This is a genomic window from Rhizobium aethiopicum (genome assembly GCF_900094625.1).
Taxonomy (GTDB): domain Bacteria; phylum Pseudomonadota; class Alphaproteobacteria; order Rhizobiales; family Rhizobiaceae; genus Rhizobium; species Rhizobium aethiopicum.
The window spans coordinates 79,519-137,189 of the sequence record NZ_FMAJ01000016.1 but is presented as its reverse complement, the minus strand read 5'-3'; the positions used below and the strand labels follow the sequence as shown (position 1 = coordinate 137,189).

Sequence of the window (57,671 nt, the reverse complement as noted above, 5' to 3'; positions counted from 1 at the left end):
TATATCGCAGGCGTCGGGCCCAAGGCCAAGGGCATTGATTTCAACCTGGAGGCGATCCAAGGACTGATCGAGCAAGCACTACCCAATGGGCTGCGCAAGGTTAAGGTTTCCGGGGGTGAACCGATGGTTCACAAGGAATTCATGGCAGTCATGGAATATCTCGCATCCTGTGGGCTGAAGGAGCTGGTTTTCGAGACGAATGGAACCCTCTTTGACGAGTTCACGATCGAGCAGCTAAGTAGGCTCCCCAATTTGACGGTCTTCATCAGCCTCGACCATTTCGACCCAGAGGCGCACGACGCTTTCAGAGCAAAATCGGGTGCGTTCGCCAAGACTGCGATTGTCCTGCAGCGGCTTGGAAAAACTGACATCTCTACGGTGGTAACGACGACTGCCTATCGCAACAACTATGACAAGGTGATTTCGATTATAGATTTGGTGCTCGGCTGGGGCATCAAGAAGCATCGGACGCTGCTCAACATACATCCGATGGGCAACGCGCGCAGCCATGAGGACAATGCGATAAGCTTGGAGGAATGCAAGCTACTGATAGGCGATCTTTTGAAATCTCCCCATTTTGAGAGTGGCGCTGCATACATGACTCTGCCGCCGGCTCTGATGCCTCTCAAGTATCTGAACGGCGTGCATACTTGCGGTTGGGGCGACAACGTACTGGGCATACTGTCGAACGGACAAGTTTCGATGTGCAGTGCCTCCTACGATGATCCGGAAATGATCGCCGGCAATGCCTTCGAAATGCCCTTGATGGAAATCTGGCGCAACAGCCCGTTCTTCCATGAGCTACGCGAGGTGGTGAGTGGCGAGGTTAAGGGCGTCTGCGGCAACTGCGTGTTTTATCCAGTCTGTCGCGGCGTCTGCAAGATGAGTAGCTGGTCGCACTATGGTGAAAAGGACGCGCCCTATCCGCTGTGCCAGGAACTTTACAATAACGGAGGTTTTCCGGAGTACGCCCTGGTGGACCCGACGAAAGATTCCACCTACCGCCGCGGAGTTATAGCGAAAGAGCGTCGGCCCGCCGCCGAAGCTCCTGTCTATAACTTCTCGGAGGAAATCGCGGCTGCTGCGCAACACACTCACTAACGCAGGAGGCGCGACGTAATAATTGCTGTGTCGACGACGTAATTTAACCAGGTCAACAAAAATAACGTGGAGGATTGAGGATGAGCAGAGCTTTCCGAGGTGCGGCGGGTGTGGCGCACACACTTGCGAACAACGCGATACGATCCGGCAACAAAGCAGCCGCCCAGCAAGCCCAGGTGATTTCTCGTCTTGCGGAAGGACTCGCCCGGCTGCAGGCGGGTTTGGATGACCAAGCTCAGCAATTGACGGCTGGCCTTGTAAAATTAGAGCAATCGCTAAAGGTGTCACGCAGATCGCAACGGTCGAAATCCGGCTCACTCGCTGCTAACGGCGAACTACAAGACTACTACGTTGATATAACCGCCTCGAAGAAATTTGGCAAAGCCAATTGGCCGCGCGCCGCCGATTCAGGTCTTGTAGGACGCCGCATTGGGCGAGGACCGGTTAGGATGACTGGTTCCGACACACAATCGGCAAAGGCGGTTACCGCCGCATTCGCCAAACTTCTCTCGGCTCAGGCACAATTGCTGCAGATACGCAGTGAAGTGGAAGACCTCAAGAAGGTTCAGAGGTAGCGGCAATGGCTAGTTCCCGACTGTTTGGCTACGCCGTTGACGAAGAGGATGGCAAGCTGGTAATCGTGATTGACGGATTGCTTGCCGAAAGTTGCATCCGGCAAATTCGGGACAGCGCCCAGACGGGCCGCGGTGGTGAACTCTTGTCGCGATTGCTGCCGGTAAGTTCGGTTTACAAGCTTATGTCTGGACAAGAGGAACGCGCTGAAGAAACGCTCAGCCTTGAACAGTTGCTTGGACAAAACGTCGACCAGAGTTTCGCTTCCTTCGAACAACAGTTCGCCGACCTGAGGCAGACACTAGCCGAATTCGGCAGCCCGGAAAGTTCGAAATAAATCACGCAGCCGTATCAGGAGTCTCCGCGATGCTTCGGTTGTCACCAGAAGACTCTATTTTGCTGATCACCTGCCGGGCCTACCTACGACCCGAGGATGAAGAGCGTTTGGTCCGTCTCTGCAAGGAGCCTGTCAACTGGCCCTATGTGGTATGGCGCGCCGAGCATAATCGGACGGTGCCGCTGCTTGAGAATCACTTGCGCCGCCTCGATTTGTTGACACTATTGCCTACTGAGGCGGCGCATTACGTTCAGTGCTGGACTGTCATGTCAAAGGTCAGGTCCGCACTCGAATTTCGCAATCTGCCAGAAATCATGGATGCGCTGGATCGGGCCGGCATCGCCTGGTTCCTGGTGAAGGGACCAGATCTCGCGCTTCTCCACTATCCCGATCCACTCCTACGGCCGATGACCGATCTCGACATCATGGTCAAGCCCGCTGACGCGCAGCGCGTGCAGCGGCTCATGTTCGATCTCGGCTACCGGCACGGTATTTTCGACCCTTCAAATGGCAACTGGCATCCGGAACGAAAGGAACTCGATGACGAAACCTTCCGCGAAAGCTATTCCTTGCCGGTGTTTGTAAGGATAGAATCCGTTGAATCTCCGTTCCCTGGTCCCGCGGTGCCACGCCAGCTGCGCTACCGCCACGTAAAGGGATACATCGATTCCGCGAAGAAGCTGCACATGCCCATCTTCATTGATATGCATGTAAATCTCTCCGTCGGCATCGATGTCGAAGACATATGGTCAGGCGTGCGTCTTGCAAACGGTCTAGGCCGCATATTGCAGGTCCAATCCGCGACTGGCGCCGTCTGGTTCCTTTCGGCCAGGCTTTATCACGAGGCCTTCCTTTATAATTCGCTTCGACTATTGATGTTCGGCGATCTTCATGCGGTTCTACACAAAGAAATGGCGAATATTAGCTGGGCGGAGGTCGCTGCGATAGGTTACAAATACGAGATGAGGCCGGCGTTATATTTCGTCCTGACGCAGATGAAGCGCATCTGTGGGATAGACATACCGTCCGAGTTCCTAGAGCTCATTCGACCTGATCAAACCGAGGTACCACTTCAACATGATTGGGGCGACGTGTTGCCCAAACTGCTGTCTATTCCCACTGTTAACGATCTTGAGCTGGCGTAAATATGGCGCCCGAGTCACCATATCGTACAGATCCTGCGGCGAACGACCTTCGTATCGCAGCAACCGAAACCTCTGCAAAGTTTGCGTCAACAGTCCATCGGGCCCTCACGCGGTCAGGAATAACGATCCTAAACACGCAGGTGTTCAGCAATGGCCAGATGGCTGTCACTCCGCGCGACGGCGGGCTTGGCGGAAATGTGGTGGTCGTGCAAACATTTCCTGACAGCGTTCATGATCGTCTTTTCGAGTTGTTCCTAGCGCTTGGTGCCGTGCGGGCGCGGGGTCCCCGCACGATTACCGCTGTTCTTCCCTACCTCCCATATTCGCGTTCGGATCGCCCTGCCTTCGACGGCGGACCTGTACCGGTGCGAATCCTTGCGGGGATTATCGAAACGCTCGGTATAGATCGGCTGATAACTTTCGAACTCCATGTTCCTCAGCTGTGCGCCGCATTTGCCTGTCCTGTCGTCAATCTTCAGTTCGCTCCCGCCCTAGTTCGCCATCTCGGTTCTGCGGCCGTCGATGGCGACATGGTCGTTTCACCGGACTTCGGCGGAGCGAAGCGAGCTGAGCACTTGGCGGCCCTGCTCGGCTGCCCATTCGCTGTCATGCGCAAGCACCGCAGAGACGATGATGACTTTCGGGAGAGCGTCGAGATTCTGGGGGACGTTGCTGGCCGGACGATCATCCTGATTGACGACGAAATCAACAGTGGTCAGACGGCTTTTTCAGCCGCCGCACATCTCAAAGCGGCAGGCGCTCGCAAGATAACCCTTGCCGCAGCCCATGCCATATTCACGCCGTCGCTGAACGAAAACTGGGGACGGTCTCAGATCGACCGCATCGTTGTGACCGACAGCGTCGGACGTACCGACAATTTCCCCGACAGTGTCGAAGTAGTCTCGATCGGCAACGAAATTGCAGGCGCGCTGCAGGCACGCTGAGAAGCATTACCTGAAATCTAGCATCACGCGATTAACACGTGGATCGAGCGCCTGCTCGAATGCCTCTTGGGCGTTTGACGAGGGCCAAAGATTGACCTGCAGCACGTCGAAGCGTGCGGCATGTTCAACGATGGTTCGAATGGCATTTCTCACGTCGTCCGCGCTTTGGGCTATGGTGCCGATCAGTTCAATTTCCCGGTAATGCAGAAAGTTAGCGCCTACCGATAACAAATCGGACGTCGGAATCGATTGGTAGAGTACAATCCTGGCACCGCGTGACGCCGCAGCTATGGCCCCCTGAATGCCTCTGACACCGAAGCGCGTGCAAAAGATGCAGTCGAAGCCCCAGCCATCCGTTAATTTCTCGACGAGTTTCGGATCAGACAGAGAATGAACTGACCCCGTTGCATGGGCGCCGGTCGACATCACAGGCCCATGCGTTGCCACGTCGTCATCGAAAAGGTAAACGTCGCATCCTTTGGTTGTCAGAAGTATCGAATGGAGAAGGCCCATCGTGCCTCCGCCGATGACGGCCACAGTGTCTCCAGCCTTTGCACGCGCCCTATTTATGCCGCGTGCCACGCAGGCGACAGGTTCAACTAACGCGGCACGCTCGGGAGCCAAAAAGGAAGGTACGGAAAAAACCTGATAGGCGGGTACGCCCACAAAATTGGCCAATCCCCCCGGCCCCTGCGGCACCCCTCCTCTCGCTTTAGGATTTAAATATGCACAGTGGTTGTCCAGTCCGAGGCGGCAGGCACGACATTGGCCGCATCTGCGCATTAAAAGCACCGCAACGCGGTCTCCTACGCGCAGGCCATCCGGTACATCGTCCGGCAGAGACACGATCGTGCCTGACAACTCGTGCCCGCCCCAATAGGGGTAAGTCGGCTTGGCGCCCCGATAAACGCGTTGCTCCGGTGTGCAGAGTCCACACAACTCTATCCGCACACCGACTTCGGACGATACGGCGAGTGGAACCGACAATGTCCATTCTTCAACCTTGCGGGGGCAAGTAATTACGAGTCCACGAACCTCCATACGAGACCTCTCGCTCCCCGACACACCGACTATCCTAATATGTACACTTACTTGCATCCAGAATCTAGCCAACAACCACAGGCGGCAGTCAGAAAGCTGATGAAATCACGTGCCTTGCTGGCGGGCTTGCTTATGTCCTGGGTCTTGACAAGCTTCTCGGAGATATCGTCGGCGCAAACGGCAAAGGACGTTTCAAGCGGCAGAAGTGTTCCCTTGCGCAAGGAGCGACGAAACTATTGAAGGTAGAGTGGAGCGCTTGGGCCGCGTCAATGCCACCAGCCTCAAACACGAGCCGCGGTTTACCAGCCCGTTCTTCGATGCATCCTCATCTCTGCGAAGATGCCATGTCGCCTTCCCTCATCTGCCCGCGCGAACCCTCCTAAGAGCCTATCGCCACATCGTCCAAAGCTTCATCCTTCGTGGCGCACCGGTTCGAACCGAACAGACCAACAATCCGAGTCGCACCGAGAAGGATGACGGCAACTAGATCGGTAGTTGGGCGGCCGCAACATCAGAAAGGTCTCAGCGTTTGCTGGACGCGTGCCTGCGATGGCGGTGGTGGCAACGATCTTCTCTGGCTGCCCCAAGCGCGGGAGAGGCCATTCGACGCTAGCAAGAGTTCGCTCGAACCTGATATCCGTTACCGCAACGACTTCGCTGAGACCACCTCCCAGGCACCATTCTACGATGCCGGCGAACAAGGTCAGCGTTGCCTCGTGAACGGAACCATCTCCCCTCCCCTCCCCTCCACTCTTCGAGGTGTCGACGCAAAAGCGAGAACTCTAGACCATCAGGGGATTGGCGTTCAGGCGGCCCTTCGGGAGCAGAGACGGAAATACGTCTACCAGCATGGTCGGTCCCATCGCAGACAAATCGCGTGCACATCCTGCAAGTGGTCCAGCCGCGGTGACATCCAGGATGGCAGTCGGGGCGAGAGCGTCAACCCCATCTGCCTCGCACTCGTCGACTACTTCTACATCCCAAGTGCGAGTGGAAAAGATCCTCGCACGTAGCCTATGATCGTCCTGAAGCAGCTACGCTTCGTAGTAAATTTTTGGTGTCGAGATCGCGAATACCTGCATGAATTTCTCCGCCGCCGTTAGGCGCCGGGAACTCTGCACGAATTGGAATCGGGCGTCCGTTGTCGAATGCTTACGGTTTTGTGCGAGTGAGTCGCGGCAAGGGGATCACCGACTTTGCCGAGGTCTTCTGCTTTTCGTCTAAATCGCCGGGGCACATTTGTAGGATTCACAATAAAACACACCATGACCAATCGGTACCGCGGTCTTGCTAAGCTGCAGGATATAAACGGAAAAATCCATTTACTCTACGTTCCGGGTTTATCCACGTTAGCCTTTCGTTAACCTAAAACCCCTTGCTCAAAATGCAGAATCGGCTCTAATAGCTAGTGGCGGAACTTTAGCGGTTTCGCGAAAAGTTCCGCCACTTGCAGGAAATGGATTTTGAGATGGCGAAAACCGCAGCAAACACAGCGCCGGTCGTCGAAGGGTTGACCGCATTGATGGAGCGTCATGCTGACGCTCTCTCCAGCCAACTTCAAGCACATCATCTCAAGGTCTTCCCGCCGACGTCCGAAAAGGGCATTCGATCCTTTGCACCGTCAGAAGCCTCAAAATTGCTTGGCATCGGTGAGTCTTATCTTAGACAAACTGCTTCGGAAATGCCTGAACTGCACGTTAGTATGAGCCCTGGCGGTCGACGCACGTTCACGATCGAAGATATTCATTCAATCCGTAAGCACCTGGACCTGATTGGCCGCGGGAACCGGCGCTACCTGCCCCATCGTCGCACGGGGGAGCAGCTTCAAGTCGTCTCGGTGATGAATTTCAAAGGCGGCTCGGGCAAGACGACGACAGCCGCGCATCTGGCACAGTACCTGGCAATGCGTGGCTACCGGATTCTCGCGATTGATCTTGATCCCCAAGCAAGCCTTTCCGCACTCTTCGGCAGTCAGCCAGAAACTGACGTTGGTCCGAACGAAACACTCTATGGCGCCATCCGGTATGATGACGAGCAGGTCCCAATCGAGCAGGTTGTCCGAGGAACGTACATCCCGGATCTTCATCTAATTCCTGGCAATCTTGAACTGATGGAGTTTGAGCACGATACCCCGCGCGCGCTTATGAACCGGAAGGAAGGTGACACGCTTTTTTACGGTCGGATCAGTCAGGTCATCGAAGACATCGCGGACAACTACGATGTCGTCGTTATCGATTGCCCTCCCCAACTTGGCTATCTCACGCTTTCAGCTCTGACCGCCGCAACCTCGATCCTCGTCACCGTCCATCCCCAGATGTTGGATGTAATGTCGATGAACCAGTTTCTGGCGATGACCTCGAATCTCCTTCGGGAAATCGAGAACGCAGGCGCCCAGTTCAAGTTCAATTGGATGCGCTACCTCGTCACTCGTTTTGAACCGAGCGATGGCCCGCAGAACCAGATGGTGGGCTATCTGCGTTCGATCTTCGGCGAAAATGTCCTCAATTTTCCGATGCTCAAGACGACCGCCGTTTCGGACGCTGGCCTGACGAATCAAACCCTCTTTGAGGTTGAGCGCGGACAGTTCACGCGCTCGACCTATGATCGGGCCTTAGAGGCGATGAACGCCGTCAACGACGAGATCGAAACTCTAATCAAAAAAGCATGGGGTAGAACCACATGAGTCGGAAGCACCTCCTTGACGTCACCACGGACGCGCCCGACAGCTCATCAGCTGCTGAACACAGAGCGGCAAAGACTCGCTCCATGCCGCTTCTCGGCGTGACCAGAAAAGAACGAGATCCAGCGACGAAGCTGACTGCAAACATCGGTAACGCGTTGCGCGAGCAAAATGATCGTCTTGGTCGTGCCGAGGAGATCGAGCGGCGTCTCGCCGAAGGTCAGGCCGTGGTTGAACTGAACGCGTCGTCAATCGAGCCGTCCTTCGTTCAGGATCGCATGCAAGGTGATATCGAAGGACTTCTTGCATCCATCCGCGAGCAAGGACAGCAGGTCCCAATCCTTGTGAGACCTCATCCCGTTAAACCCGCGCACTACCAAGTTGCCTTTGGACACCGCCGGCTGCGCGCCGTTTCGGAGCTAGGACTGCCGGTCAAGGCGGTTGTTCGAGACTTGACGGACGAGCAGTTGGTTGTCGCACAGGGTCAGGAAAACAATGAGCGCGAAGACCTCACCTTCATCGAAAAGGCACGTTTCGCACACAAGCTAAACAAGCAGTTTCCACGAGAAATCGTCATCGCGGCTATGTCAATCGATAAAAGCAACTTGTCGAAGATGCTCCTGCTTGTTGACGCCCTCCCCTCTGAATTGATCGATGCCATCGGCGCCGCTCCAGGCGTTGGACGCCCAAGTTGGCAGCAATTGGCAGAGCTGGTTGAGAAAGCATCGCCTCCGGCAGGCGCTGCGAAATATGCTGCCTCGGAGGAGGTGCAGGCGCTGCCGTCGTCGGAACGGTTCAAGGCAGTGATCGACCATCTGAAACCGCGTCGGACTGCGCGCGGGTTGCCAGACGTCCTGTCGACCCCCGATGGCGACAGGCTTGCGCAGGTCACGCAGAGCAAGAGCAAGCTAGAAATTACCATTGACAGGAAAGCCACGCCGGATTTCGCGGCTTTCGTACTCGAGCATTTGCCGGCGCTTTACCAGGAGCATCGCGCAAAGCATCAACGGAAACAGGGAGTGTAACCCGCAAAAGAAAAGAGCTCCCTCAACGTCGCCGTCGTGGAAGCCCTTCTGTCTCTGTAGCAAGAACAGAATCGCATTTCCTCGAATCCTCGTCAAGAGTCTTTGGCGCCGTTTTGGTGAGCGAATTTCCTTTGCCTGCTGAAAGGTGAGAGACAATGCAGTCGGGGAATGTAGCGACGCCGTTCGGGCGGCGGCCAATGACGCTTGCGCTCGTGCGGCGCCAGGCGGCAATGGAAATCAAGCATGGAAAAGCTGCCGATAAGTGGAAAGTGTTGAGAGACGCTTCCGCCGCGATGGAACTGCTCAAGATCCAGTCGAACAGTCTGGCTGTTCTTGACGCACTTTTGAGTTTTTATCCTGACAATGAGTTGCGTCAGGATGCACAATTGATTGTCTTCCCCTCGAATGCCCAACTGGCGCTTCGGGCGCATGCAATGGCGGGCGCAACGTTGCGGCGGCATATTGCCATTCTGGTGGAGTCGGGGTTGATCGTCCGTAAGGATAGCGCCAATGGCAAGCGCTTCGCCCGCAAGGGCGACGATGGCCAGATCGAGAATGCTTTTGGCTTCGACCTGTCGCCCCTCCTGGCGCGATCGGAAGAGTTGGCGATGTTGGCGCAAAGAGTGGCGGCCGAGAGAGCCTCGCTCAGGAAAGCCAAAGAGAGCCTTACAATTTGCCGGCGGGATGTTCGCAAACTTATTACTGCTGCAATGGTCGAGGGCGCCGACGGCGATTGGAAGACGACCGAGGACATCTACATTGCGCTCGCGAGCAGAATTCCGCGCGTTCCGACCCTTGAAGGGGTCACTAGCGTTCTCAATGAAATGGAGATGCTCCGTGAGGAAGTGCTTAATCGTTTGGAAAACCTCGAGAATGCTGAAAAAATTAGCACCAATGCTGCTCATATCGAGCAGCACATACAGAATTCAAAACCCGAATCCGTAAATGAATCTGAACCACGCTCCGAAAAGGAGCAGGGGGCAAAGGCGAGCTTGAGCCTTCAGCCGAAGAATGAATCGCAAAGGGCGTTCCCCTTGGGATTGGTGCTCAAGGCGTGCCCGATGATCAGCGACTATGCACCGCGCGGCGTGGGAAGCTGGCGAGATCTGATGTCTGCCGCTGTGGTGGTTCGATCTATGCTGGGGGTAAGCCCTTCCGCCTACCAGGATGCCTGCGAGGCGCTAGGACCGGAGAATGCTGCGGTGGCAATTGCGTGCATCCTGGAAAGGGCTAACTTCATCAACTCTCCTGGAGGCTATCTGCGGGATCTAACGCGCCGAAGTGAGCGCGGTGAATTCTCGCTTGGCCCGATGATAATGGCGTTGTTGAAGGCCAACGGGCAAGGCGGTTTGAGGGCTGGGTAAGTGCGGCTGATCGTTATTCCTGCCGTTGAGGATTTCGGTTGTGGTCAGCTGACCACCAAGCTAACCTCTTGGAAAACACCAACTTTCAAAGGCGGCTTGTCGCAGGCATTGTGCCGGTTACCGTCTGGCTCCCGAGCCAAATGACGCCTCTTAGGGGAACAGTAGACCGTGATCTCAATACGAACGCGCCCAAGGTCGCGCACGAACAAGACCAGGAGCGAAGTCTTCGCACGAAATGGCAGCCGCCTTTCATCAATTCATTGGCACCGGCGCGGCAAATCGCAAGGCGGCCGGCTGTGCCGGCTAATCGCGAGTGGGCGATGGCGCCGCATGGATAGGACGCAATAGGAACAACTACCTGCTGCCATCCGCAGCGCCGGAATCTACGGGGCTGATTCGCGGCGGCACTTCCACAACACTGGGAGAATTCATCAACCGCTATCTTGGGCGAGGTGACGCAATGAGCCACTCGACCCTATGGTCTTTTGACCAGGCAAGAATGGCATTCGAGGTGAGTTTGGTGCCGTTGTCGGAGAGATCATTGCGAGTTTCGAGCGAGGCGACGACCGGAGATCGAGGTGTCCGGGGATCGCCGCGAGGCATTCTCGCGTCGCGTCATCGACGATGTTGAGCACGCGAAACCCCCTTCCGTAAGCGAACTTGCAGGCACGCGCGCACCGATCCTGGCCAACGCGAAGGCTCTGCCCGCTGGTCGCTGGATTTTGTTCGTGACCAAAAGCAAATGATCCAGTGGAACATTTCTCCACCGAACGACTGAGGCATATACCTATCTCGCAAGGCCCAGCCATCGGCACAGTATTTGAGTCCGTTGAAGAAGGTGATGGGTCCAGGCGGCTTGGAGGAGGCATAGCCGTTCCAGCCGCCGAGTTTGGCGACGATCCAAGCGGCCCAGGCGAGCGAAGCTTTGGGATGGGGATTGGATTGCAGCTTGGTCTTGCCCTTGAAGCGGCTTTCGAGGGCGGCGAGCGTGTTGATCTCGTGGGGACTGACTGCCAGGCTTGCCGGGTGAGGATCGCCGCCACTGCGGTCCTGCACGAGTTGGAGGACGATTGCCGCGGCCTTGGCGGCGATGGCGACGAGCTTTTCCAGCCGCGGCGCTAACTGCAATTGGCTGTCTTCGATCTTGAAGCCCTGCGTCTTCATCACCCGGAAGAACTGCTCGATCATCCAGCGCTGCTTGTACCAAGCGACGATCTGCCAGGCGTCAGTCGCACTGGAGAGCGCATGGGTGGTCAAGAGCAGCCAATGCAAGGGCTCGACACCGTCGGGTGCGTCCGGTTCGACGACCTCGACCCAACTGAGCCTAACCCCGTCGGGCAGCCCTTCTTCGCGCAGGTTTTGCGGTCGCCTGATCGTCGCCTGGCCGAAGCGCAGGCACAACGTTGCCTGCCGCGCCGGACGGTCGGCGCGCTCGCGCAGCTCGATCGTTTGGGTGTCGCAGAACCGAACTGTCTCTACGACATCACGCAGTTTAGAGCCGCCGATGAGTGCATGGTCATGCATGACGCGCGACAAAAGATCGAAGCGTTGGTCGGGCAGGCGCGCCCACATCATAAAGAAGTCGCCCTATTGCGCGACCTCGCGACCGGCGACCGGCGACCGGCGACCGGCGGCTTCGGCGGGGGGGGAGCGCCGTTGGGGTCGACCGCATCTACGGGCTCTATCGCGAAGAAGGACTTTCCGTTCGCAAGCAGAAAAGCCGGGGCGGCACTGTCGGCACGCGTGGCCCGATCCTGGTCGAAGCGAAGGCCAATGCCCGAAGCTCGCTGAATCTCGTTCACGACCAGTTCGCTTGCGGAAGGCGGTTTCGCGTGCTCAACTTCGTCGAAGACGTGACCCGCGAATGCCTGGCGGCGATCCCGTGCACCTCGATCTTGCGTCGTCGCGTCGCTCGCGAACTGTCGGTCCTCATCGAACGGCGCGGCAAACCGGGGATGATCGTCTCCGACAACGGCACGGAATTCACCTCGAATGCCATCCTTGCCAGGTCGAAGGATCATAGTGTCGAGTCGCACGGCATCACGCCGGGAAGCCGATGCAAAACGCTAATGTCGAGAGCTTCAACGGCCGGATGCGGGACGAGATGGTCAACCAAAGCCTGTTCCTCGGCTGCGATTATGCCCGAAGCGCCATTGCTGGGCCGACGATTACAACCACTTCCGGCCGCACTCATCGCTCGGACCAGACCCGGGCACGTGATGCAGATACCATTGCCGCAACCGGCTCCAACGCTGCGCGAGATGAAAGCTTCGCGTTTCCGCCACTTGGCGTACTCGGAGCGCGCAGGCTCTAGTTGTGAGCTTTCGGGAGGTTGTCCATTCAAAGCGGATTTAGGAGACTGGAGCTATCACACCTCGAGTCGGAAGGATCGCCGCGAATGAACATTCATAAGAATGCCCGACTGACGCCGTTGCGCCGGGAACAAATGGCGCTTGCTGTTATCGAAGGGCATCTGACCCAGGCTCAGGCAGCACAGGCCTATGGCGTCGCGGCCAAGATCGTCGCCCGTTGGGTCGAGCGTTTCAAGGCCGGTGGTCGAGAGGCGATGCTCGATCGTTCCTCCCGACCTCATGCCATGCCCCGGCAGACCAGTCAGGCGCTGGCGGAGCGCATCATCACGCTTCGCCGCCAGCGCCTGACTGGCAAGCACATCGCGATCGAAACCGGTGTATCTGCAGCGACGGTGAGCCGGGTTCTCAAGCGCGCAGGCCTCTCCCGCCTCAAGGATATCGAGCCGGCCGAGCCTGTGCGTCGTCATGAACGCCAGGCTCCCGGCGAGATGATTCATATCGACATCAAGAAGCTCGGCCGGTTTCATGAGGTCGGCCACCGCATCACCGGCGATCGCACTCGCCAGAGTTCGCGCAGAGGCAAGAGTTGGGGCGCCGGTTGGGAATGCGTTCATGTGGCCATCGACGATGCCTCTCGCATCGCTTTCTCACAGATATCGCCGGACGAGACGAAAGAAAGCGCCGTGGCCTTCTTGAAGGCGGCATTGGCCTATTATGCCAGCCTCGGGATCGCGGTCGAGCGCGTCATGACCGACAATGGTCCCTGCTACACATCAAAGCCATTCGGCCAAGCTTGTCGCGACAACGGCCTCAAGCACGTTCGCACCAGACCATATACGCCTAAAACCAACGGAAAGGCCGAACGCTTCATCCAGACCGCCCTCAGAGAGTGGGCCTACGCCGTCGCCTATCCCAACTCGGACATGCGCGCCGCCGAACTGCCACGATGGCTTCATCGCTACAATTGGCACAGGCCTCACGGAAGTCTAAACTCAAAACCACCAATCACTAGGCTCGCTCTTACCCAGGACAACCTGTTGAGGCTCCACATCTAGTCGCCGCCGGAGAGGATTGAGTGCTAGGTCAGCGGGTCCACTGATCGAGGTTTTTCGCCAGACTCTGCTGTCGTGGGCCAGCAAGTCTTTTGGGGTGGGACGCACTGCCAACAGCTGCTTTTCCGGTGGTCAGCTGACCACGGCTACAACACTCTGAAAAGAAACGACATTTTCGGGCGCTACTATGGACGGCGCATGACCCGCTCCTCGCGCCACCTCTCACAAGATCGGTTGTGTAGAGATAGGTACCGTCCTGTCGCCGCCATGGGTCGCGGGGTCTTGGCGGTCATTTTTGATCGTACATGACGTTCTAAGGGCATTGGTCATGGTTGCCCGGGTAGAATGGCCGACAGCCCTTCTATGCGGCTGGTGTAGTAAGGTCAGTTGATGCACGGAGCCGATTGAGCGGCTTCGTGTTCGAACGAACAATCGCGGTGTTTGTCACGACTGAAAGGAGACATTGCTTTGTAATCTTAACGGCGGTCTCCGCAGGATGCTTCAGGACGAAGACCTCCCAGGCTTCGAGGACAGTCGAAATTTGCTGGTCGTAAAACGAATGTTTGCAGATCTTCGGCCGTAATCATTCTTGTAGGAAATATAGCTGGCGGCGCGGACAAATGGCTCAATCAAATTGTCGAGCATCCTTGAAAGAACGCCGAAACGCGGACGGATTGTAAAAGAAACAAATACTGTCTGACTGAGTTCCGGCTCGCGCCCGAATTCGTCGTGCAGCCGAGACGGCTTTTTGGTAGCGAGGGGAGCGGCTGTCCTCTGCTTTTACCCGCGCCGCCGAGGGTCATGGCCCGCGCGCCTCTGCGGATCATAATCACCGCGGCTGAAGCCTTCAGCACGTTCCGGGGGAGGGGGCGAGCAGGCGGAGGAAGCCGGCTCCGCGGCGAGGATGTAGGCGCTGAGCTGAAACCGCGGAGCGATAGCGACTAGCGGTCCTGGCGCTACAGATCCCCAAAGGCCGGACCTGACGGCTATGCAGTCGAATAGCGACAAGAAAAGACTCTCTGCCATCGGGCGTCGGATGAACCATGCCCTCAACGGCGAATGAGGCCAAATCGGTGGGCTTCGTCCAGCAGGACCCGCACCGAGGACGGTTGCCAGTTCTTGCCGCTGCGCACAGGCCGTTCTCCCATCTGGTCCAGTTGCGCGGCAATGTCGCGCAGCGACAGGTTGGGATCGGCAATGGCAATTGCCGCCACCAGCTTCATCAGATAGTCTTCGGGAGCCCGGCGAGGGGATCGAGCAAGGAGTTCCTTCTCCGCGAGCTTTTCGCGTACCATGCGATGAACAGCGCGACGAAGGCGTTCGACGGTCCAGTCGTGGCCACGGCGATTGAGAACCCGCACGACATTGTCCCAACTGTGCTGCGGCCGGAGTTGACGCACCATCGGCAGCCACGTCTGCGCCGATGCAATGAGTTCATCGAGATAGAGCTTCTCCCGTGCCTGCGAGATTGCCTTGATCGCCTCCGGCCGTCGTTCTCGCAGACCGGGATTTCCAGGAAGCTTGCCGCGTGCCTTCGCCGCCTTAATGCCGGCTTTGGTACGCTCAGCGATTAGCGCCCGCTCGAGCTGCGCGACGGCGCCGAGGACCTGAAGGGAAAACATGCCCTGCGGGGTCGACGTATCGATTGGATCGCGGATCGACCGGAAATGCACGCCGCGGACCTCGAGGTCCTCGATCACCGACAAGAGATGACTGACGGATCGGGCCAGTCGATCGAGGCGCACGACAATGAGGACGTCGCCGGCGCTAAGTTCAGCGAGTAATCGCGTCAGCACCGGTCGAGCCCGCGATGCTCCGGAACCATGCTCCTGATGGATCCGATCGCAGCCGGCTGCACGCAGCTCGTCCAACTGGGCATCGTGGACCTGTTCATCCGTCGACACCCGGGCATAACCGATCAGCCGCTTGGGAGATTGTTGGTTGTCAAATGTTTGTGGCTTTGCCATCGCGCTTGTAACGGCCCTGTCTCGAAGTAGTTTGTACAGATAAGGCATGCGTTAGAAATCGAACAGTTGCAAGCGTGTTTTAGCCATTGAATAGCGGCCCGTCAGACTCAAAATGCTACCGCGGACGAGCAACGGAGCGTCCGCGGTGGCAAATGCGCGTCAGCGGGCTTCCAGGGCGGAAATGCTGGAAAAACAGCGGCTTTGGTGATGGCTGCGGGCGGAGAAGCCTGCTGAAGGGCGCCGGCGCTCAATTCCGGAAATGAGGACCGGCCATGTGTGCCGACGGCGGCCGTCGAATTTTGCGATTGAGAGTCCGGTCATCCCGGGCGAAATTGCCCTAAATGCCCGGATTTCCGGGCGAATCCGCCGATCCAGGACGACCGACATCGCTGATTTGCGGCGTTATAGCAATTACTTCCGATAAGCATTACTTATCGGAGGTGATTGCCTCAAAAAAACGCCCTCGGTGCGACGGAAGTAAGGGCCAAGTTCAATTCCTTATTCCAAAAGAACGTGGTTAATTCAAATGGTTAACGAACCGTAAATTCGACGCCGTCGCCGATTTGCCAGGCACCCGGGATCCGGCGTTGTGAATTTCAGCTAGGGATTTCATTCAAGCGCCAGCTGAAAATCGGACGCCATCTCCGCAGGTCAAGACTGGCTGCGAGTGACTAAGGCTTATCGGTGGACACAATTTTGCTTGCATACGATGCATCGCGACGAACAACACCTCCCTTGGGAAGTGGCGCTGATCCAAGACCTTAACCGCATTTGCAATTGTAAACCATGAAATCCTTAGCTGAAAATTGGGCTGATTCTGCCCGTTAAGTCCAACTGACTTAAGGTATTCCGCCGTTTGAAATCGCAAATTGAAAGCGACAAGCGAAAGCCATTGTTTACGTAAGGCAGTCGAGCAAAGGCCACGTTGAGAACAATCCTGCGAGCTGTCGCCGGCAATATATGAACTGGTTGACTTCGGGCGGCATCGCGGCTTCCGCACCGTTGAGGTCATCGATGATGATCTCAGACGTTCAGCCAGCGGAATGGTTGCCCGTCCAGCTCCTGAGAAGCTGGTGGCTGCATTGTCCGTCGGCAAAGTCGGTACTGTTCTTTGCTTCGACGCGCCGCGCCTCGCGCGCAATGGGCGCGACTACCTGCCTTTCGCCCTGGCCGGCGGCCAACTCCTATTCCATCTGATCAGCAGGCTCTACGAGCGCACGTCGATCATTGTCACCACGAACCTGGCGTTCGGTGAATGGCCGACGGTGTTCGGCGATGCCAAGATGACGACGGCACTTCTCGACCGCCTGACCCATCACTGCGAGATTGTCGAGACCGGCAATGAGTCCTGGCGCTTCAAGAACCGCTCTCAAAGCTAAAGTCGAAGAAGATCATCACCCGCACTTGGCCTACCCTCTGCAACCCCGGCCAGCGCCGGGCAGGCCAAGCGCTGATCTACAGCACAGGGGGGTCAAAATTGGATAAGCAAAAGGGGTGAATGTTCGGTGCTGATTGACGTGTCATCACGCCATTTGTCGTCGTTCAGGACAATCTCCGCGACAAACTGGTCGACAGTCGCGTTCTCGACGGCTGGGTAGACGGGCCTCGGACGTGGGTCAGGGACCGGGTTGGGACCGTTCAAACAGTTCAAGGCCGAGAAGCGGATATTGTTTTCTTTGTTCTGAGCGCGCAGTCTCCCTCTCAACAGGGCGCACGCGCGTGGGCTGGTGGAAGACCGAATCTCGCCAATGTCGGCGTAACCCGCGCGAAGACATCGCTCTTCGTCATCGGAAATCGAGCCGCATGGAAATCGGCAGGCTTCTTCGCGGCCCTACATAGGTACCTGCCGCAGCGCAATCTTTGATGCTGCCGAGCTTATTGGGAAAACGGCTTCCTGCTCTGGTCGGCATTTTAGGCTCCACCAGCGGCCACCATCTCGTCAAAGCGGGGCAGCCGCAGCAGGCTGTCATAGCGATGCAAGAGCCCGGCAACGGCGACGAACCGTCGTCCGCGCTGGGCGCTTGCCGAGAGTGCAGCGAACAGGTCTTGCGTCAGTCCCGCAAGATCGAGGAACACAACGAGTCGCGCGAGAAAAAAGTCGATTTCTCTGAGGTTGTGACGCGTCGAAAACAGTTGGCCCGGGTGACAGTCCGATGGCCAGAAAGGCGTTCCGGCGGCGATCACATCGAGGGCTTCGCCAAACCCGCTGGGGTCGTCGGCAGCAACGTCTCCCAACGCCGCCCGGATGGGGTCGTAAAGCTCCGGGGTCCGGCCACGCAACACGGTTTCCATCGCCCGGGCCATGCCGCCGTGTGCGGAACGATAGGCTGGAACGCCCTCGTTGGAGACCCGGAAGAACGCCTCTGGGGCATCCAGGATTTTAAGGTCCGTCGATGCCGGTGGCCCACTCTGGAATTCGTCGATTTGCCTGAAGAGGGTGCCAGGGATCTGCAGCAACGTCGACCCCTCGCGCTCGTCTGGCTTCAACATCCCCCAGATGGCCACGACCTGGGTGATATCCGCTCGGACGTCAAAATAGTTCCGCGGATAGGCCATCAAGGCCGGGTTCCAATACTTCGACAGCGCATGGAGGCGCAGCGATAGGATGGACGCGATTGGTGCAGAGGCAAGAACCGGATAGGCGGTAATAGCGTCGCGATAAGGAGCATGGTCGACGAAAGCCGGGGTACGTCCGAGCGCCACCGTCGCAACGGCAAGCGCCAAGAGGGTCCCCAGCGCGAAGGGGTTTCGCGACGATGGCTGAAAAGGGAAGGATGCGCTCTCGGTTGCCCACAGAAGGTCGCTTTCCTGGACGGCGCCAGTCGCCAGACAAGACAATGCCCATTTCCAAAGCCAGTGGCTGGTCAAGTCGCCCAATTTGTCAAGGGGCGGCTCATGCTCGGGAGCCTCCGCCATCCGCAATACGCCGCTCCGGCCGGAGCGAACGACGCCTTCGAAGTCGGCCTCGGAAAACAGGGCTGCGATCCGGCGAGCCGTATCAATGTCTTCCACTATGTCGAGCTGCCGTCCGTGGCCGGAGCCTTGGTAAGAATGCTCATCGGAACCCGCATCGATAAGCGCCAGCTGCTCCATCTCCAGATCGCCTATGGGCTCATATCGTTCTGCCTGCCTCGATGTGACCCCGAGGCGCGCCCGTTCGGCACGGCGAGTCGCAACAGCCTTTCTGCGCGCGTCGACAGGCAAGGCTGCGGTCTCCTGGTTGGACAGCCCGATGTCCGATTTGTCCTCGCGGCGGAGGATTGCACGCGCCGCAAGCGGCATCGCGAAGACGTCTTCCCCGGCAAGGTCAATCAGGCGGCGCACCAGGCTGGGATCGGTGAGCAGTAAACCGACCTCGCCCAAGAAGGCGTCATGATAGGCTGCGAGAGTTGCAGCGTCCGGCTCGCCAGCCCCACCGCCAGCCCGGTACCAGTTGGCGGCAGCGCGATGGACCGCGCGAACCGTCTCGCGCATGGGGATCTCGGAATTTCCCGCCGGTGACAGGTCGCTGTCGAGCATCGGCAGCATGATGCGCCTGAGGACAGGAACGTGGCGTATTGCGTCATCGCCGGAGCGCTCGACCAGCCAGACTTCACGGGAGAGGGCCTCAAAGAGGTCTATAGATTTCTGCACATCGATTGCGCCAAGTGCTGTCGGACCGGCAAGGACCTCCCGGATAAGTGTGGGCGTGACCACCGTGAGCGCAAGTCCCGGATGTGCCAGTTTGGAAAGGTCGTCCCTGGAAATCAGCCGCTCCCCGGCAGCATCGGTGACGATATGGTCTTTCAACCGGTGCAGAAAGCGGGAATAGAGCACGCGCGTACTGGATGCGGCACCAAGAACCCCTGAGCCTTCGGCAAGCGTGGCAGCCTCCTCGATCTCCGCAGCCGTGCGCCCGCGCGAAAACGCAGCGAGCAACAGGAGCACGATTGGAAACCGCGGAATGGCGCCAACGAGGCGCCGGCTTCGCGCCTGTGTGAAGATTTGGCGATCTGCACGGCTCCTCAGGAACTCGACCGCGGCCTCGGGACCGAGCTCGCCGATCTCCAGGCGTGCTTCGAACCAACGAGCAGCATCACCATCATCGCCCTGGAAGGGATGCGCTCGGCCAGCGACTACCGCCCTTACATCCTTGAACAGCGGACGTCCGTCGTGGCACCGGAGCACTTCGAGTGAGTTCAAGAATTCGAGCACAAGGCCGAACGGCTCCTGGTCCAGAAAAGGGGCCTTCATATTGGAGCGTACCAGGACTTCCTCGAAGGTATCGACGAGGACAACGAGGGTTTGTTCGGCAAACATCCCGTCACCCAAGGCCCGTTGCATTTCCTCGCGCATGGATGAAACAACGTTCAAGCTCTCGGTACCGGAGAGCCGCTCCACGTCGCCGCTCTCTTGAGTGAGCCTGTGCAGATCGTTTCGAGCCGCGTTCCGGATCGCCGATAGACGCTCGGCCGCTGCTGGCCTGGCAAAGCCGATCTGCCGAGTAACCTCGTTCAGCCATTCGCGCTCGCCCCCGAGAGCAACGTTGCGCTGGTCAAAATCAATCCAGACGCAGATCGGACCTGACCAGTCGTCTTTCTGGGTGCGGCGCATTAAATCGGCGACAAGAGCCGACTTGCCCGAGCCGCCTATGCCGGTGACGAGCAGAGGACGAAGGCGTGCGAAGTCGCTTGGCGGTTTGGGGAGCGCGACCAGTGGCTGCTGCAAAAGGCCGCTTTCAATATACTGGTCGAGGGCATGTGCCTCGAGCGCACGGCCAAACAGCTTACGGGGGGCCACAAAGTCCTGCCGGCGTCGCTCGGCCTTGCGCGCCAACATCACGCGCGGGTCTACCGGCGGTTCCCTGACCGGCCAATCCGTCGGCAAGGAACGGACGAAATCGAGCGCCAAGGCCTGTAACATCAGGTCGTCCGTCGACATTTTGCGCGGATCGCCGGCTGCCGCCCCCTTTTTCAACATTGCCTGGAGGACTTGGCCGAAGCGATCAGAAACTTGCGGTTTGGTTTGCCTGACGGTCTGTTCCAGTACCCCCTCGGCGGCCATCTCCCTCAAAGTGTCGCGCCGTGGCTGCGGCCGCAGGCGCCAGAGCACGCGCTTGTCTTCGATGACCTCTTCCATCATCGGCGATAAGAATGCCAGGACACGGTCCTCGAAGGCCTCCTTGTCCTCCGCGCGGACCGGCAGCTGCAGGAAAGCCACCGGATCGAACGTGCCGACGACGGCGGCCCGCCGGCGAAGGACGAGAGCGGCGTTTTCGGGTGTGTCATGTTTGGTTGCGTTCATACACCCATCCGTTTCTTGAGATGGGGGTCGAGGTCGTTGCGGACAACCGCGGCGACGGCCTGCGTCATGCTGAAGGTCTCGCTGACCCGGCTGCTTGCGACCGACGAGACGACGGCGGCAAGGCATTCGCACGCCACGTCCGGCAAGCCGAACCGCCCGTCAACTCGATTGCCTACCCAGGAGGCTACCCGGCTGCTGTCGAGATGCGTCAGCGGCTTTTCGAGGCGTTTGGCCTTGATGCCTTGCAGTGACGGCAGATCGACGTCAACCAGGCCGAGCATGACGAGGCGAAGCGACGGTTCGACGGAGACGTCTGCATAAAGCCGGTCGAGGAGCGTTCGCGTAGTTGTGTCCGGCAGCGCGTGTTTTTCAAGTTCGTCGATGACGAGCCACAATGTTCGCTGGCCAGCGATCCTGACGAGCTCAGCCTTTAGTTCGCCAGCAACGCGCATGACAACGTCGTTGATCTCGGTCGATTGACGATCGGCAGGTAGGCTGCTGTCATCAACGGGGGTCAGGGCGGATGACCGGCCGGCGCTGACAGCCTCAAGGAGGGCGGCTGCAGTGCGGTACGCGTTCTGCATTAGGTTTGCGGCGCTGATCTCGACGATTTCGTGTTCGGCGAGATCAAGAAATTCCCGCAGGATGCGCCTTGAGAAACTTTTGCCGACGCGCTGGAGCGGCTTTCCGTCCACACCGAGATCGGCGCGAACGATGAGTATCTTGACCTTGCCCCGGCTTGCCTCCGCAATCGCCTCCTGCAACTCTCCGCGCCCAATCAATGGATCGCCATTTGACAGCGCTGGTTTGAGTGCTTGGAGAGCACCCATCCGGGCGATGATGGCCGGTCCGGCCTTGGCACGGATACGGCGCAACGGTATGGCGATATTGACGTTCGCGCTTGGCACGGGATCGCCGTTATCGTCGCTGATATCAGAATTGCCGCCATAGGTGACGCCCGCTTGGTGCAGCGCCACCGGCATCATGTCGAAATTGAAGCAAGGTGCGCCGGATGAGCCGCCGATGGAATTTGCGCTATGAAGGATCCTCGCAGATGTCTTCGCGGGAACGCCGCCGAGAAGGTTTGCAGCTGGTAGACCGAGATCGAAACTTCCGTAGGACAGGCGCATCGAAAATTCGCCCGGGTGATGCAGGAGGACCATATTGCCTCTTGGCATAGGCGGGTCTTCGGAGACGATATCATAAAAGCGCCGCTCCAGTCCTGCCGGCTCGGCGATCTCAATCACGGCGAAATCGTCGTACGGCTCGAAATCCGCGCCGTCTGCCGGCCAGTCGCCGGCACCTTCACTGCCGGTTCGCTCGGATCCTTCGGCACTGCTTGCCGCGACCAGCCAGTTCTCGATTACACCGATGCGGATAACACCGCCCGCCTGTGCGGCGCGTGCCGTGAAATCGAATTCCACGCCGAGCCTTGCCGCGCTGCCGGCGGCAGCCTTCCATGATTCTGCCGGGGCGAGCCCTGCGGCCGCAGCCTCTTCGTCGCTCATAGGTTCCAACAGCGAACGAACGACGTGCCAGTTCGTCAGCACGAGGCGCGGCCCGATCAGGAAACCCGTTCCCCGTGTACGCCGGGCACCATCGCGCACAACGATGCGACAGGTGCAGCGTTGTGCGCGCATCACCGCGGCATTGACGTCGTCGGGATCGCGAAAGCGCTCCTGGTCATTAACGATTGCCTCGAAGGTGACGAGCACGCTCGCGCGATCGCGCGCATCCGCAACCAGCGCGGCCGCCATGACCACCCCGCCAGTACCATCATCCTCGCTGCTTGCCTTGAACAGCGTTGCACCGCCTGCGGAACAGAAACCCTGCAGGAACCCTTTATCGCTCGCATAGCGCAGCGCAGCTTCGAAATCGGCGAAATCTCGCTCGCGGCCCGGGCCAAGGGGCGCTGCCCGCTGACGTTTCAAGGCGACGGCCTTGAACGGGATGCGTTCGTCAGGGCTCACCTCGGCAAAGGCGTCGAAGGCCTTTTCGAACGTCTCGCGGGTTACCTTGACCTGACGTGAGAGCCTGCCGGGATCGAGCTCATCAGGACCTTCTGACACGGCGCGCCCTATCTCCATACCATCCGTTCGGTAACATCCGCCCCGATAAATGGCGATTGTTTCACTGCGGCCAGAGAGTGAGCGTAATTGGCGGTCATCACCTGGCCTGCGAAATGCAGGCCAAGGATCGGAAGATCGTTTGAAAAGGTAATGATTGCGGAGCCTGACGAGCCACCCAGCGTTGTCGCGTCATGGCTGAATATCCAGTGATTGCCGTCCGCCTTCACGCCCCCGGCCGCTTGGACGATGGTGCCCGGGCTGAAATATTTCCGGCCATAGTCGAGACCGAAGATCATCGCCAGACGGCCTCCGATCGTCTCAGTAGCTTCCTTGCCGGAAGGATCCTCCAGAGCGGACCGATCAGGACGGGCAGGATAACCGACCACCGCGATATCCTGCAAAGTTGCGGCTTCGCCGGGATCGCCCGTCAGCCCCACGGTCGCGGGGAGCTTCGCGGTAGTGTTCTCCGTTTCGACGTCGAGCACCACCATGTCAAGATGAGCGAAATCGACGCTTCTGCCAATTTGGGCATCACCAGCAGCGGCAACCCCTTTGACCTTGAAACGCAATTCGTTGCCCCTTCCGTTGTCGCTGAAATTGATCGTGACACCGTCACGCATGAACCATTTCGATCCGCTACCTCTCTTGACGACGACGTCCGCGATGGCCTCTGCCACATGGCGGTTGGTCACGACGAGCCCGGGACCGGCGACCCATCCCGTACCGACATGTGCGCCCGCAACGTCGATGCGGCCGACGCTCGCACAAAGGGCGGGCAGATATTGCTTGGCCGCCGTCAGAAGCGCACTCCAATCGGTGAATTCGGCATGCTTCGAGGAGATCGCGCCATCCTCCACCTTGAAGGCTGGGCGGCCCTTCAGCCGGACAAGCGCCTCGGTCACGATTCTGCCTTCGATGGAAAGCGCCGCCTCGCCATCGCTGGCAAGCTGGCGGACGACCGCTTCGGTGCTGTTCAACAGATCGCGGCGTGCGGCGGTTGCCTCAGGGGTACTTTCCGTCTGGGATTCGATCTGCGTCAGCGTGCCTTCGATGAGATCTTGCAAGTCCCTCAGACCCGTCCCGGCAAGACTTGCGCGCGCGTTTTCTGCAGTGCTTTCCTGGCCAGGCTTCAACGGCGCAATTATTGTCAGAGGGTGGCGCGCAGGCGGTGTGGGCGCAAGAATCGGAGCTTGGAGATGTGGAACTGCATTCGCAAATCGCAGGCTTCGTTTCAAGACGGTGGGCGCCTTGGCTTGAAGCCCTGGTGACGGGAGCGGCCGGGCAGGGGTTTCGAGCAGCGCGGAGCGCCCGGCGTCGCCGCGCCTCCAGGCGTCGGCGGCAAGGTAGCTTGCCTCTGCGCCGTAACGCGCCCAAACCACATCCGTGCTCTGGGCATCGGCAAAGACTTGCGCAACGGCGGCGCTCTCCGGCGCATCCGGAACGGCTTCAGGTGCTATTTCATTCCCGGTTGCTGCCGGGATCTTCGCCAGCGCCAAGCGCAGCAAGGCAGCGGCATCGACAACACCGGCACCGTAAAGCCAGCTGTTCCAGCGGGCGGGACGCCGTGCAGTCGCCGTCAGTGCCGCGCGAAAGAGCGCCTGGACGCTGACGCCGCGGCGCTTGGCCTCCGCCCGAACCTTGTCGCGTCCGAACCGCGCAAGCCATAGCGCCGCCACGCCGGCGGTGGTCGTTACCGCGAAGGAGGTCCCCTGCCCACCGCTAACCGTGCCGATGCCGAGATCATTCGGTGTCCTGCGTGCCACGTAGACATTCTCCGCTGGAGCGGCGATCGTCACACTGGGCCCGGCGCTGGTTCCCTTCCACGGTTTGTCGTTCGAATCGACACCGGCCACAGCAATGACACGGTCGTCTGAGGCCGGATAGACGACGAAGTTGACACAATTTCCTGCCGCGGCAAGCACGATCAGTCCCCGATCGACGGCGACGCCGATGGCAGCCGAAATCGATCTTGAGAAGATCCCCCCGAGGCTCATGGTGATGATGTCGGCCTTGATTTTCACGGCGTGAAGGATGGCGGCCGCCACCGGGGTCCCGTCGAATATCTTGACGTCGGTCGTGCAACGGATCGGCACAAGGCTCGCTGCTGGTGCCGTTCCGACCATCTGGCCACGTTCACGGCTTACGACCACACTCGCCGTGGCCGTTCCATGTCCGGGATTGGCAAAAGACGGATCAAGGGGATCAGCGGGGTCCTTATCTCCACCAACGATGTCGATGGCGAGATCGAAGCGAAGCGCCTCGGTATCCAGTTCGGGATGACTGGCGACACCGGTATCGGGCTGAGCGACGATAATGCCCGCACCCTTTTTGGGCGAAATCGCCCAGGCTTCGGGCGCGCGCACCGCCTTTGCCGACCAGTGGAAATCAGTGGGGGCCGACGCCTTCGACCAGCAAAGGGCATCGACAGCCGCTGATTCCGGATTGGTCCGGTCAAGCCTATGGGCATCGGGCTCGGCGTAAAGTGTCGAGCCGATGTCGGGCGTGCAGGACACGAGTTCGAGTTCACCTGCAAGGTAGTCGGCAATCGCGAATAGGCGGTCCGGTGCGATGGTGCGCGCAACGCCAGGAAATTGCAGGACATAGAACGTCGGGAGCAAGGGATCGAGCGGCTGAAGGACGAAGCGGCCGTCTTTCAGCAAACCGGCGATGTGGGCCTCCAACCCGCCAGCGTCATCTGGCCGCTTCAACTCCAGTTCGAAGCGTATAATTCCTGGCCGGAGAACGGGATCTTCGGCGTCGCAGGCTTCACAGACGGAACGCAGGATATCAAGTTCAATCACCGTATCGCCCCCCAAGGATACTACTTTATGTCTCTTATTTTTCGATTTTGCAATGAGGATACGCTGCCATGGTTGTATGAATCAGCAATATAAACAATACTGCTGACATTCTTTACAGCAACGATTGCATGCCGGTTTCAACACGTCTTCCGGGTCTTGTCACATGACCAGCAAGATTATAGAGGCGGGCTCGCTTTCTCCCGTTAACCCTGGTGCCGTATCATTTGCTGCTGAGCCGCCTGAGTACGTCGTCGGACCGGACATTGCCGAGAACCGGCTTCCGGCGGCCGGTAAATTGGCTCTTTGCGAACTTTGCGTCCGGGCCGACGTCGTGGAGGAAGATCTGGCAGATCTCCATTCCCGGCTGCAGGGCGATCGGCACCTCTCCGACGTTACTCAATTCGAGGGCAAGACAGCCAGCAAACCCCGGCTGGATTCCGGCTGCCGTCTCGATAATCAGACCGCGCCGTCCGAGTGACGATTTCCCTGTGACATAGCCGGCGAGATCCGCCGGCAGGCGCATCCACTCCAAGGTCGTCCCGAGTACGAAATTGTGCGGGTGCAGGATGAACTCCTCGCCGAATCGAACGAAATGTTCCTTGGTCGGAACCGGATCCTCATCCGGTTCACTGACGCGCAACAGCGAGGTGCGCGAGTGCCGCAGTGTCCGAAACCATCGGCCGAGACGCAGATCGAGCGACGCGGCGCCCACGGCGGCCAGCCGTCCAAGATCAGGGCGCGGCACGATTGCCAGCATGCCTCCGTCGGCGCCAGGAGCGAGATTGAGCCGGCCGATCAATCCAGTGCTGCTCAACATAGAGATTACCTCGTGCGGGACTCAAATTCCATGACTTCCATGGTTTTGAACACCAGATCGTTGAGGATTTCCAGTCTAGTGTCCTCGCGGAAGTTGAAATTCTTCCAATGCGCCCAGTTGAGCCGGATCGCCCAACCTGCGTTGATCGTATCGCCGATCGAAGTCGTCGATGCTGCCGGTGACAGGGCGCAGAATTGTTTCACAATTCGATCGCGCTCGGCGTCGGAAGGCAAAGCCAGGCCGGTGCGGGCGACGTGACCACTTACGGCGGCGATCAGATCCTCGATCATCGCGGTGGACGCCTGATCTGCCATACGCAGGCAAAACGCCTCGTTGGCCTGTAGCCGCTTCGGCAAATCGATGAAATAGCCCGAGAAGGCCGGCGGCTCGGTGATCCCGAACGCTCTCGCTGCGCTTTCGAGTGCCGTGACCCGCGAGCCCAAGGACGGATAGTAGGCGGCGCGCTCGCCTGTGTGCGGCGCGATCAGGTAGATGAACGAATAAAGGTAGCTTTCACCGAACAGTCGCAGCCCGATGATATCGCAGAAAAGCTCTTCAATCTGGCGCGTGGCCAGCCGGTAGGAGCGCGCCCAGATGCTGCGCAGGAAAAGGTCGCTCAACAGGTCGGCCGGCTTGGTTTGGACGTCGAACAACTGCTGGAATTCACTCCAGCTGTTTTGATATTCGCCAACCAGGCGGCTCTGCAATGTTGCGTCAAGGGCAGAAAGGTGGGGGCTGCGGTGCGGCTTCTTGCGCCAGATGGAATGGCCGAGTTCATGACCGGCAAGAGGAACGATCAACGGGTTGCCGGATTCGGTCGCTGGCAGCCCTATGAACATGAGATTGGGGAATTCGTCAGTAATCGCGGGATAAGTAAACGGCGAAAAGCTCCATTCCGAGCTGACGATCAACTTGGCTTCCGGCCCGTAGATAGTCTGGCTCATGCGCAGAAGCGGATCGTAGATCTCGAACGCATTGCGCACGTTAGTCGAGCGCAGGATAAAGCCGAGAACGGTATAATAGCGCGCTATGTAGGCATTGACCTGCGCGGTTACCTGCTGGCGTATTGTATGGTCAGTCGTTGGCCCGATCCCGGAAAGCCGGTTCAGTTCCCGACCGTAAAGATCGGCCAGCAATTTAAGAGCTTCTCTCGATTCCTGATAGGGAAACTCCGATGTCTGCAGATGCTTGATCTGGTCAATGACCGACAGCAGCTTCTGCCGCACGAAATCGATGTCAAGCGACCCGTTCGTCATATGCCGGCATCCACTCGTCGTCGGGCGCGGGTGTCAGTTCCTCGAGAAGAACCTGATGCAATGACAGGCAGAAGCGCTTGAGGGAGCCAATCTCCTCGCTGCCGGTGCTTTCACCGGCGGCGATGGCTTTTGCCTGCGCGACGAGATCCCTGACCCACTGTTCAAGATCGTTGAAGTTGCTGAGTGAGGCGCCTTCGGTGTGAAAGATCGCTGAGTTGAGGATCTCGACGTTGACCGGGTTTTCACTCAGGGCGAAAAGACTGACAGGCCGTCCGCCACTCGGCGGCGCCTCAAGATAGTGACCGAAGCGCTGGATAGTCGCCAGATCAGCCGGCTGCCGCTTTTCCAACTTGTCGAGCTCGATGGCGGCGTCAAGGGCGAGCGATGGGAAGTCCATGAATTGATTTCCTCGGCTTTGCATTGGTCGCGAACTGTTCCGCCTGTGATATCATCGAAACGGTTTGGTACAGAAATCGAACCGGGACGGACCAGCGAAACTATGAATCCGCGGTGACTCCTCGTCAAGCGTCTAAAACGGACTATGGTGAACGGTGATGCGTACGAATGCTCAATCATCGACTCCCTCCATGGCGAAATCCGGACCTCGACGGGCAAATAGTGAGGACGTGGGGTGCCGAGGCGCCGCAGGCAGCACGACCGCGCCCATTTCACTTTCGGCTGGCAGGACGCAAGCCGGTCGGCCTCTGGAAGAACAGAGAACGTGGGTGCGCGGCGTCCCAAGTGTAGCTGGGCGATCCCCCGCACTGGCCGCGGCTGCTGCGCGCCGCCGCACTACAACAACCACGGTCAGGCCGCCTTTCGGAAGACTTGGTCTGTCGTCCCGGCCACGCCTCCTCGATCAGGAAAGAAAATGCTTTCCCGTCGCGGTCTCCAGGACGCTTGCCAACTGGGTAGCGAGCATGCCCTCAATGAGTTCTTCCATCTTTGTCAGATCGAAGGCACCGTCTTCTGAAGCCGCATCGGCCGCTTCCAAAGCGTCGAAGTACGGGCGCCGGTTATCGACAATCTGGTCCGGGATGGTCTTGACCCCGGGTAGGGGCAATTGAAGCTTTACGCAAAGAACCAAATAGGACACCATGCGCGATGTCCGCCCATTCCCATCACTGAAGGGGTGGATCCAGTTGAGCCGCCACATCACGAACGACGCAAGATGCACGGCTGTCTTTTCGGTCCAGTTGTCGTTGACATAATCGCACAAATCCTCAATGAGTCCAGGGACCTGAAATGCCCCGACAGGCTTGTGCTTACTGCCCTCAATTGAAACTTCAGCGGGCCGGAAGTTGCCGGCATAGATGCTAATGCCTTGCAATGCCTCACGGTGAAGCGACAGTAGCATCGAGGGACGAAGCTTCCATTTTTCCCCTTTGTCGATTGCATCGACAATCATGTCGCGCGCTAGGTCGAACTGGAGAAGGCCGTTGCGGGCTTCGGCTTCGGCGCGCGCCTTCTCATCCATGATCAAATAAGCTTCGGTTGCCACGCTGTGGCGGCGCGTAGCGTCAGTCATGTTTCTTTTGATCTGCCATCTCGTCGGCGACGCGATCGACCAACTCGCGGGTTATCATCTCATTTTCGAAATGAGTGTTGCCGTATGCAAAGCTGCGACGCTGGACTTCAATGTCACTCTTCGACAACTGCACTTTTCTGGCGGCTTCGAGGAGGTTTCTGAGCGGTTCGTTCATTGCAGGCGTCCTTTTTATTTAGGCGTCCATAAAAGCGGTTTTCCTTTGCAAGGCAACCTCGACAAGGATAGAAACATGGAATTGCGCCAAGCTTGTGGAAGAGTGTTGCAACTGCGCTAGCACCATAATGCCGATCGCGACGATTGGCGAGCAGCAAGAAGCGCGGGACGGGATTGGCAACGAGGCTTGGCGTTTCGTTCTTCATTTTTTCTCGCACTGATGCGGGCATCGGTCAGCTCTAAGACCGCCCCGCCCCGGGGGAATGGCTCCGGCAACTGACGGCCTCTGAACTGTTTCGGCTATTGCATCGAGAGGTGCTCCAATGGCCGCAACACTTCCGGCGCGTTGCCTCCCGCTACGAGCAGCGAAGTCTCTGCTTCACAGGTTTCATCGTAAGCGGCGTGCCACTCGCCCCTGACCGAATCGGATATTCGAAGGCAACGGTCGCATCCATGATGGATGCGGCAACTACGGGTCAATTGCGGTCATTCAGCTATCACGAAATCGGTGCACCTTCCCGACGGACAAATGAAAAAGCAGAGAGATTTCCGGATTGGAGCGCAAAGGCGGCAGAGCTGTGCCGCAAAACCTCGGCTGACTATGTCGGGAAGTTGCCGCAACCGCCTCTAACCCTGCGCAAGATGATCGCTTGGCATTTCCGATTGGCTGTATTCAAGCCGCCGACGCTCTGATCGCCTTTGGTTGAAGTCATTAGGCCAACCAGTGCCCCTTGCGATGCCGTCATGGGGAGAAAAAGGTCTTTGCTAATGGCACTTTATTTTCCCATTATTGGTGCTATCATCAAATTCGCAATTTATTCGAGTATCCTGACTGGCGATAAGCTTGCGCAGCCCTGCGTATTGTGTGGGGAGCTACGCCTGCGTTTGAAAATGGCCAGTCGCGCATTCTTGTTTTTCTTAGCAATGCTTTTTGTGCAGGGGGATGTGCATGTCTTCGGGCCATATCTGGCGTGAAAATTACGAGGGAGGAAACCCTGAGGCGGAAGCATTGCTTTTTGCAGAGCTGGCACGCGATATCATGGATGTGCAACTTGCCAATAGGGCGAACGCCCGAGCAAGCGACATAAGTCGCGCGTTTCACGCGAAATGTATACTTGGTGTCGACAATGCGAAACTTCAGATTCTGCCTAATATTCCAGAAGATCTCGAAGTCGGTTTTTTTGAGCGTGGCAAGCAATACGACGTGACCGTGCGGCTTTCCAACGCCAACGGTGTCCGTCAGGCCGACTTCAAGAAGGATATGCGTGGGATAGCGCTACGCGTTAAAGTATCCGAGAACGAATATCACGATTTCCTCGCAACGAATTTTCCGGTTTCTCATGCCCGCAACGCTTATCAATTCGTGGCGTTCGCCAAGGCGATGTCCGGCTCGAAGCTGCTGCTTTTGCCGCGCCTCGTCCTCGCAGTCGGCTTTTCCGAAACCCTCAGGATGCTCAGAAACGTCCTGAGGGGAGCGCGCGTCGTCGACAGCCTAGCCACAGAGGGCTATTGGAGCCGAGGCGCTCTTCTCTGGGGCAATGAAGCAGGTCCAGTTCGGTTCCTGCTGCGTCCAAGCGCCAAGACGACCGCGGCAAAGCCCGCCTCGGCAACTGACCCTGACTTTCTACATCGTGAGATTGCCGAGCGGCTTCGCGAAGGCCCTGTCGAGTTCGATTTCCTGCTGCAGCGCTATGTCGATGAGAAACTTACTCCAATCGAGGATGGTGCGGTCGAGTGGACGGAAGACGCATCGAGGCCGATCGGGGTCGCAACGCTGACCATTCCGTCGCAGGACATCGATGCGGCGCCTGGCAGGGCGATGGAGCGGCTTGTCGACCAGCTTGGCTTCAATCCTTGGAATACGACCGAGACATTTCGCCCGCTGGGCAATCTCAACCGTGTCCGCAAGGCAGCCTATACGGCCAGCTCCGCGCATCGCTTGAACCAACGGTTCCGGGAACGGAAGCCGCTACGCAACATCGTGATTGCCCGGGCTGTCGCGGCCCTGTTTAAGGCGATTAATGCACACGTGCCCTGGTATAGGTTCGGTTGGCGCATGAGCCTGCTTAACATCTCCATTCTCCGGGAAGAGCTACGCACAAAGAACTTGTTTGACACCGAATTGCCGGATGCACCACCGCAGGCGACCCCGCAGCCGCCAGTAATTCCCGAGGCGGTCCGCACTCAGCGGACATTCGACGGTACCTACAACGATCTCTCAAACCCGCGGATGGGTGCGGAGGGAGCGACGTTCGGCCGTACGATGCGAGCGGTCTACAAGCCAGAGCTATTCGGGCAGCCGAACCCAATCGAAGTCAGTCGCCAACTGATGACGCGAAAGGCTTTCATTCCGGCACGCTCGCTAAATGTGCTTGCCGCGGCCTGGATTCAGTTCCAGGTGCATGACTGGGTCAACCACAAGCGCCATAGTCTCGGGAATGCGGAGACCGACATTGCATTGCGAATGCCGAACGGAGAGCTCTGGAAGAGCACCACAGGCGGTCAGCCGGAGGCTTTTATGCGCATTGCTGGCAATGAGGTTTTCCGCATGGCTGCCGGCGGCTACCCCATTTTCAAAAATATGACGACACCGTGGTGGGACGGTTCAGAGGTTTACGGCAATACAGCGGAAAAAGCGCTGGATCTGCGAGACGGAGGTCGTCTTAAGCTCACCGAGGATCTCTATCTGCCGACCGAATTGAACGGCATGAACGTCACTGGCTTCAACGAAAGCTGGTGGCTGGGCCTCAGTATGATGCACACGCTGTTTGCTCGTGAACACAACGTGCTCGCCGAAGCATTGATGCGCGAATATCCGGACTGGGAGCCGGACCGGATCTACAACACCGCTCGATTGATTGTATCGGCTCTGATCGCAAAGATTCACACCATTGAGTGGACGCCAGCTATTCTGGCGACGCGGGCGATCAAAGTCGGCCTGCCGGCGAACTGGTACGGCGCGCCTAAGGACTGGCTCACGCAGCTCGGCATCTGGATGCTCGACACGCACGAACTCAAAGGCATTCCGCAGACTGTGCCCGACCATCACGGCATCCCGTACTCGCTGACGGAGGAATTCGTTTCGGTCTACCGTCTCCATCCGCTCATTCCCGACGATTATCAGTTTTTCAACTATGAGACCGGTGCGCGAACAGAAACATTGGGCTTCGCCGACATTCAAGGTGCGGGAACCGATGCCAAAATGCGGCACCTTCGGCTCCACAATGTCATCTATTCACTCGGAATCGCACATCCCGGTGCAATCACGTTGCATAATTACCCCAATGCGTTACGCCAGTTTAAACGGATGTCAGGCGACGTGGAGGAGATTATCGATCTTTCCGTCGTCGACATCGTCAGGGATAGGCACCGCGGAATTCCTCGCTTCAATGACTTTCGCGAGGCGTTGCACAAGCCGCGTTTAAGCAACTGGGAGGAATTGTCGTCGGATCCAGAAACGGTGCGGGCAATGCAGGTTCTCTATGGCAATATCGACATGGTGGACACCATGGTCGGCCTGCATTCTGAGCCTCCGCCGGACGGTTTCGGCTTCAGCGATACGGCTTTTCGCGTGTTTATTCTGATGGCCTCCCGACGGTTGCAGAGCGACCGTTTTCTCACCGTCGACTTTCGGCCGGAAATCTACTCGCCCCTGGGGCTCGATTGGATCGAGAACAACGGTATGACCAGCATCATCCTGCGTCACTGTCCGCAACTCGCCCCGGTATTGCCGCGCACTGCCAGTGCATTCGCCCCTTTCCGGCCTATCCTGTCTTGAGGGGCACACCATGCCAATTTCCCGCGACAGATTATACCGGCTCTTTCGCTTCCTCTTGGTGAGCGTCAACCTGCTTGTACTCATCACTCTTGTTGCAACGGGGATATTCATCAGGCTCGAAGGCGACTGGGTGCATCCAACTATCCGGGATCCAAAGGATGCGTTCGAAAATGGCACCATCGGCACGGAACTCATGCCGCTACCGGTCGCTTTGGTACTGCCCGACCTGTTTCCCGAGCATTTTCAGCCGGCCGGTGCGGATGCCGGCGATTGGGTGAAGCAATTCGGGTTCTTGCCGTATGACAACCCGGAGGCCAATAACGGTTTGCCACTCGGCTTTGCGACCAGCAACTACCGCCCCGGTTCCGCGGCGCCGTCGCCTGTCCCGTTCGTCGGCTTCAGTTGTGCTCTTTGCCACACCACGCGAATTCGCAAAAGTGAGGAGAGCAAGGGCGTCGTCGTCTACGGACCAGGCAGCGTATCGATCAATCTCTTCGCCTGGATCGATGCATTTCAGGCGGCGGTCTTGACCAGGGTGAAGCCGCAAAGAGATGGCGAAACGGACATGGAACGGCCCTATCGTCTGACCGTCGACAGCATTTGCGATTCGTATAGAGCCAAGACGGGTGAAACGCTGGGCTCGATACAACGCCTGTTGATTGGGCTATGGCTTCGCCAGGTTCGCGCTCGGATCGAGGCAGGATTGCCGCGCTTCGACGAACCGATCGGAAATTACCGATCCCGCGATGCAGACGTAACACCGACGGGTCCAACACGTACCCAACCGTTTCGCACTCTCGTTCGCACTGTGCTCGACCGGCCTGGCAACGATATGCCCGTCTACACGAAGATTGCCACGGTTTTTTCGGAGGATCATCGCGCGCGCGCCCAGTTCGATGGGTCGATCGGCGACATATATGCCCGCAGTTCGCTGGCGGCGCTCGCAGCCGGGGCCACGGTCACTAATATGGCTAAGCCGGAAATTGCCGACAATATCCGCAAAGCGAGCGATTTCACGAAGACGTTGCGTCCGTTGCGCTATTCCGACATGTTCCCGGAAGATGCGGCCTCGATCGATCCTGCACGTATCCTGCAGGGGCGCAAAGTCTACGGGCAATATTGCGCCGCCTGCCACGGCGATCGGGATTCGACCGGGGCTTGGGTCAACGGCGAGAAGACCGGCCAAGTCGTGCCGGCCGGTGAGCTCAACACCGATCCGGAACGCGTGCGGTTTCGTCATTATGGACCTCTCGCCGAAAAAATGTTTGCGCTCTTCCCCGACAAGCACCCGTTCCATTTTAAGCGAGAGGATATTTGGCCCCAGCGTGGACAAGAGGAGGAGACATCCATTAGGGGCTACGTAAACGCGCCGCTGGACGGGATGTTCCTGCGTGCCCCCTACCTCCATAACGGCAGTGTCATGACGTTGGCTGAACTGATTAATCTCAGGAAGCGTAGAGATGTCTTTTATCGGGGCGATAACACCTACGATCCGGCCGACGTCGGCTTTCGCTCTCCGGAAAGCGCTGACGATCGAAATTACTTCACGTTCGATACGACTCAGATCGGCAACTCGAACAGGGGACATGACTATCCATGGGCCTATGACGACCCGAAACGAAATCCGGACGATCTTGCCGCGCTGCTTGACTATTTGAAAATGCTCTAACGTCAGGAACGAGCCCATGAAGGCCATGCCTCCGAACAGTATAACTCTGCCGCAGTTCTCGCTGGCGTTCGTGACGTTTGGCGTACTGCTGGTTCTTGCGCTCCTCTGGCCGGAGACGACGCTGGACGACGTCGATCTCGGTCGCACGAAAGCCACTATCTGGGTGACAAGTCTCATGCTTCTCCCGAGCTTGGCGCTCTATCCCTACCGCACGCTCTCCCAACGCATGGCCAACGTCGTACACTTGTTCTGGACCTTCGCTTATCTGCTTTTTCTTGTTCACGCTTATTGGGCCATATTCGTAATATTCAACGGGCTTAAGGACACCTTCGTGCAGATGGGCATTCCCATTGCCAGCATAAATTTCCTGCTCGTTATCCTGTGGGGCTTGGATGTTTTGCTTCTATGGTTTGCGCCGAGCCGGACCCCGCCCGCGGCGCGCTTCCAGATCGCTGTACGCACGCTTACTTTTCTAATATTCGCGACCACCTTCCTGTTTTTGCGAAGTGGTCCGGTTCATATTCTTGGGATCATTTTTGCGGCCGTGATCTCGCTATCCCTGGCCATTCGGCTGTGGGTACGTGAGCGCGCCGTCCAATACTGAGACGGCCAAGCTGGGTCGTCGACGCCACATTCGGAGGCTGGGGAGGAAACATGAGCAGCGAGGAGACAAACAAAACCGGTTTTGAGCGATTGCTCGAGCGCCCATTAATCCAGACGATTCTTCAACGGCGTACGCACCGGATCGGCCGAGGTGTTCCCCTGATCAAAGCAGGCACCATGACCTATCAATCCACCCAAAAACCGGTGCCACTTACCGACCTCGAAGAGGCAATTTTAATCGCCATGACTGGCCTTACCGGCCTTACAATGCCGGACAGGCCGTTTGAGGATCCTGTCACCGGCGAGTTCGTAATGGCAAAGCCGAATGTCCATATGGAAGGGCGAACGGCCGGCAGCCCCGACAATGCCCAAGGGACATATTTCTTCCTCATCAACGATACCGGCACATACTTCATCGACAGGGTTCCGTTCACCCCACCATTATCGTTCGAACCGGAGGCACTAATCGCACATGCCAAACGAGCGAAAGTGAAAATTAGCAATGGCAGACTGGATACGGCAAACCGCGAATTCCCCGCCTATCTCGATTCCAATCGCTTGCTGTCGAACCTGCCCGGCACGACGGTGCTTTTTCCCGTCGTAGACCTGTCACATCAATATATTAACGGCCTGATGTATCTCTTGACACAGCCCGAAGGACACCGACCAACAATCGTTGACGATCGTAATTTCTATCTTAGGGCCGGCGTAGGAAAATGGGTCAAGAATCGATTTCTCAACGAAGAGATCAAGGTGCCGCTCGGCGTCATCGGTAGCCTACGGACCCAGATCGAAGCAGATTTATTGCTCCAGAATCTCATGTTGGTCGCTGATGCCATGGGCCTAGGAGCCTATATTCACGCCTCCATCAGCCCGCCGGTACTGCTCGGCGATCCAAAATTCCGGGACAGCTACGGTCCGATGCTAGGTTTCGATTTCGCTGTGCCGAAATGGCGACTGCTCGACATTTTACGCTGGCAGGTGCCGCTGCCGAAATACAGCAGCCTCAGGGCACATCCGGTTGGTCTGCGACTGGGAGACCGCGACCTTATCAAGGCGAAGTCCCCCCCGAACTATCAAAACATGAGAGAAGCCGTGGACGAAGTGGTTTCGGCCAAGTTTGGTTCACAGGGGATTTACAAGGATGCGGCCCTTTTCAAGGGAATTTACAAGGATGACTTTGGCGATCGTTACCTAACCGAGGCCGCCGAGTACAGTAGCGACGTGATTGAGTGCGTGACGGACATTTGCGAGTACATATATGATACCCATGGTCGCTTCCCCGCGCATGTCGATGCAATTCATGTTCCCGGCGTGTGGATACAGGTGCATCACGTCGACCTCGAATACTATAACCGTTATTTCAAAAACGCATTGACCGGCGCGCACCACGACCACGACAATCATTGGCATTGACGAGCTTTAGGCCAAATTTGCACGCCGGAACACAGCGAATGCCCTTTCGGGGCGGAAAGATCGGCACCAGCAGAAGGTTGACGATCTCCTTCAGGTCGGCGATTACCGGCAGCGGTGTGGGAACCGTTTTGCTGCGGGTGATCTGGGCGAAATCAGAATATTTCAACTTGAGCGTCACAGTCTTCGCGGCGATCCCGTTGGCCTCGCAATAACTCCACACCTTTTCGATTAGCGGCTCAAGCCCTTCACGGGCCGGGTCGTAGGTATGGAGGTCTTGTCAGAATGAACCGCGCCGAGTTTGCCGGAGCCCCCAACTCGTGAGAAGTAGGGTCTATGACAAGCAAGACGACGAACAAATTCTCTCCTGAAGTTCGTGCCCGCGCCGTTCGGATGGTGACGGAGCATGAAGCCGAACATCCCCCCCCCGCTGGGCGGCGGTATCATCGATAGCGGCCAAGATCGGTTGCTCGGCGCATACCCTCCATGAATGGGTGAAGAAGGCCGAGGTCGACAGCGGCAAGCGTGCAGGTTTGCCGAGTGACGTGGCGGAGAAGATGAAGGCTCTGGAGCGAGAGAACCGCGAGCTTCGTCAGGCGAATGAGATTCTACGCAAAGCCTCGGCGTATTTTGCCCAGGCGGAGCTCGACCGCCCACTGAAGCGATGATCTCCTTCATCGACGAACACCGCTCGGTGCTCGGGGTCGAGCCGATCTGCAGACTGCTGCCGATTGCCCCGTCCACCTATTATGAGGTTATCGCCAAGCGCATGGACGTGGACCGCCTATCGGCCCGCGAACGGAATGATATTGCCATGAAAGTCGAGATACGTCGGGTGTTCAACGAGAACTTCCAGGTCTATGGCGTGCGCAAAGTCTGGCGGCAGTTGCAGCGAGAAGGTTACGACATCGCCCGCTGCACCGTCGCTCGGCTTATGAGAATGATGGGGCTTCAAGGCGTCATTCGCGGCAAGCCAGTCAAAACCACCGTGTCGGACAAGTCCGCTCCATGTCCGCTCGACCGGGTGAACCGACAGTTCTTCGCTCCAGCGCCGAACATGCTGTGGTTATCCGATTTCACCTATGTCGCGACCTGGCAGGGCTTCGTTTACGTGGCCTTCGTCATTGATGCCTTCGCCCGCCGTATCGTCGGTTGGCGGGCAAGCCGAACGGCCCATGCGGGCTTTGTGCTCGATGCCCTCGACCAGGCGCTTCATGATCGGCGGCCCGTTAAACGTGGCGCGCTGGTTCATCATTCCGACCGCGGCTCGCAATATGTGTCCATTCGCTATTCCGAACGGCTGGCGGAGGCGGGCACGAGCCGTCTGTCGGAAGCGTTGGCGACAGTTACGACAATGCTCTCGCCGAAACGATCAACGGTCTTTACAAGGCCGAGGTCATCCATCGGCGAGGACCCATGGCGCAACTTCGAAGCCGTGGAGTTCGCCACGCTCGAATGGATCGACTGGTTCAACCACCGCCGTCTTCTGGAACCCATTGGGAATATTCCGCCAGCAGAGGCAGAAGAACGATACTACGCCATGCTGGACGCACCAGCTATGGCCGCATAACTTAAACCAAACGGTCTCCGGCAAACCCGGCGCGGTTCAGTCCCCCCGCTCTTGCTCGCTTAGCAAACACATTCAAAGCCGCAGGAAAAATAGCCAAGATCTCCTCGTCGCCATCATGCTCAAGCTGCTCGTGCTCGCAAGTTGCCTGCTCTCCCAGACCCGCCTCTGAGCCTAAATCCGCCTTGCCGACCAATGCAGATTCTCATCCAGGCGGCTGGTGCGCGTTTTCTCCCTGCAAGGCCTAATGCGGCCACCTGCACACCTATGGATCCATCGTCCCTACAAGTAATAATGAGTGCATGAAATAATTGTACTATGAACGATAAAGCTCTTGATGGTTGCTTGCGTTCGTGTTTTAATAAAACCTATCGTTATAAGGGCATCCACACCATTTCAGTTCTTCCGGATCCTCTCTCGGAGGGGGACGCGACTATGTCGTGACCCTACTCGCGGAGCATGCTGTGCTTTTGTGACTTTGGCGTTGAACCGTAGACGCGGGCAGAACGAACAGGACGTGCGCTACAGATGGCGAGCCGACGAGCATGGATACCTCCGCGAACGATTTAGAAGGGTGTGAGCGATATCGGATTTGACCGAAGCAACACTGCATAGCCGGCGTGCCGCCTGCGACGCGGCTGCCTCTATGGGGATGGGGATTTGCCATGGCAGAGTCACACAGGCCCGGAAACGGGATGAAATCTTTTTCGATGCACGTATCGGACGCCGGATCGGCTCCTATGTTCGCCGCTCTCGCTAAAGAACAGTCTGACCTCCCGACCTTCGCGTTTGAGCCTGCTGCCACACAGGTGGTGGACCCTGAGACTGCGGCCCGTCGATATCTCGGCCATGCGCTCACAAGCAATAGCGTCCCCGACTTTACTGCGCCGTCTGCAGAAAACGCTGACTCTCAATTCAAGGTTATCGGCACAGAAACGGTTCCACTGACCCATACCCGTACCGTCAAATTTCGCCAGGCGTTCCACGACATCCCTGTCTACGGGTCGCTGGTGACCGTGGAGCTGGACGACGACAACAAACTCGTGAGCCTGAATTCGGCGCTGGGGGAGCCGACCAATGTTCCGCCTGTGGCGAAGATTTCGGCCACCAGAGCGGCGTCGGCGGTCGACAAGAAAGGCCAGTTCAAGAAGAAGATCGCCGGTGTCGCGCCCCGTCTCAGTTTCTATTACGAGGCCAAGAAGGACAAATGGCATCTGGCATATATTTTCGAGGACGTCGAGGTGACGATGCCGGAGAGTGCCGGATCCGGTCCGTTGAGGCCGCGTTATTTCGACTACGTGGTGGATGCGAATACCGGGAGGGTGATTGCGGAATTACCGCGTACCCCGACAATGGCCGCCGAGGAGCAGCTCGCCTTCGACGCCCGCAATGTTCAACGGACCATAAATGTCGAAAAAATTGGTGCCCGCGCCGTTCTGAAGGACACGGTGAACAATATCCAGACCTTCGACTTTCGTTTTCGGGATCCGAACGTCAACGATGCCCTGCTGCCGGGGGACGAAATAGGACCTGCCTGGCCGCCTGCCGCAGTCAGCGCGCATGCAAATGCGGCGGCCGTCGCGCATTTCCTCCGTGAAGTCGTGTTGAGGAATAATATCGACAATCGCGGCGGCCCGATGAACGCCAGCATCAATTGCGTCGTCATGCGCGAAAGCCCCGGTGGAAACCAGTGGTTCAACGCCTATTGGAATGGCGTCCAAATGGTCTATGGCCAGGTGCTCAACGGCAACCAGCTTCTCACCCTGGCCGCCGCGCTCGATATCGTCGGGCACGAGATGTTCCATGGCGTGACCGACAATACCTCACGCCTCGAATATGCAGCGCAATCCGGAGCGCTCAACGAATCCTATTCCGATATTTTCGGCATGCTGATCGCCAATAGAGGCAATCCCGATCCCCGCCAATGGGACTGGAGGCTCGGGCAGGGGTTCGCGCGAGGCGGCGGTCCCATCCGCGACATGTCCGATCCCGCGTCGCGGGGCCAGCCTGCACATATGAACCAGTATCGGATCATGCCGGTCACTCAGAATGGCGACTGGGGAGGGGTGCATGTCAACAGCGGTATCCATAACAAGGCGGCTTATCTCATGCTGGTGGCGGAGGAAGGCGGCAGTCTGGTCTTCACGCCAGACGAAGTCGCCGCGGTCTTCTATGTCGCGGTGACGCAGCTGCTCTCGCGCACCTCGCAATTCCGTGACAGTCGTCGGGCTGTCGTCAGTGCGGCACGCACCTTGTTCAGGACCGCTCCATCCGCTCAGCTTGCGCGACGGATTTCGGCGATCGACGCGTCATTCGACGGTGTCGGCATCGCCTGACGCGGGGGGACCCTCTGCCGCTCGCCACATGATTTGAGCATGCTTCACCGAAGGAGGACTATCATGGCGATAAGCTTTTCCGGCATCTGGAGTTATCGAAGCCTGGTGAACAACCCCGACCTTTCCGCATCTTTCGACAGTTTGCGCTTTGGCGCGGGAACGCTGATTTTGTCCGAGCCTGCGCCCGGCAAGATCGGCGGTTCTCTTGGCGGAACCGGCTGGTCTCTTTCCCTCGACGGGGCTGCCACGGACGGCGCGCCGGCGACGCTGAAATGGCAGGGGCGCGGCATGATCGACAACGAGGAATGGGTCTACGACTATCTCGGCTATCCCGTTCCCCGCTGGCCGAACGGCGTGGACCAGATCGACACCATCGTCGGTACGGTTATTCGGACAGTGACCCACTCCAATGGTCAGTCACCCGCGGGTTATACGGCCACGTTCTATGCGGTGCGCGTTTGATGCGGCCGGCCTGAGTGGTCGCGTGCAGTCTGCGGCCAGCAATTCTCGATCGTTTCCTGAGAGGACAGTGCGATGCGCAAACGGGAGAATATCTTTGAGTTGGGAAGTGACTGGGCCGACCCGATCCTCTGGTATGCAAGGGGCGTCAAGGCGATGAAGGCCCGCAAGCTGGAAGATCCGACAAGCTGGAACTTCTATGCGGCGATTCATGGGATGTGGCGCGGGCTCTGGGATTTCTATCAGATCACCGACAGTGCCGATGCGGACCCCAATGCATCCGACACGTCGACCTATCTCGACCAATGTCAGCACCAGAGCTGGTATTTCCTGCCCTGGCATCGCGGGTATCTCCTGGCTCTGGAAAATATGCTCCGGCACGAGATCGAACTGCTCAACGGACCAAGCGCCAGCTGGGCCTTGCCCTATTGGAACTATTTCGGAACCGATCAGGACGTCCTGCCGCCGGCATTCCGCACGGCCAATTGGCCGGATGGCACCGGAGACAATCCGCTGTTTGTCGAACAGCGGTGGGGGGTGCTCAGCAGCAGCACACCATTCGACGTCAGCTCGCAAACCAACCTGAATGCGATGCAGGATCCAGAATTTGCCGGACCCGGCGGCGGGGGCAGTGCCGGATTCGGTGGCGTTGAAACGGGCTTCAGCTGGAGCGGCGAAGAAAGCGGCGGAATCGAATCGGATCCGCACAACATCATCCATGTGCTGGTTGGTGGTGGTCACCCAACCCTGGTGTTTCCGCCAGGTTCGCCTCAGGCCGGGCGCCCATTGCCGGGCCTGATGTCGACTCCGACCGCGGCAGCGCTCGACCCTATCTTTTACCTACATCACTGCAATATCGATCGGTTGTGGGAGAGCTGGAACAAATTTCCCACAGGCAAACCCTTTACTTCGCCGACGGATTGGCAAAATCCGACAGACTCCAAATGGTTGGATGGGCCGGCGAGCATCGGTGAGCGCGAATTTACAATGCCGAACCCAGATAAGACCAAATGGGTTTATACTCCGACGAAAATGCAGGACTTGGCCAGTCTGGGCTATGAATACGACGACCTGACACCCGGCGCGGAGGCCGGACCGATCGTCACCGTCGCCGCACGCATGGAGAGACTGGGCATTGCGCGGAGTTCCGTTGCTGCCACAAGAGGTTTAGACATGCCGACACAGAACAAGGTGGAACTGGTCGCGGCCAGCGACAGCGGCATGTCGCTCGCCGGCAGCGGCACTATGCGCAGCTCTGTCAAGGTCGAGCCGGATGCGAGGGCCAGGGTGAGCCAAAGCCTGAGCGCCAACAGGATCGCCCCGACGGCGCCCGACCGCGTGTTTCTCAATCTCGAGAATGTCACCGGCGTGCATGACGCCGTGATATTCCAGGTCTATGTCGGGCTGCCCGAGGGGGCCGATCCCGCCGGGAACAAGAAATATCTGGCGGGCAGTGTCGCGCTCTTTGGCGTGACGCAGGCGAGCGATCCGGCAGGCAAACATTCCGGAAACGGCATCACATACAAGCTGGAAATCACAGACATTGTCGATAAAATGCACCTCGACGGCGAATTTGATGTCGCCCGCCTGCCGGTAAGTTTCGTCCCGCTCGAAAACATCCCGGATGCGGCGAATATCAAAATCGGCCGGATCAGCATCTATCGGCAATTCGAGTGAGCGTCTTGCGCAGCACCTCTCCTGCGGTGCGCGAGTGGCGCCGCGGTTTTGCGCCACTCGCACTGGCTGCCGGCTCGGCATGGATTCCCCTGGCTGTCGGCGGCGACAGCACCTCCATGCCGACGATCTGTTCCGCTGCTTTCGTCTGGTCCACTCCCTCACCGAAGACTTATGCCTTTTTCTTCAGTTACGTCTCACCTTTGCAGCTGATCGTCAGCTGGGCGATGATGGTGATGGCAATGATGCTGCCGACGCTCTCTGTTCCACTGAGGCATGTGCGCGAGCGCAGCTTCTGGCGCGTGCGGCCGTGGGCCGAGCTGTTGTTTGTCGTCAGTTATCTCGGTACATGGATGGTGGCGGGTATTGCTCTCCTCGGCGTCGCGATCACGCTGCGCCTAGCTTCAACCAGTTCCGCCCTGCCTCTGGTCGCGTGCCTGATCATCGCGTTTATCTGGCAGATTTCACCCTGGAAGCAGGTCGCCCTGAACCGGTGTCATCGCCGCCCCAGCCTGGCCGCCTTTCCGCCGGCGGCCTATGAAAATGTGCTGGCATGGGGGATGACACACGGTCTCTGGTGCATTGCAAGCTGTTGGGGCTTGATGCTGTTGCCCTTGCTTGCGCCGTCGCATCATCTGCCACTCATGGCAATTGTCGCCGTCTACATCTGGGCGGAGCGACTGGAGCCGGCCTGTGCGCCTCGCTGGCAATTCCGGGTGCCTTCAAGGGCCATCAGGCTCATCGCCCGGAACGTTGCGGGATGGCGACAAAGTTCTGGCAGTACATCGATTACGATGGCTTGCGACGAATGCGCCTTGTAGGCTTGGATTCGATTGGTTCGATCACGATGCCAAGGGAACGCCTGCAAGTCCTCGATCGCTGCGCGACTGGCCGGAAACAGATTTTCGCGAACCGCCTGGAGATCGGAGATCATTCCGGGTGTGCCTCAATTACATCGCGGCAAGACAATCGTTTCTTCCTGTCGAAGAGGCTCGGCCGTGCATAGGTTTGTGATGATATCGCTTTAAGTGACACGCGGGTTGTCCACCAGCTTCTCGACCAATCGCCTGAGTTCCGACGGCGTCGTTTGGCCAGCCACCACCTCATAATAGCCGATCCCGGCGCGTCGCAGCGCCTCCTTCTTTACCGCATCACGCGCGGCCGCGGTGCCTTGGTGGTGTGCTCCGCCCTGGTATTCGATGACGTGCCTCGGTTGGCAATTGCCGTCGACGAGGAGCAAGTCGACACGTTTGGAGTTGATGCAACTGTAGGCGTCTGGGTCGGCACTTCGAAGGATCTCGCCCAACGAAACCTGAGCCATCACCTGCCAGGTGGAATTGCAGCCGATCACGACGCTGTCGAGTTCCCGAAACACCCGGGCTTCGCTCTTGTTCAACAATGGCTGAATGGTGAAATTGGAGCGCATCACAATACGCAGTTGATCCGTGGCGTCGACTGGACGCAATGGCTCAGCAGCTGGCGTCTGAAGCCTGGGTTCCTGTATGATGCGCTCGTTCCAGCGCCTTTCCTCCGATCGTGACCTGTTTCTCTCGCGCCACGCCTGTCTGCTCGTCCTGGTTAGGAACTGCTCAACGGACATGCCGATGATAAGGCCGACAAGCAGGGCGGCGATTAGCAGTTCCGGCTTTTCGAAGTCTGCAACAGTTACACCGCTCGAAGCGCCTACTACGGCAGCTCCGATGATCAGCCAAGGTGCCGCAGACAGCACCGACCTTTGGCGATAATGCATGCCCCTCTCCGAATTTCCCGCCAAGATAGTATGACGCTTTTACGATGCGCGGAAAGTCATCCAAAAGAATGAGGGCTCGCACGCATGAAGCTTCCGCCGGCGCACCGATATTGGCTCTAGCGGTCAGTCGCAATCCGCTCGGCCCAGGACATTCCTACGTCGCTGGTACTGGGAGAGCTTTCGAGGCCAGCGGCCGGCTTGTTGCTATGGAGTTCACGTTTTGGGCCAGGAAGATCGCATAATGGATCGAAGGGAACTGGCCCGGCAGGCGAGCAAAGAAAGACAAGGTTGACAGGCGCATTGCTTCTTCGATTGAGGGTTCGGCAGTTAAAATCTTTTAAGACTCCGGCGATGCACAACAAGGAAGCTCGCCGATAAGTTGCCCACGTGCAACTTTTGAATCAGTACGGTTTGACTTCGTTCAGGGCCAATGTAGCCTCACCCGTCTCATCCCCCATTCGACTGGCCACGAATTCTGCTCCTGGAAAGGTGAGGTGGACATTCGAGCGTGGCTATAGACGGGCAGTCCGGTAATCGTTATTTCGGATACACCACCCTATCACCAAATCATCCCGTGAATTTTTCAAGGGCTTTTATATTGAAAAAAGTGCAACGCAGTTTTGCCGTCGAGTACAAAAGCGGCAGACGAAAACTCGATACTAGGTCGAACTCGATCTGGGGCAACGTGGACCTAAAATCCGTCGCTCGCGACCTAGACAAAGAGGCAATGCCGTTTCTGTCGGATAGCTCTCAGAGTGGCAAATCCAACAGCGAAATTTCTCTACCAAAACCAGATCAGGCTGAGTCGTTGTTGACACCGCCTCTTGAGCCGTCGACAACTGCATCAGATACACAGGAGACGAGCATGGCCGACGAGACTGATACTGCAACCAGTGCCGATGTGCCGGCCGTTGTCGAAACGCCAATTACGCCGAAGAAACAGCGCAAACCCAGGGCCAAGAAAGCCGCGGCACTCGAAACCGCGTCAGCTGACACTACGGCAGAGCCAGCAGCTGCTCTGGCCGGCGCCGGTGGTGTGAAGAGGAGAGGGCGCAAGACAAAGGTGGTCGAAGCTGCGGCGAGTGCCAAACGCGCACCGGTGCGCCGCGCTCCAAAGGCTGTGCAGCCGGCGCCTGCCGCGCCGATGACAGCGATCGATGAAATGGCGGACCTCCTGCAGTTAGAAGAGGAAAATCAGCGGCTGCGCAAGCTTCTGGCTGAAAAACTTCGCGCTGAAAATGCCGATCTGCGCAAACGGCTCAAGCTCGATTGATAAAAGCAGCTGGTCAATCGCCGGCCGCATTTCCATGCTTATCAAGAGATAAAATTTGGCGACGGTGAGCTGTTGCCGGAATGAAGACTTACTGCCTGCTTGCGGGATAAAACGCGAGGTCGGATAGATGGCGTCTCCCTGGAAATTTCTTGCCCGACTGGTCTCACCGGGACGCGAACAAAAGCGAGAAAGCGGCTCGACCGAGAAGGTTTCGCCGGAGGCGTTGCCTAGTTCTGGTCCGACTGAAACGCCTGCCGAGGACAGCCTGAATAGCGATGGTCGGCCGGCAGGCGCGGAGCTACCTCGTCACGGTCAACCCGGTGCAATTTCCCTCAAGCCTGTGCATTCCGAAGAAGCCGAAAGCGATGTCCACGACAAGGTCGACGGCGAAGTTGCCGAAATCGTGGAGGTCGCTGATCCCGCTATATCAGGTGGTACTGGTTTCGACGTCACCGCTGCGAATGATGCCGCTAGGCTCAAGCGAATTGCCGAGTCGCACCGCGCGAGCAAAGGAGCCGCAGCAAGGAAGCGGTGGCGATTGCAGACGATCCCCAATTTATCCAAACTGCAAACGGGATGAGCCTCGATGACGAGATCAGGATGCTCAGGGATCAGCTGGCCAGAAAGCTAACGTTGCAAAACGCGCAGTTGAGAAAAATGCTGGAGCGGTTTGAACGATGAGCGTGACGCGCTGCCTGCCTTTTAAGCTTGTTGCAGGTGTCCTTTCAAGGCGATAGAGGCGGCATCCTATCTTGCGACCTATCCTCACGACCGTTATACTGTTTTTGAAAAACAGTATAACCCTGGAGTCGAGCTATGAAGTCCATCGACCTCATGTATCAGACGATGCTCGCTGAGCTCGGTCAGCGCTCGCTCGACGCCGCTTGGACGGCCGATTTCCCTCCGGAGGGTCGGTTCACCCCGGCAAACATCAAGGGGCGCAAGTACTGGTATTTCGACATCCCGGATGGACATGGTGGTACGAAACGTCGTTACGTCGGTTCCGCTGATGATCCGGTTATCGCACAGCGCGTAGCTGATCATAAGCGGGACAAGGACGATCTACGCGCTCGCAGGCGCTTGGTAAATACCCTGACCCGCGAAGGCGGGATGATCGCCCCTGACGCCATGTCGGGCGATATCGTCGAGGCTCTTGCCGATGGCGGTCTCTTTCGGCTCCGGGGTATTCTCATAGGCACGGTGGCCTTTCAGTGCTATTCAGGACTGCTCGGTGTCCGTCTTCCCATGGCTGCGATCCTGACCGGCGATGCTGACATCGCCCAGGACTATGCCATCAGTCGGGAGGTCGAAGATAGTCTGCCTCCGATCCTTGAGTTGCTGCAGGGCGTCGACGCCAGCTTTCGTCCAGTTCCACATCGATCGGGAGCCGCGGTATCGTCAGCGTTTCAGAATGCCGACGGCTACAGGGTTGAGTTCCTGACGTCGAACCGTGGTTCGGATGACTACATCGATCAGCCGGCGAAGATGCCCGCTCTTGGTGGCGCCAGCGCGGATCCACTGCGCTTTCTCGACTTCCTCATAAGGGAACCCGTCAGGACAATGCTGCTCCACCGAAGCGGTGTTCCGGTCGTCGTCCCTGATCCGTCCCGGTATGCCGTCCACAAGCTAATAGTCGCCAGCCGCCGAAACACGGACGGGCAGGGGCCGGCGAAGCGTGAGAAGGACATCCGACAAGCTGCGCTGCTCTTCGAAGCGCTGCAGCAGACAAGGCGATCTACCGACTTGGCGCTCGTCTACAACGAAGCATGGAGGCGCGGGCCTACATGGCGAGAAGGTATTCGAACCGGGGCGGGAATGCTGCCAGCACAAGATGCCGAGCGGCTCAACACGGTCCTGACCGAGGGCGGAAAAAGAAACGGCGAAGAAATTGAACTTCCGTTTGGAGAATAGGCCGTCTTTCAAGGCTAAGCAGTTGATTTGATTCGAAGTCGTGAAGACAATGAAGATGAATATGGTCCTGCGGGGTCCTGTGCCGAATATCTGCATCGCACGGTCTCAGATCTGGCCCCGGCCAGCGCCGGGCAGGCGAAGCGCTGATCTACATAGCAAGGGGGTCAATCGAGAAGATCGCGGTCGGCGACGTGCTCCTGATACGCAAGGGCGACGTCGTACCGGCCGACGGGGCTCTCGTCAGCGAAGTCGCGACGATCGACCAGGCGGTCCTGACCGGAGAGCCTTTAAGGGTGCGCATCGCGAGGGATGGCAACATTTCAAGTGGCGCTACGAACGAGGGGGACGTGATCGAAATCCGCGTTCTAAGTCGCGCCGAGACAGCACCTATGCCGGAATACCGGAATAGTGAGGCTCGTGGAAGCATCGAGGCGCTCCAAGGCGAAGCTGATGCGACTGGCCGACCGGTTCTCGGTGTGGTTCTTGTTCGCCACGGTAGCGATTGCAGGCGTCTCGGCGTTCATGTCCGGAGACCTGTCAAGGATCGTGGCCGTGCTGGTCGTCGCCACGCCCTGTCCGTTGATCCTGGCCGTACCCGTCGCACTTGCGAAGGAGGGCGTTCTGGTGAAGGGTGCGGGACCTCTCGAGGCACTCGTCCAGGCCACCGTGGCGGTGTTCGACAAGACGGGGACGCTCACCGCGGGACAGCCCGAAGTCGGCCACATCGAGGGATCGGAGCATCCTAACAGGATCCTGCGGCTGGCCGCCTCGCTGGACCAGGCGTCGGGCCATGTGGTCGGACGCGCGCTGGTGGACGAGGCGCATAGACGTGGGTTGGGAGTGAGCCGCCCATCGGAGGTGACCGAGACCGCGGGATCCGGAATCGTCGATGGCGTGCGCGTCGGCGTCGGAGGAGACGCCTAACGGGTCAGGCAGCGCAATGCGTGTCAAGGTAGTGTTTGACGGCACGCCGGCTGGCACGATCACGCTCGAAGACCGGCTTCAATACCTTCCGCCAGTCGGCGGGGCATTGCTTTAGGAGGCCATCGACGTCGCGGTCATTCTAAACGCCCTTCGCGCCCTCTAATGGGCGAGAAGCACTAGTAGCTCGGCCTTGACGAGAAGTTCTCGAGTGACGCCGCCGAGGATGAACTCACGAAGCCGCGAATGGCCAAATCCGCCCGCGACCAGAAGGTCCGCCTTTCGTTCCAGCGCGGCCGATTGGATGGCGCCTGTCGCGGTCTCGCCGCCTGCCTGGATCGATACGTCATCCACGTCGAGTCCCGAATGCTTCAACGAAGAGATCAGGAGGGCGCGGTTCGCCTCGTCGATCTCCTTGTCGTCGGTGATCGAGATGACCTGCACCTTGATCGCGCGTTCGATGAAGACCCGTGCGCTGGAAAGGGCGCGCGCTGCGGTGGCGCTGCCGTCCCAGGCGACGGCGATCGTGTCCACACGAGAGTAGACGCTGGTGGCTGGAAATAGCACGAGCGGACGGCCGCTTCCGAATAGCAGCGTTTCGGAGAGTTGCCGGGAGAGCTCCGAGGCTTCGACGATGGAAAGGTCGTAGCACTTGGCAATTTCAGAAAAGCGTTCATAGACGAACGGTTCCCTGACCTCGAATCCGTGGATTCGCACCTCGAAGCCAGTTTCCGAAATAGCGTCGGCGATGTGTCCCCGCAGCGAAGTCCCGCTGTCCCGGCTATACCGTTCTGCTTGTCCCCGCCATGTCTCGACATCGATAACGGTGGGAAAGGGCGGATGGACCTGGGGGATCCGGACTTGTGGGATACTGGCGACGAGATGGGCGTCATTCTGCCTAGCGAGGCCGATAGCATTGTCGATTATGGCGAAGGAACTCGCGTCGGGATAGGTCGACAACGGGAGATGGAACTGCGGCTTCATGCTTGCCTCCTGAGGTTTAACTTCCGTCATGATGCATGCCGCTGAGAGAGTTCGCATTGCGCTTGGTCAAGGCCGCGGCGCAATGAAGCTCCTATAATCGCGCCTTCATCGAAGCTGGAGGACACGGCCATGACGATCAATCTGACGGAGATCAACCCCGGTGAGTGCTACCGCATCCTGGAGAACGAGCGTTTCGGTCATCTGGCATGCTGCAAGGATGGGCAGCTCTACGTGGCGGCGATCTATTTCGCCTTTTCCAACGGCGTCGCCTATAGCTTCACCATGCCCGGCAAGAAGCTCGACTGGATGCGGGGAACGACAAGGTCTGCCTACACATCGAGCAGCGTTCGAGCGCCGGCGGGTGGACGAGCATCGTCGTCGAAGGCAGGTTCGAGGAATTTCCTGACAGCGAGGCGCGACAAAGCGAACGGCTCCACGCGTGGTCTTCTCCAAAAGTATTCGGACTGGTGGGAAATCGGCTCTATAAAGCCCCAGGAGTTCCCCATGCCCGATGGCTCTCCTCATGTCTTCTACGGCATTGCCGTCACGGCCGTGTCGGGACGCAGTGCAGTCAGAACGGAATGACCGTCGATGCTCGAGCCGAACCCGCATCCCACAATCGGAGCACCACATGCCATATCTACGCGGCCTATATCCAAGCGCCACATCTAATTTCACCTCGCACCCGCGTTTCGCGCGGGCGCTCTGATTCAAGACGAGATCTTTGCCGGTCGGCAACCGTTCCGCCCTTCCGCACCACGTCGAGCGCCATTGGCACGAGCTCGCCGGCCGGCGCGAAGATGATGGCGGCGTCGAGCGGCACCGGCGGCCTTTCACCGGAAAACCCGGTCCAGACGGCGCCAAGATCAAGCGTGAACTTCCGTCCGGCCTCGTTGGTCTGCGGCGGCATCGACATGTCAGACATTCCGAGCATGCCCTATCGTCTGCTCTGGGGCGAGCGGCGGGTCGTCTCGGTGGCGAACCTGACGCGGAGCGACGGGGCGGAATTCTTCTCGATCGGGAAGGCGGCAGGGGTCAGATGCTTCACCAGCGTCTACCCCCTCGAGCATGCGAACGAGGCTCTCGACGATCTGCGCGCAGGCCGTGTCTCTGGAGCCGCCGTGATCGTTCCGTAGCCGATGTTCCCCTTGACAAGGATCAATGCGCTTTGCTTGCGCTACACAAAAGCTTCTTCGTCAAGACGTCCGCCGACAACCGGCGGCGCTTCCGCAAGGAGATCAGAGATGTCGCGTTCGTTGCTCGCCTTGGCGGCGCTCTTCATCGCAGGTGAGAGCCTATTGTCGGCTCCAGCCGTTGCAGACAGCCTGTCGCTCGCGCCGATGCTCCAGCGTGTCGTGCCGAGCGTCGTCAGCATCTCGGTGCAGGGCAGGGAACTCGACGACGCGGATGCAACGCTTGCTGATCCCTTCTACAGAAAGTTCTTCGGACTACCTGACGACGCTGCGCCGGCAGAGCACAGCTTCCAATCGGCCGGATCGGGTGTCGTCATCGACGAGGTCCACGGCTACATCGTCACCAACCAGCATGTCATAGCAAGCGCCTCAAAAATCGAGGTGGCGCTCTCCGACGGCCGACGCTTCCAAGCGAAACTTGTCGGCGCCGATCCCGAGACGGATGTCGCTGTCGTTCAAATTCCACCTGATCATCTTGTTCAAGCCGAGTTTGGAAGCGCGTCCTCGCTTCACGTCGGCGACGTCGTCGTGGCGATCGGGAATCCCTTCGGCCTGGGCCAGACCGCGACGATGGGCATCGTAAGCGCGCTTGGGCGCCGTGCCGTGGGATCGGAGGGGTACGAAGGATTCATTCAGACGGACGCGTCGACCAATCCCGGCAATTCGGGCGGCGCGCTTGTAAGCGAGGACGGCGTCGTGGTCGGGATCAATAGCGCGATCATCGGCCCCGCCGGAGGAAGCATCGGCATCGGTTTTGCGGTCCCAGCCGAGACTGTCGGCATCGTGATGCGGCAGCTCATCCTGACCGGCAAGTTGGTACGCGGCGAGGTGGGAATTTTAACGCAGGACCTGACGCCCGGTCTCGCAAAGGCGTTCGGCGTCGATGAAGGGGCGGGCGCGCTGGTCAGCGAAGTCCTTCCGGGTTCACCGGCGGCAAATGCAGGAATTCAGCCGGGCGACGTCATTCGGATGGTCGACGGAAGGACGGTGCGCGGCGCGTCCGACGTTCGAAGGCTTGTGGGATCGCTACCGTTGCAGTCCAAGCCGTCCTTCCAGATCGACCGCGCGAGCCGAAGGATAGAAGCATTTCCCGTGGTGTCCGACGCACCGGTTGCCGAACCGGCTGCTTCGCGTACCATTCATATCGCCCGCGGCCCTCTCGCCGACGCCGAGATGGCGAACTCTCCCGATGGTCCCGGCGCCCGCGTCGTCGTCGTCGCCGAGGGTTCGGTCGCGGCACAGGCCGGCCTGCAGCCGGACGACGTTATCGTCGCTCTCGACCAGCAGCCGGTGACGGACGTCGGGCAACTCCTCTCAATACTCGTGAAGGAGCATGCCCGTGCTCTCATCACCGTCGTGAGGAACGGCCACCGCCTCTTCGTGGCCGCTGACGTGCAGACCCAGTAGCAGCCCGCAGACCGTGTTCTGTCCGCTGAAATTCCAAGGTCGCTCTCGTGCTTGATGAAGATCAACGACGAAAATCTGCGGCGCTGTCACGATCGGCACGTCGCAAACCTGAAGGAGGTTGTCATGAACGACATTCAACTCAGACAGAACATTCTCGACGAAATGGAATTCGAGCCCAGCATCGACGCGGCTGATATCGGCGTCGCGGTCGATAGCGGGATCGTCACACTGACTGGTCACGTGCGCACCTACGCGGAGAAAGAAGCCGCAGAGCGCGTGGTTAGTCGCGTCAAGGGCGTGCGCGGAATAGCTGCCGATATCGAGGTCCGGATTTTCGGGCCGAAGGAAACAGACGACGACGACATCGCCCGGCGAGCTGTCAAAATGCTCGACTGGAACGTTTCCGTGCCAAAGGATTCGGTGCAGGTGCGGGTCCTCAAAGGGTGGATCACCTTGCGGGGAGAGGTCGAGTGGCAATATCAAAAGAACGCGGCCTACGACGCCGTGCGGGATCTCGCCGGCGTAGTAGGGGTGTCCAACCTAGTGGAGCTGAAGCCGCATATTACGGCGGTGGATGTCAAGAAACGCATCGAGGATGCTTTCCAGCGCGACGCCGCTCTTGAGGCCGATGCAATCAGAATCGACGTCCAAGGCAGAAAGGTAATCCTCTCCGGCAAGGTGAAGACCTGGTCGGAACGGCAGGCGGCGGAGCGCGCTGCATGGTCCGCTCCAGGGATCAGCACTCTCGACGACCGACTGACGGTCGGGTGATCGAATATCGGGATTGGCTAGACATTACTGCTCTGCCCACACTCAGCAGCAAGGGCGCCGCTGAGCGCCCTTCGCATAGAGCCCAATTTCCTTGATCGACTTGCGCGCAGATCTCGTCTTCGGAACGAAATTCCGCACCACCCGTTGCAGAGCCTCCGTCGCGAGCACAAGGCGACCATTGATGTTCTTGGAGAGCGACCTTGGGTGGCGACGTAGGCTGGGATCTTCCGCGAAGAAAGATATGAGTCCCCGCAACGGCAGCGCGATTGAGGTTTGGGTTTGATTTTTCTAAATTGAAATCCTGCTGTCGAGCAGAATCGCTATTAGGCCTCGTGGCGAGCAGCAGCCTGAGACGTGTCGACATCTCCGATGCAGTGTACGGCTTCTTCAGCCAGCCGGCGCCCGCTTCGATCTCCTTGTCCGCGGCATGGGGTTCAGAAAAGCCCGACGTCAGGAGAATTTTCACCCTCGGCCAGCGCTCCCGGACATTCCGGGCCAGTTCGTCGTCGTTCATTCCCGGCATGGCCACATCACTGAACAGGAGCGCTACGTCATGCCCCGCCTCCAGCTCCTTCACCGCGTCGATCCCGTTCGTAGCTTCGATCACGAAGTAGGCAAGCGTCTGCAGGCGGCTGACCGTCACTCGGCGAACTCTCGCGTCGTCCTCGACCACCAGGATAGTTTCCGTGCCCCGAGGCGGGGCTTCCTCAGCCCGCTGCTCGTTCGGATGAGAATCCTTTCCGGCGTCGGCGCGTGGAAGAAAGAGGCGCACCGTCGTCCCTTCGCCAAGTTCGCTGTAGAGCTGCAGGTGCCCTGCGGATTGCTTTGCGAAACCGTAGACCATGCTCAGCCCAAGCCCCGTTCCCGAGCCCGTCGGTTTCGCGGTGAAGAACGGTCGAAAGCCCTCTCCATCACATCGGACGTCATTCCGGTGCCGGTGTCGGTCACGGAAATGAGGACGTAGCTGCCGGGGCGGATCGCCGGGTACATCAGGACATAGTCGGAGTCGATCTTGCAACAGAGCCCTTGCAGGCGGGCACCTCAAAGCAGACAGGAGCTGCGATGGAGGACAAGGCTTCGCAGGTTCTATCGAGCACGAAATACAGCACTGCTACCAAGCAGTTGGCAGGATCCGTGCTCTCACAATCCAACAAAAAGCGCTGATGAACGAACAAGAACTTTCGAACCAGTTTCTGTTGTTTTTCCCGGGCTTCTCGTCAACCAGTCTTATTCCGTTTCCTGCCACCTTAACTCATCATCTTCCGGAAAAGCGGCAGTTGGTTGCGAACATCCAGTGCCTCGGTCGGTGGACTCCGCTGAAGCGCCTATTTGAAGTCACTCTGCCCCAGATACGCTTCAATGCAGCTAGGAATGGGAAGCGATGAGCAAAGTGCGTAGGAGATCAAAGTTTCCCACTCCTTGTGGCCTGCCGAGGTCGGCGATCGATGACAGGCGTAATCGAGAGACACTGGCCCCCGAGACATCAATCCCGCTTGGGGGAGACGTATCTGACAACGTTGGTTGTAAATCCGCTTTTGTTTGCCGATGCACATTCAGTGCCATGGCTGGATCGCATGGTTCAGATACACGCAGATAGACATCGCGACCGATCGCGCGCGTGCCCGGCCTCGCCGAAAAGGTGCCAGATGTGACGGCAGCCTTGCATGCAAAGCTCGACGAGCACCGGGCGTTCGTGCGGGAGCGTGGAGAAGACTTGCCGGAAATCCAGAATTGGCGCTGGGCACGCTCCTCCTAGTGCGACAGAGGACCGGATTGGGTAGCGACTACCACCAGCCATACTGCCGCAGCTACGCCGGCACGCAAGAGAAAGGATTCGAGTGCGAGGTGGCAACCTCGCCTTCGACTTGGGGTGTCCCACGGCAATCGCAGCCTTTGCAGCGTCAGCTACGTGTTTCGAGTCCTGTTCGTTCTGCAAACGATGCGATCTTAAAACGTCCTGGAGAATGATCGCCGGGTCATGCTGCAGCCGTCAACGAGAGGCAGCTAAGGGTGAAGCCCGGTCCCATCGCCGTCAGGACAGTTCTCCTGGGTAGTCCTTGCGCAAGAAGCTTCTCGAGTACGAACAGCGCGGTTGGCGAGGACATGTTCCCATAGTCCGAGAGAACCTCACGTTCCTGGTCGAGGGTTCCCTGGCTTAGTTTAAGCGCCGATTCCAAGGCGGTGATAACCTTTGATCCACCGGGGTGGCACGCAAACCGGTCAACGTCGGCAGGAGCAAGATCTGATCGGGCGAGTATGGACGTTACGCCCTTCAGCACATGAGTTTCGGCGAACGGTGGTATCGCACGATCGAAGATCACGCCCAGACCCTCCGGATCGACGCTCCATCCCATGATGTCTAGCGTGTCGGGCCACGTATGCTGGCCTGCAAGTTCGACCTCGGCCAGACCGGTCTCACTAGCACGCACCACGCAGGCGGCGGCCCCGTCGCCGAAGAGGGCGGTCGCCACGATGTTCGCCTTCGTAAGCTTGTCCATGCGAAATGCCAACGTGCAGGTCTCGACGGCGACCACCAGCACGACTGAGCCTGGCCGGGATGCCGCCAGCCGTGACCCGATTGAAAGCCCAGAGACTCCGCCGGCACAGCCGAGGCCAAACACGGGAACCCGTTCGACATCGTCCCGGAAGCCCAGTTCTCGGCTTACCCTCGCTTCCAGACTAGGTGTCGCAATACCAGTCGAGGAGACGGTTACGATCGTGTCGACATCGCCTGCTGCAATGCCCGCCGACACGAGAGCCTTGCTGGCGGCGGCGACGAACATTGCACCAGCGCCCTCGATATGAGCGAGGTTTCGTTCGGGCCATCCCGACGTCTCGAGATACCACTCGATCGGCCGGACGGCATAGCGGCGCCGAATTCCCGAGGTTTCGAACACCCTTGCCAGCTTTTCGAAATCGCCAAATCGCGATGAGAACGCGGTGTGCGAGGCTCGCGCCGCGTCACGCTGGTCGATGACATGTGGCGGAACGGCGGTGCCGACGGATACCAGCTTGACGGGTTGCTGCATAAGACTCCTTGCGACGGCGCGGGAAGAATTTGGTACGCCGCGCGAGGACGAGACCGAACCGTAACGCCTCGATCCTCAATAAGTTGCAATGCGGGCGAGCCTGACGCCGCACTTCGTCGGAAGGCTTCAGAGACGACGACGCGTGAAGGATGCCTCCCGCGGCTTCGTGTCTGCCTTGATCCACGTCAATGCGCTCAACAAGTTGGCTCCGTAATTGTCCGATCGAAAAGGAGACAGCGCGATGCTTGCTAGAGACATCATGACGACCCCGTGACGACGCTCGACGAGGGACACAACGTCAGGGAAGCCGTCGAGATCGTCAACGCCAGCAAGATCGGCGCGGTGCCCGTCATCGATGGCGAAGGGCGGCTCACCGGCATCGTCACCGGGGAGACCTGCTGCGCCGGGTGGCGTCATCCTGGGCGAGACGGGCGGTACCGCATACGCGCGACCGCGAAGATGCACTGGCGGACTATGTGAAGGCCCGAAGCTGGCGCGTCAAGGACGTGATGTCGACGCCCGTCGTCAGCGCCGCCCCGAGCGCAACCGCGAGCCAGCTCGCAGAACTCCTGCAGGCCCACGACATCAAACACCGAACGGCAGACTCGCCGGCATAATCAGCCGTCACGACTTGATGCGAGCGCTTCTCGATGTTCGACGGCAGTGTACTGCTTCCGGCGACGAGGCCCTAGGGACGGCCGTTCGTGGCCGCCTGGAAACCGAGTTCGAAATAAGGTTCCCCATCGTCAATGCGACCGTCTCCGACGGGGCAGTGACCCTGAGGGGAGAGGTCGAGACGGAGCTGGAATGCTCGGCGGCCAGGGTGGCGGCGGAAAGCATCCGCGGCGTCGGCGGCGTGGTAAACAACATCACCCTGGATACCGCATGGTGAGCTCTCTCAAACTATGAAATCGTCCCTGGAGTTTCCGTCATGTTTGTCAGGGTCATCGCAGACGCCGTCGTGTCGAGGCTTCTCCTCGTCATCCTGATCCTCATGGTGGGGACGGTCGTGAGCGTCCTACTGGTGAGGCCATCCGACGACTCCCGAACCGGGCGCGTCGAGCGCTCTCTCTGACCCGTGAGTGCGCGATGAACATCTGGCCCTCCAGGATTTAATTGTCCGGCCGCGTCCCGCAAATGGCGCGACGGATTCGATGCTCTCCGAACTATTCGGCTTCATCTGGCTGATGGGAAGGCGTCATCAGGCGTTGGTCGCAGGGCTGTCCCTGGCTCTTTTCGTTATCGGCGCGGCGCCTCTCGAACTCCAGCGCCGGATCGTCAATGAGGCGACCGAGCAAGCGTCATACCGGTCTCTTCTCTTTCTCGTCTCCCTCTATCTCGCGGTCGCAGTGTTGAAGGGCGCGATAAATTCACCTCCAACCTCTAAAGAAGCTGGGTGGGCGAAAAAAGCACGCTTTGGCTCGGGGCGCGCGTTCTGCATCGGGCCGAGACGCCGCCATCGGA

At 58.6% G+C, this 57,671-nt stretch carries 43 protein-coding genes, 12 pseudogenes and 1 other annotated feature (1 of these 56 running past the window's edge); of the genes and pseudogenes, 35 read left to right on the top strand and 20 right to left on the bottom strand.

Annotated features, from left to right (window positions below):
• From GA0061105_RS26380 to prs, 5 genes are all read left to right on the top strand, one after another.
• Positions 1 to 1,101: the 3' portion of a radical SAM/SPASM domain-containing protein gene (locus GA0061105_RS26380; protein ID WP_004672712.1), read on the top strand. The gene continues 168 nt to the left of window position 1, outside the view; only the last 1,101 of its 1,269 coding nucleotides appear in the window; its start codon lies off the left edge, out of view; the stop codon is at positions 1,099 to 1,101.
• Between the two features lie 80 nt (positions 1,102 to 1,181).
• A complete protein-coding gene (locus GA0061105_RS26375) occupies positions 1,182 to 1,676 on the top strand; it encodes a hypothetical protein (RefSeq protein WP_004672713.1) in 495 nt (164 codons plus the stop codon).
• Between the two features lie 5 nt (positions 1,677 to 1,681).
• Positions 1,682 to 2,011, top strand: coding sequence for a hypothetical protein (locus GA0061105_RS26370; RefSeq protein ID WP_004672714.1), 330 nt, complete (start codon positions 1,682 to 1,684; stop codon positions 2,009 to 2,011).
• A 29-nt stretch (positions 2,012 to 2,040) separates the two neighbouring features.
• Positions 2,041 to 3,156, top strand: a complete 1,116-nt coding sequence (locus GA0061105_RS26365) for a nucleotidyltransferase family protein (RefSeq protein WP_004672715.1) — start codon at positions 2,041 to 2,043, stop codon at positions 3,154 to 3,156.
• Between the two features lie 2 nt (positions 3,157 to 3,158).
• Positions 3,159 to 4,100, top strand: coding sequence for a ribose-phosphate diphosphokinase (gene prs, locus GA0061105_RS26360; RefSeq protein ID WP_011053499.1), 942 nt, complete (start codon positions 3,159 to 3,161; stop codon positions 4,098 to 4,100).
• Positions 4,101 to 4,106: 6 nt separating this feature from the next.
• Here prs and GA0061105_RS33820 read toward each other — a convergent pair whose 3' ends face one another.
• Together GA0061105_RS33820 and GA0061105_RS26350 are read right to left on the bottom strand one after the other, a co-directional pair.
• Positions 4,107 to 5,141: a zinc-dependent alcohol dehydrogenase gene (locus GA0061105_RS33820; protein ID WP_011053500.1), complete on the bottom strand. Its 1,035-nt coding sequence runs from the start codon at positions 5,139 to 5,141 to the stop codon at positions 4,107 to 4,109.
• Between the two features lie 410 nt (positions 5,142 to 5,551).
• Positions 5,552 to 6,175: pseudogene (locus GA0061105_RS26350) on the bottom strand (acyl-homoserine-lactone synthase).
• Between the two features lie 434 nt (positions 6,176 to 6,609).
• Between GA0061105_RS26350 and repA the strand changes: the two are divergent.
• The 3 genes from repA to repC all read left to right on the top strand — a co-directional run bounded on the left by repA (position 6,610) and on the right by repC (position 10,210).
• Positions 6,610 to 7,824 carry a plasmid partitioning protein RepA gene (gene repA, locus GA0061105_RS26345; RefSeq protein WP_011053501.1) on the top strand — a complete coding sequence of 405 codons (1,215 nt, stop codon included), beginning with the start codon at positions 6,610 to 6,612 and terminating at the stop codon, positions 7,822 to 7,824.
• Positions 7,821 to 8,846, top strand: coding sequence for a plasmid partitioning protein RepB (gene repB / locus GA0061105_RS26340; protein ID WP_004672729.1), 1,026 nt, complete (start codon positions 7,821 to 7,823; stop codon positions 8,844 to 8,846). Before repA ends, repB begins: the two co-directional genes overlap by 4 nt.
• 155 nt (positions 8,847 to 9,001) lie before the next feature.
• Positions 9,002 to 10,210, top strand: a complete 1,209-nt coding sequence (repC, locus tag GA0061105_RS26335; RefSeq protein ID WP_011053503.1) for a plasmid replication protein RepC — start codon at positions 9,002 to 9,004, stop codon at positions 10,208 to 10,210.
• Positions 10,211 to 10,660: 450 nt separating this feature from the next.
• Here the strand turns inward: repC and GA0061105_RS26325 are convergent.
• Positions 10,661 to 10,872: pseudogene (locus GA0061105_RS26325) on the bottom strand (IS3 family transposase); the annotation flags it as partial.
• A complete protein-coding gene (locus GA0061105_RS26320) occupies positions 10,826 to 11,782 on the bottom strand; it encodes an IS4 family transposase (RefSeq protein ID WP_258719862.1) in 957 nt (318 codons plus the stop codon). The pseudogene GA0061105_RS26325 and the gene GA0061105_RS26320, both read right to left, overlap by 47 nt.
• Positions 11,783 to 11,800: 18 nt before the next feature.
• Here GA0061105_RS26320 and GA0061105_RS26315 point away from each other — a divergent pair.
• A pseudogene (locus GA0061105_RS26315) lies at positions 11,801 to 12,524 on the top strand (integrase core domain-containing protein); the annotation flags it as partial.
• Positions 12,525 to 12,608: 84 nt separating this feature from the next.
• Positions 12,609 to 13,577, top strand: a complete 969-nt coding sequence (locus GA0061105_RS26310; RefSeq protein ID WP_011053284.1) for an IS481-like element ISRel2 family transposase — start codon at positions 12,609 to 12,611, stop codon at positions 13,575 to 13,577.
• 1,046 nt (positions 13,578 to 14,623) lie between these two features.
• Here the strand turns inward: GA0061105_RS26310 and GA0061105_RS26300 are convergent.
• Positions 14,624 to 15,541: a recombinase family protein gene (locus GA0061105_RS26300; protein ID WP_092753782.1), complete on the bottom strand. Its 918-nt coding sequence runs from the start codon at positions 15,539 to 15,541 to the stop codon at positions 14,624 to 14,626.
• 891 nt (positions 15,542 to 16,432) lie between these two features.
• Between GA0061105_RS26300 and GA0061105_RS34120 the strand changes: the two are divergent.
• The 3 genes and pseudogenes from GA0061105_RS34120 to GA0061105_RS26290 form a co-directional block, all read left to right on the top strand.
• Positions 16,433 to 16,695, top strand: a pseudogene (locus tag GA0061105_RS34120) (recombinase family protein); the annotation flags it as partial.
• Positions 16,693 to 16,920, top strand: a pseudogene (locus tag GA0061105_RS33810) (ATP-binding protein); the annotation flags it as partial. The pseudogenes GA0061105_RS34120 and GA0061105_RS33810, both read left to right, overlap by 3 nt.
• A 143-nt stretch (positions 16,921 to 17,063) precedes the next feature.
• Complete coding sequence (locus GA0061105_RS26290) at positions 17,064 to 17,405, top strand: AAA domain-containing protein (protein ID WP_077991556.1); 342 nt, start codon at positions 17,064 to 17,066, stop codon at positions 17,403 to 17,405.
• A gap of 47 nt (positions 17,406 to 17,452) precedes the next feature.
• On the opposite strand, the gene GA0061105_RS26285 is transcribed toward GA0061105_RS26290, so the two are convergent.
• The 8 genes from GA0061105_RS26285 to GA0061105_RS26250 all read right to left on the bottom strand — a co-directional run bounded on the left by GA0061105_RS26285 (position 17,453) and on the right by GA0061105_RS26250 (position 29,470).
• Positions 17,453 to 20,662: an AAA family ATPase gene (locus tag GA0061105_RS26285; protein ID WP_167358583.1), complete on the bottom strand. Its 3,210-nt coding sequence runs from the start codon at positions 20,660 to 20,662 to the stop codon at positions 17,453 to 17,455.
• Positions 20,663 to 20,820: 158 nt separating this feature from the next.
• Positions 20,821 to 22,893 (bottom strand): trypsin-like serine peptidase, encoded by a 2,073-nt coding sequence (locus GA0061105_RS26280; RefSeq protein ID WP_064820001.1) that lies wholly within the window; start codon positions 22,891 to 22,893, stop codon positions 20,821 to 20,823.
• Positions 22,894 to 22,901: 8 nt separating this feature from the next.
• Complete coding sequence (locus GA0061105_RS26275; RefSeq protein ID WP_125462012.1) at positions 22,902 to 25,694, bottom strand: S8 family serine peptidase; 2,793 nt, start codon at positions 25,692 to 25,694, stop codon at positions 22,902 to 22,904.
• A gap of 220 nt (positions 25,695 to 25,914) precedes the next feature.
• Complete coding sequence (dcd, locus tag GA0061105_RS26270; RefSeq protein ID WP_164740502.1) at positions 25,915 to 26,451, bottom strand: dCTP deaminase; 537 nt, start codon at positions 26,449 to 26,451, stop codon at positions 25,915 to 25,917.
• Positions 26,452 to 26,516: 65 nt separating this feature from the next.
• The gene (locus GA0061105_RS26265) at positions 26,517 to 27,767 is read right to left on the bottom strand and encodes a hypothetical protein (RefSeq protein WP_016737369.1); all 1,251 of its coding nucleotides are present in this window, start codon (positions 27,765 to 27,767) and stop codon (positions 26,517 to 26,519) included.
• Positions 27,748 to 28,164, bottom strand: coding sequence for a hypothetical protein (locus GA0061105_RS26260; protein WP_016737370.1), 417 nt, complete (start codon positions 28,162 to 28,164; stop codon positions 27,748 to 27,750). The genes GA0061105_RS26265 and GA0061105_RS26260 overlap by 20 nt, the downstream gene beginning before the upstream one ends.
• Before the next feature lie 462 nt (positions 28,165 to 28,626).
• Positions 28,627 to 29,295 carry a Fic family protein gene (locus tag GA0061105_RS26255; RefSeq protein WP_016737371.1) on the bottom strand — a complete coding sequence of 223 codons (669 nt, stop codon included), beginning with the start codon at positions 29,293 to 29,295 and terminating at the stop codon, positions 28,627 to 28,629.
• Positions 29,288 to 29,470, bottom strand: coding sequence for a hypothetical protein (locus tag GA0061105_RS26250; RefSeq protein ID WP_009991623.1), 183 nt, complete (start codon positions 29,468 to 29,470; stop codon positions 29,288 to 29,290). The genes GA0061105_RS26255 and GA0061105_RS26250 overlap by 8 nt, the downstream gene beginning before the upstream one ends.
• A 767-nt stretch (positions 29,471 to 30,237) precedes the next feature.
• Between GA0061105_RS26250 and GA0061105_RS32995 the strand changes: the two genes are divergently transcribed.
• Genes GA0061105_RS32995 through GA0061105_RS26225 form a run of 5 tightly spaced genes read left to right on the top strand, consistent with a single transcriptional unit; the run spans position 30,238 to position 36,935 of the window.
• Positions 30,238 to 30,444: a hypothetical protein gene (locus GA0061105_RS32995; protein ID WP_016737373.1), complete on the top strand. Its 207-nt coding sequence runs from the start codon at positions 30,238 to 30,240 to the stop codon at positions 30,442 to 30,444.
• Positions 30,419 to 33,247, top strand: a complete 2,829-nt coding sequence (locus GA0061105_RS26240) for a peroxidase family protein (protein WP_199287286.1) — start codon at positions 30,419 to 30,421, stop codon at positions 33,245 to 33,247. The genes GA0061105_RS32995 and GA0061105_RS26240 overlap by 26 nt, the downstream gene beginning before the upstream one ends.
• Before the next feature lie 10 nt (positions 33,248 to 33,257).
• A complete protein-coding gene (locus GA0061105_RS26235; protein ID WP_016737375.1) occupies positions 33,258 to 34,916 on the top strand; it encodes a c-type cytochrome in 1,659 nt (552 codons plus the stop codon).
• A 16-nt stretch (positions 34,917 to 34,932) separates the two neighbouring features.
• Positions 34,933 to 35,520 (top strand): hypothetical protein, encoded by a 588-nt coding sequence (locus GA0061105_RS26230; RefSeq protein ID WP_009991263.1) that lies wholly within the window; start codon positions 34,933 to 34,935, stop codon positions 35,518 to 35,520.
• A gap of 50 nt (positions 35,521 to 35,570) precedes the next feature.
• Positions 35,571 to 36,935, top strand: a complete 1,365-nt coding sequence (locus GA0061105_RS26225) for a hypothetical protein (RefSeq protein WP_016737376.1) — start codon at positions 35,571 to 35,573, stop codon at positions 36,933 to 36,935.
• A gap of 34 nt (positions 36,936 to 36,969) precedes the next feature.
• Here GA0061105_RS26225 and GA0061105_RS26220 read toward each other — a convergent pair.
• A pseudogene (locus GA0061105_RS26220) lies at positions 36,970 to 37,212 on the bottom strand (DinB/UmuC family translesion DNA polymerase); the annotation flags it as partial.
• Positions 37,213 to 37,268: 56 nt separating this feature from the next.
• Here GA0061105_RS26220 and GA0061105_RS26215 point away from each other — a divergent pair.
• Positions 37,269 to 38,502, top strand: a pseudogene (locus GA0061105_RS26215) (IS3 family transposase).
• Positions 37,555 to 37,671, top strand: a sequence feature (AL1L pseudoknot). (Overlaps the previous pseudogene by 117 nt.)
• Position 38,503: 1 nt before the next feature.
• Here GA0061105_RS26215 and GA0061105_RS26210 read toward each other — a convergent pair.
• The gene (locus tag GA0061105_RS26210) at positions 38,504 to 38,695 is read right to left on the bottom strand and encodes a hypothetical protein (protein ID WP_016737380.1); all 192 of its coding nucleotides are present in this window, start codon (positions 38,693 to 38,695) and stop codon (positions 38,504 to 38,506) included.
• 424 nt (positions 38,696 to 39,119) lie between these two features.
• On the opposite strand from GA0061105_RS26210, the gene GA0061105_RS26205 reads away from it, so the two are divergent.
• The 4 genes from GA0061105_RS26205 (at position 39,120) to GA0061105_RS26190 (ending at position 43,789) form a co-directional block, all read left to right on the top strand.
• Positions 39,120 to 40,835, top strand: coding sequence for a M4 family metallopeptidase (locus GA0061105_RS26205; protein ID WP_125462014.1), 1,716 nt, complete (start codon positions 39,120 to 39,122; stop codon positions 40,833 to 40,835).
• A gap of 69 nt (positions 40,836 to 40,904) precedes the next feature.
• Positions 40,905 to 41,297, top strand: coding sequence for a hypothetical protein (locus GA0061105_RS26200; protein ID WP_029532339.1), 393 nt, complete (start codon positions 40,905 to 40,907; stop codon positions 41,295 to 41,297).
• A 72-nt stretch (positions 41,298 to 41,369) separates the two neighbouring features.
• Positions 41,370 to 42,971, top strand: coding sequence for a tyrosinase family protein (locus GA0061105_RS26195; protein WP_016737383.1), 1,602 nt, complete (start codon positions 41,370 to 41,372; stop codon positions 42,969 to 42,971).
• Between the two features lie 5 nt (positions 42,972 to 42,976).
• Complete coding sequence (locus tag GA0061105_RS26190) at positions 42,977 to 43,789, top strand: DUF2182 domain-containing protein (RefSeq protein ID WP_143541141.1); 813 nt, start codon at positions 42,977 to 42,979, stop codon at positions 43,787 to 43,789.
• Between the two features lie 203 nt (positions 43,790 to 43,992).
• On the opposite strand, the gene GA0061105_RS26185 is transcribed toward GA0061105_RS26190, so the two are convergent.
• On the bottom strand, positions 43,993 to 44,718 hold the full coding sequence (locus GA0061105_RS26185) for a DUF2726 domain-containing protein (protein ID WP_016737385.1): 726 nt from the start codon (positions 44,716 to 44,718) through the stop codon (positions 43,993 to 43,995).
• A gap of 598 nt (positions 44,719 to 45,316) precedes the next feature.
• Between GA0061105_RS26185 and GA0061105_RS26180 the strand changes: the two genes are divergently transcribed.
• From GA0061105_RS26180 to GA0061105_RS33960, 4 genes and pseudogenes are all read left to right on the top strand, one after another.
• The gene (locus GA0061105_RS26180; RefSeq protein ID WP_008534132.1) at positions 45,317 to 45,991 is read left to right on the top strand and encodes an MreC domain-containing protein; all 675 of its coding nucleotides are present in this window, start codon (positions 45,317 to 45,319) and stop codon (positions 45,989 to 45,991) included.
• Positions 45,992 to 46,118: 127 nt separating this feature from the next.
• A pseudogene (locus GA0061105_RS26175) lies at positions 46,119 to 46,672 on the top strand (hypothetical protein).
• Positions 46,673 to 46,807: 135 nt separating this feature from the next.
• Complete coding sequence (locus tag GA0061105_RS26170; protein WP_012489416.1) at positions 46,808 to 47,902, top strand: nucleotidyltransferase family protein; 1,095 nt, start codon at positions 46,808 to 46,810, stop codon at positions 47,900 to 47,902.
• Positions 47,903 to 48,069: 167 nt separating this feature from the next.
• Positions 48,070 to 48,908: pseudogene (locus GA0061105_RS33960) on the top strand (HAD-IC family P-type ATPase); the annotation flags it as partial.
• Between the two features lie 77 nt (positions 48,909 to 48,985).
• Here GA0061105_RS33960 and GA0061105_RS26160 read toward each other — a convergent pair.
• Positions 48,986 to 49,807 (bottom strand): universal stress protein, encoded by an 822-nt coding sequence (locus GA0061105_RS26160; protein ID WP_008534144.1) that lies wholly within the window; start codon positions 49,805 to 49,807, stop codon positions 48,986 to 48,988.
• Between the two features lie 129 nt (positions 49,808 to 49,936).
• Here GA0061105_RS26160 and GA0061105_RS26155 point away from each other — a divergent pair.
• Positions 49,937 to 50,392, top strand: a pseudogene (locus GA0061105_RS26155) (pyridoxamine 5'-phosphate oxidase family protein).
• Positions 50,393 to 50,543: 151 nt separating this feature from the next.
• Here GA0061105_RS26155 and GA0061105_RS33525 read toward each other — a convergent pair.
• A pseudogene (locus GA0061105_RS33525) lies at positions 50,544 to 50,684 on the bottom strand (alcohol dehydrogenase); the annotation flags it as partial.
• 16 nt (positions 50,685 to 50,700) lie between these two features.
• Between GA0061105_RS33525 and GA0061105_RS26145 the strand changes: the two are divergent.
• The 3 genes and pseudogenes from GA0061105_RS26145 to GA0061105_RS26135 all read left to right on the top strand — a co-directional run.
• Positions 50,701 to 50,943 (top strand): annotated as a pseudogene (locus GA0061105_RS26145) (alcohol dehydrogenase); the annotation flags it as partial.
• A 108-nt stretch (positions 50,944 to 51,051) separates the two neighbouring features.
• The gene (locus GA0061105_RS26140) at positions 51,052 to 52,407 is read left to right on the top strand and encodes a trypsin-like peptidase domain-containing protein (RefSeq protein ID WP_016737390.1); all 1,356 of its coding nucleotides are present in this window, start codon (positions 51,052 to 51,054) and stop codon (positions 52,405 to 52,407) included.
• 123 nt (positions 52,408 to 52,530) lie between these two features.
• Positions 52,531 to 53,178 (top strand): BON domain-containing protein, encoded by a 648-nt coding sequence (locus GA0061105_RS26135; protein ID WP_012489422.1) that lies wholly within the window; start codon positions 52,531 to 52,533, stop codon positions 53,176 to 53,178.
• On the opposite strand, the gene GA0061105_RS26130 is transcribed toward GA0061105_RS26135, so the two are convergent.
• Positions 53,144 to 54,022, bottom strand: coding sequence for a response regulator (locus GA0061105_RS26130; RefSeq protein WP_016737392.1), 879 nt, complete (start codon positions 54,020 to 54,022; stop codon positions 53,144 to 53,146). The genes GA0061105_RS26135 and GA0061105_RS26130 overlap by 35 nt on opposite strands.
• Positions 54,023 to 54,796: 774 nt before the next feature.
• On the opposite strand from GA0061105_RS26130, the gene GA0061105_RS32990 reads away from it, so the two are divergent.
• Positions 54,797 to 54,934, top strand: coding sequence for a hypothetical protein (locus GA0061105_RS32990; protein WP_257784652.1), 138 nt, complete (start codon positions 54,797 to 54,799; stop codon positions 54,932 to 54,934).
• A 220-nt stretch (positions 54,935 to 55,154) separates the two neighbouring features.
• Here the strand turns inward: GA0061105_RS32990 and GA0061105_RS26120 are convergent, their stop codons facing one another.
• Positions 55,155 to 56,207 (bottom strand): type III polyketide synthase, encoded by a 1,053-nt coding sequence (locus tag GA0061105_RS26120; protein ID WP_008534153.1) that lies wholly within the window; start codon positions 56,205 to 56,207, stop codon positions 55,155 to 55,157.
• A gap of 270 nt (positions 56,208 to 56,477) precedes the next feature.
• Between GA0061105_RS26120 and GA0061105_RS26115 the strand changes: the two genes are divergently transcribed.
• The 3 genes from GA0061105_RS26115 (at position 56,478) to GA0061105_RS32985 (ending at position 57,282) form a co-directional block, all read left to right on the top strand.
• On the top strand, positions 56,478 to 56,687 hold the full coding sequence (locus GA0061105_RS26115; protein WP_008534154.1) for a CBS domain-containing protein: 210 nt from the start codon (positions 56,478 to 56,480) through the stop codon (positions 56,685 to 56,687).
• Positions 56,688 to 56,841: 154 nt separating this feature from the next.
• A complete protein-coding gene (locus GA0061105_RS26110; protein WP_008534156.1) occupies positions 56,842 to 57,099 on the top strand; it encodes a BON domain-containing protein in 258 nt (85 codons plus the stop codon).
• 39 nt (positions 57,100 to 57,138) lie between these two features.
• Positions 57,139 to 57,282 carry a hypothetical protein gene (locus GA0061105_RS32985; protein ID WP_016737394.1) on the top strand — a complete coding sequence of 48 codons (144 nt, stop codon included), beginning with the start codon at positions 57,139 to 57,141 and terminating at the stop codon, positions 57,280 to 57,282.
• The last annotated feature ends 389 nt before the right edge of the window (positions 57,283 to 57,671 follow it).

What these genes read in the sequence shown, in the direction of transcription:
- GA0061105_RS26375 (WP_004672713.1), top strand. Translation starts at nt 1,182, where the DNA reads ATGAGCAGAGCTTTCCGAGGTGCGGCGGGTGTGGCGCACACACTTGCG.
- GA0061105_RS26370 (WP_004672714.1), top strand. Translation starts at nt 1,682, where the DNA reads ATGGCTAGTTCCCGACTGTTTGGCTACGCCGTTGACGAAGAGGATGGC.
- GA0061105_RS26365 (WP_004672715.1), top strand. Translation starts at nt 2,041, where the DNA reads ATGCTTCGGTTGTCACCAGAAGACTCTATTTTGCTGATCACCTGCCGG.
- prs (WP_011053499.1), top strand. Translation starts at nt 3,159, where the DNA reads ATGGCGCCCGAGTCACCATATCGTACAGATCCTGCGGCGAACGACCTT.
- GA0061105_RS33820 (WP_011053500.1), bottom strand. Translation starts at nt 5,141, where the DNA reads ATGGAGGTTCGTGGACTCGTAATTACTTGCCCCCGCAAGGTTGAAGAA.
- repA (WP_011053501.1), top strand. Translation starts at nt 6,610, where the DNA reads ATGGCGAAAACCGCAGCAAACACAGCGCCGGTCGTCGAAGGGTTGACC.
- repB (WP_004672729.1), top strand. Translation starts at nt 7,821, where the DNA reads ATGAGTCGGAAGCACCTCCTTGACGTCACCACGGACGCGCCCGACAGC.
- repC (WP_011053503.1), top strand. Translation starts at nt 9,002, where the DNA reads ATGCAGTCGGGGAATGTAGCGACGCCGTTCGGGCGGCGGCCAATGACG.
- GA0061105_RS26320 (WP_258719862.1), bottom strand. Translation starts at nt 11,782, where the DNA reads ATGTGGGCGCGCCTGCCCGACCAACGCTTCGATCTTTTGTCGCGCGTC.
- GA0061105_RS26310 (WP_011053284.1), top strand. Translation starts at nt 12,609, where the DNA reads ATGAACATTCATAAGAATGCCCGACTGACGCCGTTGCGCCGGGAACAA.
- GA0061105_RS26300 (WP_092753782.1), bottom strand. Translation starts at nt 15,541, where the DNA reads ATGGCAAAGCCACAAACATTTGACAACCAACAATCTCCCAAGCGGCTG.
- GA0061105_RS26285 (WP_167358583.1), bottom strand. Translation starts at nt 20,662, where the DNA reads ATGATGGAAGAGGTCATCGAAGACAAGCGCGTGCTCTGGCGCCTGCGG.
- dcd (WP_164740502.1), bottom strand. Translation starts at nt 26,451, where the DNA reads ATGCTGGCAATCGTGCCGCGCCCTGATCTTGGACGGCTGGCCGCCGTG.
- GA0061105_RS26265 (WP_016737369.1), bottom strand. Translation starts at nt 27,767, where the DNA reads ATGACGAACGGGTCGCTTGACATCGATTTCGTGCGGCAGAAGCTGCTG.
- GA0061105_RS26260 (WP_016737370.1), bottom strand. Translation starts at nt 28,164, where the DNA reads ATGGACTTCCCATCGCTCGCCCTTGACGCCGCCATCGAGCTCGACAAG.
- GA0061105_RS26255 (WP_016737371.1), bottom strand. Translation starts at nt 29,295, where the DNA reads ATGACTGACGCTACGCGCCGCCACAGCGTGGCAACCGAAGCTTATTTG.
- GA0061105_RS26250 (WP_009991623.1), bottom strand. Translation starts at nt 29,470, where the DNA reads ATGAACGAACCGCTCAGAAACCTCCTCGAAGCCGCCAGAAAAGTGCAG.
- GA0061105_RS32995 (WP_016737373.1), top strand. Translation starts at nt 30,238, where the DNA reads ATGGCACTTTATTTTCCCATTATTGGTGCTATCATCAAATTCGCAATT.
- GA0061105_RS26240 (WP_199287286.1), top strand. Translation starts at nt 30,419, where the DNA reads ATGTCTTCGGGCCATATCTGGCGTGAAAATTACGAGGGAGGAAACCCT.
- GA0061105_RS26235 (WP_016737375.1), top strand. Translation starts at nt 33,258, where the DNA reads ATGCCAATTTCCCGCGACAGATTATACCGGCTCTTTCGCTTCCTCTTG.
- GA0061105_RS26230 (WP_009991263.1), top strand. Translation starts at nt 34,933, where the DNA reads ATGAAGGCCATGCCTCCGAACAGTATAACTCTGCCGCAGTTCTCGCTG.
- GA0061105_RS26225 (WP_016737376.1), top strand. Translation starts at nt 35,571, where the DNA reads ATGAGCAGCGAGGAGACAAACAAAACCGGTTTTGAGCGATTGCTCGAG.
- GA0061105_RS26195 (WP_016737383.1), top strand. Translation starts at nt 41,370, where the DNA reads ATGCGCAAACGGGAGAATATCTTTGAGTTGGGAAGTGACTGGGCCGAC.
- GA0061105_RS26185 (WP_016737385.1), bottom strand. Translation starts at nt 44,718, where the DNA reads ATGCATTATCGCCAAAGGTCGGTGCTGTCTGCGGCACCTTGGCTGATC.
- GA0061105_RS26170 (WP_012489416.1), top strand. Translation starts at nt 46,808, where the DNA reads ATGAAGTCCATCGACCTCATGTATCAGACGATGCTCGCTGAGCTCGGT.
- GA0061105_RS26160 (WP_008534144.1), bottom strand. Translation starts at nt 49,807, where the DNA reads ATGAAGCCGCAGTTCCATCTCCCGTTGTCGACCTATCCCGACGCGAGT.
- GA0061105_RS26140 (WP_016737390.1), top strand. Translation starts at nt 51,052, where the DNA reads ATGTCGCGTTCGTTGCTCGCCTTGGCGGCGCTCTTCATCGCAGGTGAG.
- GA0061105_RS26135 (WP_012489422.1), top strand. Translation starts at nt 52,531, where the DNA reads ATGAACGACATTCAACTCAGACAGAACATTCTCGACGAAATGGAATTC.
- GA0061105_RS26130 (WP_016737392.1), bottom strand. Translation starts at nt 54,022, where the DNA reads ATGGTCTACGGTTTCGCAAAGCAATCCGCAGGGCACCTGCAGCTCTAC.
- GA0061105_RS26120 (WP_008534153.1), bottom strand. Translation starts at nt 56,207, where the DNA reads ATGCAGCAACCCGTCAAGCTGGTATCCGTCGGCACCGCCGTTCCGCCA.
- GA0061105_RS26110 (WP_008534156.1), top strand. Translation starts at nt 56,842, where the DNA reads ATGCGAGCGCTTCTCGATGTTCGACGGCAGTGTACTGCTTCCGGCGAC.
- GA0061105_RS32985 (WP_016737394.1), top strand. Translation starts at nt 57,139, where the DNA reads ATGTTTGTCAGGGTCATCGCAGACGCCGTCGTGTCGAGGCTTCTCCTC.